This is a genomic window from Brevibacterium sp. HMSC07C04 (genome assembly GCF_001815905.1).
Taxonomy (GTDB): domain Bacteria; phylum Actinomycetota; class Actinomycetes; order Actinomycetales; family Brevibacteriaceae; genus Brevibacterium.
Genome location: NZ_KV823235.1, coordinates 59268 through 115700, shown reverse-complemented (window position 1 = coordinate 115700; position 56433 = coordinate 59268). Strand labels below are relative to the sequence as shown.

56 protein-coding genes (1 of these 56 cut by a window edge) are annotated in these 56433 nt (G+C 62.6%); 39 read left to right on the top strand and 17 right to left on the bottom strand.

Features of this window, described 5'->3' with window-relative positions; all coding sequences use genetic code 11:
* Window positions 1-153 precede the first annotated feature (153 nt).
* From HMPREF3162_RS00860 to HMPREF3162_RS00810, 11 genes are all read left to right on the top strand, one after another.
* On the top strand, window positions 154-969 hold the full coding sequence (locus HMPREF3162_RS00860) for a glycerophosphodiester phosphodiesterase (protein WP_070573290.1): 816 nt from the start codon (window positions 154-156) through the stop codon (window positions 967-969).
* Between the two features lie 33 nt (window positions 970-1002).
* Complete coding sequence (locus tag HMPREF3162_RS00855; protein ID WP_070776580.1) at window positions 1003-2040, top strand: extracellular solute-binding protein; 1038 nt, start codon at window positions 1003-1005, stop codon at window positions 2038-2040.
* Window positions 2041-2042: 2 nt separating this feature from the next.
* Window positions 2043-2879 (top strand): ABC transporter permease, encoded by an 837-nt coding sequence (locus tag HMPREF3162_RS00850; protein WP_070776579.1) that lies wholly within the window; start codon window positions 2043-2045, stop codon window positions 2877-2879.
* On the top strand, window positions 2876-3742 hold the full coding sequence (locus HMPREF3162_RS00845; protein ID WP_176747319.1) for an ABC transporter permease: 867 nt from the start codon (window positions 2876-2878) through the stop codon (window positions 3740-3742). The genes HMPREF3162_RS00850 and HMPREF3162_RS00845 overlap by 4 nt, the downstream gene beginning before the upstream one ends.
* The gene (locus HMPREF3162_RS00840; protein ID WP_070776578.1) at window positions 3739-4905 is read left to right on the top strand and encodes an ABC transporter ATP-binding protein; all 1167 of its coding nucleotides are present in this window, start codon (window positions 3739-3741) and stop codon (window positions 4903-4905) included. Before HMPREF3162_RS00845 ends, HMPREF3162_RS00840 begins: the two co-directional genes overlap by 4 nt.
* Window positions 4902-5684: an MBL fold metallo-hydrolase gene (locus HMPREF3162_RS00835; protein ID WP_070776577.1), complete on the top strand. Its 783-nt coding sequence runs from the start codon at window positions 4902-4904 to the stop codon at window positions 5682-5684. Before HMPREF3162_RS00840 ends, HMPREF3162_RS00835 begins: the two co-directional genes overlap by 4 nt.
* Before the next feature lie 77 nt (window positions 5685-5761).
* On the top strand, window positions 5762-7309 hold the full coding sequence (gene lysS, locus HMPREF3162_RS00830) for a lysine--tRNA ligase (RefSeq protein ID WP_070776576.1): 1548 nt from the start codon (window positions 5762-5764) through the stop codon (window positions 7307-7309).
* A 58-nt stretch (window positions 7310-7367) separates the two neighbouring features.
* Complete coding sequence (locus HMPREF3162_RS00825) at window positions 7368-7616, top strand: hypothetical protein (RefSeq protein ID WP_070573300.1); 249 nt, start codon at window positions 7368-7370, stop codon at window positions 7614-7616.
* Complete coding sequence (locus HMPREF3162_RS00820; protein ID WP_070573302.1) at window positions 7585-7914, top strand: histone-like nucleoid-structuring protein Lsr2; 330 nt, start codon at window positions 7585-7587, stop codon at window positions 7912-7914. Before HMPREF3162_RS00825 ends, HMPREF3162_RS00820 begins: the two co-directional genes overlap by 32 nt.
* Before the next feature lie 132 nt (window positions 7915-8046).
* Complete coding sequence (locus tag HMPREF3162_RS00815; RefSeq protein ID WP_070776575.1) at window positions 8047-10671, top strand: ATP-dependent Clp protease ATP-binding subunit; 2625 nt, start codon at window positions 8047-8049, stop codon at window positions 10669-10671.
* A gap of 61 nt (window positions 10672-10732) precedes the next feature.
* On the top strand, window positions 10733-11341 hold the full coding sequence (locus HMPREF3162_RS00810; protein WP_070776574.1) for an amino-acid N-acetyltransferase: 609 nt from the start codon (window positions 10733-10735) through the stop codon (window positions 11339-11341).
* Here HMPREF3162_RS00810 and HMPREF3162_RS00805 read toward each other — a convergent pair.
* Complete coding sequence (locus HMPREF3162_RS00805; RefSeq protein ID WP_070776573.1) at window positions 11304-12350, bottom strand: HhH-GPD family protein; 1047 nt, start codon at window positions 12348-12350, stop codon at window positions 11304-11306. The two genes, HMPREF3162_RS00810 and HMPREF3162_RS00805, sit on opposite strands and share 38 nt — an antisense overlap.
* A gap of 4 nt (window positions 12351-12354) precedes the next feature.
* Between HMPREF3162_RS00805 and HMPREF3162_RS00800 the strand changes: the two genes are divergently transcribed.
* On the top strand, window positions 12355-13119 hold the full coding sequence (locus HMPREF3162_RS00800; protein WP_176747317.1) for a hypothetical protein: 765 nt from the start codon (window positions 12355-12357) through the stop codon (window positions 13117-13119).
* A 47-nt stretch (window positions 13120-13166) separates the two neighbouring features.
* Window positions 13167-13685, top strand: coding sequence for a gamma carbonic anhydrase family protein (locus HMPREF3162_RS00795; RefSeq protein WP_070776571.1), 519 nt, complete (start codon window positions 13167-13169; stop codon window positions 13683-13685).
* A 70-nt stretch (window positions 13686-13755) separates the two neighbouring features.
* Here the strand turns inward: HMPREF3162_RS00795 and radA are convergent, their stop codons facing one another.
* Entirely contained in the window at window positions 13756-15105 is a 1350-nt protein-coding gene (gene radA / locus HMPREF3162_RS00790; protein ID WP_070776570.1) for a DNA repair protein RadA, read from the bottom strand.
* A 190-nt stretch (window positions 15106-15295) separates the two neighbouring features.
* Between radA and HMPREF3162_RS00785 the strand changes: the two genes are divergently transcribed.
* Together HMPREF3162_RS00785 and HMPREF3162_RS00780 are read left to right on the top strand one after the other, a co-directional pair.
* Window positions 15296-17218 (top strand): BCCT family transporter, encoded by a 1923-nt coding sequence (locus HMPREF3162_RS00785; protein ID WP_256278257.1) that lies wholly within the window; start codon window positions 15296-15298, stop codon window positions 17216-17218.
* Window positions 17219-17339: 121 nt separating this feature from the next.
* Window positions 17340-18053, top strand: coding sequence for a GOLPH3/VPS74 family protein (locus HMPREF3162_RS00780; RefSeq protein ID WP_070776569.1), 714 nt, complete (start codon window positions 17340-17342; stop codon window positions 18051-18053).
* A gap of 9 nt (window positions 18054-18062) precedes the next feature.
* On the opposite strand, the gene HMPREF3162_RS00775 is transcribed toward HMPREF3162_RS00780, so the two are convergent.
* Window positions 18063-19658 carry a cation:proton antiporter family protein gene (locus HMPREF3162_RS00775; RefSeq protein WP_070776568.1) on the bottom strand — a complete coding sequence of 532 codons (1596 nt, stop codon included), beginning with the start codon at window positions 19656-19658 and terminating at the stop codon, window positions 18063-18065.
* 218 nt (window positions 19659-19876) lie between these two features.
* Here HMPREF3162_RS00775 and HMPREF3162_RS00770 point away from each other — a divergent pair, with 218 nt between their 5' ends.
* Window positions 19877-20365 carry an NINE protein gene (locus HMPREF3162_RS00770; protein ID WP_070776567.1) on the top strand — a complete coding sequence of 163 codons (489 nt, stop codon included), beginning with the start codon at window positions 19877-19879 and terminating at the stop codon, window positions 20363-20365.
* A gap of 112 nt (window positions 20366-20477) precedes the next feature.
* Here the strand turns inward: HMPREF3162_RS00770 and HMPREF3162_RS00765 are convergent, their stop codons facing one another.
* From HMPREF3162_RS00765 to nadC, 4 genes are all read right to left on the bottom strand, one after another.
* Window positions 20478-21215 carry a VIT1/CCC1 transporter family protein gene (locus HMPREF3162_RS00765; protein ID WP_070776628.1) on the bottom strand — a complete coding sequence of 246 codons (738 nt, stop codon included), beginning with the start codon at window positions 21213-21215 and terminating at the stop codon, window positions 20478-20480.
* A 145-nt stretch (window positions 21216-21360) separates the two neighbouring features.
* Window positions 21361-22002 carry a hypothetical protein gene (locus HMPREF3162_RS00760; protein WP_070776566.1) on the bottom strand — a complete coding sequence of 214 codons (642 nt, stop codon included), beginning with the start codon at window positions 22000-22002 and terminating at the stop codon, window positions 21361-21363.
* Between the two features lie 45 nt (window positions 22003-22047).
* Window positions 22048-22584, bottom strand: a complete 537-nt coding sequence (locus tag HMPREF3162_RS00755) for a DUF4916 domain-containing protein (RefSeq protein WP_070776565.1) — start codon at window positions 22582-22584, stop codon at window positions 22048-22050.
* A 61-nt stretch (window positions 22585-22645) separates the two neighbouring features.
* On the bottom strand, window positions 22646-23548 hold the full coding sequence (gene nadC, locus HMPREF3162_RS00750; RefSeq protein ID WP_070776564.1) for a carboxylating nicotinate-nucleotide diphosphorylase: 903 nt from the start codon (window positions 23546-23548) through the stop codon (window positions 22646-22648).
* A gap of 262 nt (window positions 23549-23810) precedes the next feature.
* Here nadC and HMPREF3162_RS00745 point away from each other — a divergent pair, with 262 nt between their 5' ends.
* The 5 genes from HMPREF3162_RS00745 (at window position 23811) to HMPREF3162_RS00725 (ending at window position 29364) form a co-directional block, all read left to right on the top strand.
* Window positions 23811-25307, top strand: a complete 1497-nt coding sequence (locus tag HMPREF3162_RS00745) for an MmgE/PrpD family protein (protein ID WP_070776563.1) — start codon at window positions 23811-23813, stop codon at window positions 25305-25307.
* Window positions 25308-25397: 90 nt separating this feature from the next.
* Entirely contained in the window at window positions 25398-26303 is a 906-nt protein-coding gene (gene prpB / locus HMPREF3162_RS00740) for a methylisocitrate lyase (RefSeq protein WP_070573329.1), read from the top strand.
* Entirely contained in the window at window positions 26300-27421 is a 1122-nt protein-coding gene (locus tag HMPREF3162_RS00735) for a bifunctional 2-methylcitrate synthase/citrate synthase (protein WP_070776562.1), read from the top strand. Before prpB ends, HMPREF3162_RS00735 begins: the two co-directional genes overlap by 4 nt.
* Before the next feature lie 103 nt (window positions 27422-27524).
* Window positions 27525-28316: an enoyl-CoA hydratase/isomerase family protein gene (locus HMPREF3162_RS00730; RefSeq protein WP_070573333.1), complete on the top strand. Its 792-nt coding sequence runs from the start codon at window positions 27525-27527 to the stop codon at window positions 28314-28316.
* 142 nt (window positions 28317-28458) lie between these two features.
* The gene (locus HMPREF3162_RS00725; protein WP_070573335.1) at window positions 28459-29364 is read left to right on the top strand and encodes a polysaccharide deacetylase family protein; all 906 of its coding nucleotides are present in this window, start codon (window positions 28459-28461) and stop codon (window positions 29362-29364) included.
* A gap of 13 nt (window positions 29365-29377) precedes the next feature.
* Here the strand turns inward: HMPREF3162_RS00725 and HMPREF3162_RS11510 are convergent, their stop codons facing one another.
* A complete protein-coding gene (locus HMPREF3162_RS11510; protein WP_141759510.1) occupies window positions 29378-29581 on the bottom strand; it encodes a hypothetical protein in 204 nt (67 codons plus the stop codon).
* Between the two features lie 37 nt (window positions 29582-29618).
* On the opposite strand from HMPREF3162_RS11510, the gene HMPREF3162_RS00720 reads away from it, so the two are divergent.
* Genes HMPREF3162_RS00720 through proC form a run of 3 tightly spaced genes read left to right on the top strand, consistent with a single transcriptional unit; the run spans window position 29619 to window position 32441 of the window.
* Entirely contained in the window at window positions 29619-30629 is a 1011-nt protein-coding gene (locus tag HMPREF3162_RS00720) for a Ppx/GppA phosphatase family protein (protein ID WP_070776626.1), read from the top strand.
* Window positions 30630-30674: 45 nt separating this feature from the next.
* Window positions 30675-31586 (top strand): sugar phosphate isomerase/epimerase family protein, encoded by a 912-nt coding sequence (locus tag HMPREF3162_RS00715; protein WP_083318848.1) that lies wholly within the window; start codon window positions 30675-30677, stop codon window positions 31584-31586.
* A 27-nt stretch (window positions 31587-31613) separates the two neighbouring features.
* Window positions 31614-32441: a pyrroline-5-carboxylate reductase gene (gene proC, locus HMPREF3162_RS00710; RefSeq protein WP_070573339.1), complete on the top strand. Its 828-nt coding sequence runs from the start codon at window positions 31614-31616 to the stop codon at window positions 32439-32441.
* 55 nt (window positions 32442-32496) lie between these two features.
* Here proC and HMPREF3162_RS00705 read toward each other — a convergent pair whose 3' ends face one another.
* Window positions 32497-33174, bottom strand: a complete 678-nt coding sequence (locus HMPREF3162_RS00705; RefSeq protein WP_070573341.1) for a potassium channel family protein — start codon at window positions 33172-33174, stop codon at window positions 32497-32499.
* Window positions 33167-34573 (bottom strand): TrkH family potassium uptake protein, encoded by a 1407-nt coding sequence (locus HMPREF3162_RS00700; protein ID WP_083318847.1) that lies wholly within the window; start codon window positions 34571-34573, stop codon window positions 33167-33169. The genes HMPREF3162_RS00705 and HMPREF3162_RS00700 overlap by 8 nt, the downstream gene beginning before the upstream one ends.
* Window positions 34574-34693: 120 nt before the next feature.
* On the opposite strand from HMPREF3162_RS00700, the gene HMPREF3162_RS00695 reads away from it, so the two are divergent.
* The 13 genes from HMPREF3162_RS00695 to ccsB all read left to right on the top strand — a co-directional run bounded on the left by HMPREF3162_RS00695 (window position 34694) and on the right by ccsB (window position 48428).
* Window positions 34694-35890, top strand: a complete 1197-nt coding sequence (locus tag HMPREF3162_RS00695) for an acetoin utilization protein AcuC (protein ID WP_070573344.1) — start codon at window positions 34694-34696, stop codon at window positions 35888-35890.
* Window positions 35891-36050: 160 nt separating this feature from the next.
* Window positions 36051-36149, top strand: coding sequence for a 30S ribosomal protein bS22 (locus tag HMPREF3162_RS11255; protein WP_019174583.1), 99 nt, complete (start codon window positions 36051-36053; stop codon window positions 36147-36149).
* A gap of 130 nt (window positions 36150-36279) precedes the next feature.
* A complete protein-coding gene (locus HMPREF3162_RS00690; protein ID WP_070573346.1) occupies window positions 36280-36546 on the top strand; it encodes a glutaredoxin family protein in 267 nt (88 codons plus the stop codon).
* Between the two features lie 167 nt (window positions 36547-36713).
* Window positions 36714-39200: a glutamyl-tRNA reductase gene (gene hemA, locus HMPREF3162_RS00685; RefSeq protein WP_083318846.1), complete on the top strand. Its 2487-nt coding sequence runs from the start codon at window positions 36714-36716 to the stop codon at window positions 39198-39200.
* Window positions 39181-40794, top strand: a complete 1614-nt coding sequence (locus HMPREF3162_RS00680; protein ID WP_083318845.1) for a bifunctional uroporphyrinogen-III C-methyltransferase/uroporphyrinogen-III synthase — start codon at window positions 39181-39183, stop codon at window positions 40792-40794. The genes hemA and HMPREF3162_RS00680 overlap by 20 nt, the downstream gene beginning before the upstream one ends.
* A complete protein-coding gene (gene hemB, locus HMPREF3162_RS00675; RefSeq protein WP_070573348.1) occupies window positions 40794-41789 on the top strand; it encodes a porphobilinogen synthase in 996 nt (331 codons plus the stop codon). The genes HMPREF3162_RS00680 and hemB overlap by 1 nt, the downstream gene beginning before the upstream one ends.
* Window positions 41786-42247, top strand: coding sequence for a MarR family winged helix-turn-helix transcriptional regulator (locus HMPREF3162_RS00670; RefSeq protein WP_070776560.1), 462 nt, complete (start codon window positions 41786-41788; stop codon window positions 42245-42247). The genes hemB and HMPREF3162_RS00670 overlap by 4 nt, the downstream gene beginning before the upstream one ends.
* Complete coding sequence (hemL, locus tag HMPREF3162_RS00665) at window positions 42247-43584, top strand: glutamate-1-semialdehyde 2,1-aminomutase (protein ID WP_070776559.1); 1338 nt, start codon at window positions 42247-42249, stop codon at window positions 43582-43584. Before HMPREF3162_RS00670 ends, hemL begins: the two co-directional genes overlap by 1 nt.
* Window positions 43581-44243, top strand: coding sequence for a histidine phosphatase family protein (locus HMPREF3162_RS00660; RefSeq protein ID WP_070776558.1), 663 nt, complete (start codon window positions 43581-43583; stop codon window positions 44241-44243). Before hemL ends, HMPREF3162_RS00660 begins: the two co-directional genes overlap by 4 nt.
* The gene (locus HMPREF3162_RS00655; RefSeq protein WP_070776557.1) at window positions 44240-44875 is read left to right on the top strand and encodes a TlpA family protein disulfide reductase; all 636 of its coding nucleotides are present in this window, start codon (window positions 44240-44242) and stop codon (window positions 44873-44875) included. Before HMPREF3162_RS00660 ends, HMPREF3162_RS00655 begins: the two co-directional genes overlap by 4 nt.
* A gap of 2 nt (window positions 44876-44877) precedes the next feature.
* Window positions 44878-45684, top strand: coding sequence for a cytochrome c biogenesis CcdA family protein (locus HMPREF3162_RS00650; protein WP_070776556.1), 807 nt, complete (start codon window positions 44878-44880; stop codon window positions 45682-45684).
* Window positions 45684-47291, top strand: coding sequence for a cytochrome c biogenesis protein ResB (locus HMPREF3162_RS00645; protein ID WP_070776555.1), 1608 nt, complete (start codon window positions 45684-45686; stop codon window positions 47289-47291). Before HMPREF3162_RS00650 ends, HMPREF3162_RS00645 begins: the two co-directional genes overlap by 1 nt.
* A complete protein-coding gene (gene ccsB, locus HMPREF3162_RS00640) occupies window positions 47292-48428 on the top strand; it encodes a c-type cytochrome biogenesis protein CcsB (RefSeq protein ID WP_070776554.1) in 1137 nt (378 codons plus the stop codon).
* A gap of 371 nt (window positions 48429-48799) precedes the next feature.
* Here ccsB and HMPREF3162_RS00635 read toward each other — a convergent pair whose 3' ends face one another.
* Window positions 48800-49234, bottom strand: coding sequence for a PLD nuclease N-terminal domain-containing protein (locus HMPREF3162_RS00635; RefSeq protein ID WP_070573360.1), 435 nt, complete (start codon window positions 49232-49234; stop codon window positions 48800-48802).
* Between the two features lie 45 nt (window positions 49235-49279).
* On the opposite strand from HMPREF3162_RS00635, the gene HMPREF3162_RS00630 reads away from it, so the two are divergent.
* Complete coding sequence (locus tag HMPREF3162_RS00630; RefSeq protein WP_070573362.1) at window positions 49280-49546, top strand: DUF4229 domain-containing protein; 267 nt, start codon at window positions 49280-49282, stop codon at window positions 49544-49546.
* A 106-nt stretch (window positions 49547-49652) separates the two neighbouring features.
* Here the strand turns inward: HMPREF3162_RS00630 and HMPREF3162_RS00625 are convergent, their stop codons facing one another.
* From HMPREF3162_RS00625 to HMPREF3162_RS00615, 3 genes are read right to left on the bottom strand one after another with little or no spacing between them, the layout of a single operon-like run.
* Window positions 49653-50591 (bottom strand): 1,4-dihydroxy-2-naphthoate polyprenyltransferase, encoded by a 939-nt coding sequence (locus HMPREF3162_RS00625; RefSeq protein ID WP_070573364.1) that lies wholly within the window; start codon window positions 50589-50591, stop codon window positions 49653-49655.
* Window positions 50581-51945, bottom strand: a complete 1365-nt coding sequence (locus tag HMPREF3162_RS00620; protein WP_083318844.1) for an AMP-binding protein — start codon at window positions 51943-51945, stop codon at window positions 50581-50583. The genes HMPREF3162_RS00625 and HMPREF3162_RS00620 overlap by 11 nt, the downstream gene beginning before the upstream one ends.
* A gap of 21 nt (window positions 51946-51966) precedes the next feature.
* Window positions 51967-52884 carry a 1,4-dihydroxy-2-naphthoyl-CoA synthase gene (locus HMPREF3162_RS00615; protein ID WP_070776552.1) on the bottom strand — a complete coding sequence of 306 codons (918 nt, stop codon included), beginning with the start codon at window positions 52882-52884 and terminating at the stop codon, window positions 51967-51969.
* 88 nt (window positions 52885-52972) lie between these two features.
* On the opposite strand from HMPREF3162_RS00615, the gene HMPREF3162_RS00610 reads away from it, so the two are divergent.
* Entirely contained in the window at window positions 52973-54115 is a 1143-nt protein-coding gene (locus HMPREF3162_RS00610; RefSeq protein ID WP_083318843.1) for an o-succinylbenzoate synthase, read from the top strand.
* Between the two features lies 1 nt (window position 54116).
* Here HMPREF3162_RS00610 and HMPREF3162_RS00605 read toward each other — a convergent pair whose 3' ends face one another.
* The 3 genes from HMPREF3162_RS00605 to HMPREF3162_RS00595 all read right to left on the bottom strand — a co-directional run.
* Window positions 54117-54764: a hypothetical protein gene (locus tag HMPREF3162_RS00605; protein ID WP_070573371.1), complete on the bottom strand. Its 648-nt coding sequence runs from the start codon at window positions 54762-54764 to the stop codon at window positions 54117-54119.
* A 17-nt stretch (window positions 54765-54781) separates the two neighbouring features.
* The gene (locus HMPREF3162_RS00600) at window positions 54782-56278 is read right to left on the bottom strand and encodes an alpha/beta hydrolase (RefSeq protein WP_070776551.1); all 1497 of its coding nucleotides are present in this window, start codon (window positions 56276-56278) and stop codon (window positions 54782-54784) included.
* A gap of 115 nt (window positions 56279-56393) precedes the next feature.
* A protein-coding gene (locus tag HMPREF3162_RS00595) for a CPBP family intramembrane glutamic endopeptidase (RefSeq protein ID WP_176747318.1) crosses the window boundary here: on the bottom strand, window positions 56394-56433 show its end. It continues 929 nt past the right edge of the window; only the last 40 of its 969 coding nucleotides appear in the window; the start codon falls outside the window, past its right edge; its stop codon occupies window positions 56394-56396.

The window sequence follows — 56433 nt, the reverse complement described above, 5'->3', positions numbered from 1 at the left end:
GTGGGGACCCTAGCGCCCCCTGAGTTCACTCGATGAAGCTGATTGTTCACGCCGGAGCCACCCGGCAGCCATAGATCATTCCTAGGTTGGGCTTCGTTGTCTTTCGAGTGGGCATGCATTGCCCCGCCCGACCGATGGAGGCCTGGACACGCAATGTTTCACCGTACCCTCATTAAGCTGGCTGCTTCATGTGCGCTTTTTGGTGGTGTTCTAGCCGCTGGCCCGGTTGCTGCGGCTGAAGTGCAGAACAGCGGGTCGGCTCTGCAAAGCGTCGCTCACCGCGGCGACAAGGAACACCACCCCGATAATTCACTCGCTGGGATCGAGTCAGCCGTCGCCAAGGGCGCCGACTGGGTCGAAATCGACGTCCACTACAACATCGCCAGCGACAAGTTCTATCTGTCACACGACAACCTCTGCAAGGGCCCTGGCGGCACCGCTCTCATCGACTCTGGTTCAGCTAAAAGGATCGAAGAGAATTGCCAGCTGCCGACCCTGGATGACGTCTTCGCTGCTTTCGGCAAGCAGACTGCCGTGAACTTCGTGTACGAGTTCAAGCACACGGGGCTGACAACGGTGAAAGGCGCTCGACGCCTGGCACAGGAAATAGAGGAACACGGCCAATCGAGTCGTGCCTGGGTATCAGGCTTCAGCGACTTGGGCCTGAAGACAATCAAAGACCAGAAAACCGGTATCAAACTCATGCGTGTTCGTACCTGGACCGGTGAAGGCCCCGTCAGCCGGGCCTGGGTTTCCTCCACCGCGAAACAGGGCTTTGATGCCATCAACATCAACCTTGACGCTTTGCGCCCGGAAACCGTCGCCTATGCGAAATCCCTGGGACTGACCGTTTCCGCTTGGGGTTGGCCCGACGCTTTTGAGAAAGACAACCAGAAGGCAATCGACATGAACGTCGACATGTTCATGACGGACCGTCTTGATGACCTTCACCAGCGCCTCGGTCGCTGACACCACCACCGAGAACCTCACAAAGGAGAAAACATGCGCCGCTCACTTTCAGCAGCAGTTGTTGCATCACTGTCCGCATTTGCCCTTGCCGCCTGTTCCATTGGGGGCAGCGGAGGCGATTACGCCGACGGTTCGGGCACCGTCGTTTCCTACAACACGCCCCAGGAGTGGGCCAACTGGGACGATGTTCTGAAGCAGTTCACCGAGTCAACCGGCATCGAAGCTCCCAACGACCCGAAGAACTCCGGGCAGACGCTCGCAGCACTCACGGCTGAAAAGGAATCACCGGCAGCAGACGTTGCGTACTACGGAATCGTCTTCGGCATGCAGGCCCAGGACGAAGGGCTTATTGAACCGTACAAACCCGAAGGCTTCGACGACATCGACGAAAACCTCAAAGACCCCGAGGGCAATTGGACCGCTGTTCATCAGGGTGCCGTGGCGATGCTCGTCAACACCAAGGAGCTTGGTGACGTTGAAGTTCCCAAGTGCTGGAACGACCTCACCGACCCTAAGTACAAGGACAAGGTGGGCTACCTGGACCCCGCCCAGGCCGCTGTCGGGTACTCGGTGTTGACGGGAGCAAACCAGGCGCTCGGCGGTTCGCTCGATGACTTCAAGCCGGGACTCGAATGGGCCGAGAAAATGGCTGAAAACGGCGTGAAGAACCCAGCGCAGACCGCCACCTCGTCGGTACAGCAGGGTGAAATCCCGATCCTCATCGACGCCGACTTCAACGGATACCAGCTTGCCGCGGAAGGTTCGCCGATTGAAGTCGTCTACCCGTGTGAAGGAACACTGAGCATTCCCTACACCATGAGCCTCGTGAAGAACGGGCCCAATGGCGACAACGGCAAGAAGCTTCTCGACTACGTACTGTCAGAGGAAGCCCAGAAGCTCTTTGCCGAAAGCTACCTGAAACCCGTTAAAGACATCGAACTCCCCGAGTCCGCCAGCGAAGCCTTCCCCTCCGACGAGGAATACAACAAGCTGGTCAAAGGCACTGACTTTGCAAAGATGAACGATGTCCAAGACGGCGTAATCGAAGAGTTCCAGAAGGTCACCGGCTGACCATGAACAGCCGGTCGAAGGCCGCAGCCGCTGTGTTGACGATTCCGCTGCTTATTGTGCTCGGGGCCGTTCTCATCTGGCCAATGCTCATACTCGGGCTGGCCAGTCTCACAGATGACGGCGGCCACCTCACCTTCAGCAACTACATCGGAGCGCTCACAAGCTCCCGCTACCAGAACGCAATGATCGTCACCGCGGTGCTGGCGCTGCTCTCAACGGTCCTTGCGCTTATCCTCTGTGTGCCTGCCGGGCTGTACATCGGAACCCAGGACACCGCGCTCACCAGGGGGATGGCAGTTGCGCTGAGCATTCCGCTCAGTCTGCCCGGCATCGTGGTCGGCTTCTTCATCATTCTGCTCGTCGGCAACACGGGAGTCGTGCCCTTGGCGTTTGAAAGTGCGCTCGGCCAACGGCACCTGCAGATTGCCTACACCTGGGCGGGCCTGACGCTCGGGTACCTGTACTTTCAGATTCCCCGCATCGTTCTGGTGGTCCGCGGGGCAGCTGCTGCAGTCCGCCCGGAAACCGTACAGGCCGCCCGAAGTTTGGGCGAAAGCACGGTCGGCGTCTACCGCCGCGTCATCATTCCCGCGCTTCGTCCGGCGATCGCCTCTGCCAGCGGGCTGGCGTTCGCCACGGCCTTCGGCGCGTACGGCACAGCAGCGACTCTGGCTCGGGGACAGCGGGTGATGCCCCTTGAGATAGCGGCCGCCTTCACAGAGAACTTTCGTCCCGAACTTGCCGCAACCCTCAGCATCATCTTGGCCGTTGTGACCACAACAGTGCTCATCGGCGTCAACTCATGGGGAAGCAAACGGATTGTGAGCGTGAGAACATGACGGCACCCACAGCAGAGCAGATGGACGCGCCCGATGGTGCGACCACGGCCTTCCGCACCGCCCGCAGCAAGAACAACTCGAAGGGTGCAAAAGACCCAGTGCAGGCCGTGGGCTTCATCTTTGCGATCGCAGCGTGCGCTGTCACCCTGTTGCCCCTGCCCGTCTTGCTGGCTGTTGCCTTCAGCAAGAACTGGGTCGACGGTCTCAGCGGAGGAGTGACGGGTCAATGGCTGTCGCAAGCGTGGCAGCGCATGGATCAGTCGGTCTTCATCAGCCTGCAGGTCGCCCTCATAGTCATGATCGTGGACCTCCTGGTAGCCCTGCCGGCTGCCCGATTCATCACGCGGCACAGCTTTCCAGGCCGAGGACTGCTGCAGTCGGTGTCGACGCTTCCGATTGCCATTCCCGGAATAGCCGTGGGTCTCGCCCTGATCCTGAGCTACCCGGTGCTGCGGCCGAGCGGATGGCTGATGGTAGCCGGCCACGTTCTCTACACCCTGCCGTTTCTGCTCAGCGCACTGATCCCCGCGATAAACTCCGAACGGCTCAAAGAGCAGGAACTGGTTGCCTCCTCACTGGGCATGGGGACTGCAAAAATCTTCTTCTCAGTCACGCTGCCCGCTGTCCGACGCGCTCTGATCGGCGGGCTGGTCATGGTCGTGACGATGTCGCTGGGCGAATTCAACGTCACGTTCTTTCTCTTCACACCCAGCGCACAGCCGATGCCGGTGTTCTTGTTCGACACCTACATCACCGGCCGCATCGAGCTGGCAGCGGCGCAGACCGCAATCTTCTTGGCAATGGTCATCCCGCCGGCAATCGTGCTGGAGAAGTTTCAGGTTCAGAAAGGAGGGGCGGTATGACAGCCGTCACCTTTGAACAGTCTGTCGAAGCAGCCCGTCAGGAAACCGTTGATGCTGGCCTGGTGGTGGGCAATGTCAGCTTTGCCTATCCCGGGGTGGATCGGGCAGCGCTGGAGAACATCAACATGACCCTGGGCACAGGGGACATCGCTGCTCTCGTAGGGCCTTCGGGCTGTGGGAAAACAACCCTGCTCAAGACGATCGGCGGCGTTCTCACACCGACTGCGGGAACAATCAGGTTCGGCTCTGACGACGTTACGCACCTGCCCGTCAGTCGACGGCGGGTCGGCTGGGTACCGCAGCAGTACGCACTGTTTGACCACCTGGACGTCAAAAGCAATATTGCGTTTGGACTCCGAGCACAGAAGGTGCCCAAAGAACAGCGCATCGAGCGAGTGCAGGAGATGCTGGCACTGTGCCGGATCAGCGAACTGGCCGACCGCGCCCCCGACGAACTGTCCGGCGGTCAGCGTCAGCGCGTTGCCATTGCCCGTGCGCTGGCGCCCAACCCGAAGGTGCTTCTTCTCGACGAACCGCTCGGTGCTCTCGACCCGCAGCTTCGCGGACAGCTGCGAGCGGATCTGCGAAAAATGATTCGCAGGGCCGGTGTAACCACAGTGATCGTCACCCACGATCAAGAAGAGGCGCTCGCAATGGCCGATCACCTGGTCATGATGAACAGCGGTCGCATCGAACAGGCCGGCAAACCCGAATCAGTATGGGCCCGTCCGAACTCAGCTTGGGCCGCGGAATTCCTCGGGCACGCAACCATTCTGCCGGTGGTCGAATACACCGGTCCGCAGCGGGCAGCCATCAGCGCCGGTCTGTCCGTGCCGGTCAAGTTTGAGGACGGAAACCGCGAAACAGCAGGCGACAGCATGGGCCTGGCAGTCCGGTCAGTTGACTTCGACGCGGCGCCCGCGGACGGCGAGTCCGAAGAAGCCGGGCGGCCAACTGAGAGCGAGCCGACCAGCACCTCGAACCTCGGCAAGGTCTTCGGCGTAGTGAAAGAAGTAGAGTATCGCGGCGACGGGTTCGTCGTGCGAGCAGAACTCGGAGACGGACTGCGAGTGCCTGCGGAGGCGCGGGTCCGTATGGAAGTCGGACAGCGGACGCTGATCCGAGCAAGTGAACGCAGGCACGTACCCCAGGTGGAGAAATGAAAGCAGAACTGACAGTCATCGGAGCATCGGCAACCGCGCCGACGCATCTCGGTCCGGCATCCGGCTACCTGCTCACCACACCGACCGGCTCCATCCTCATCGACTGCGGTCCCGGTGTGATCGGCGGCTTGGCCAAGGACCGCAGACTCAGCGATGTCAATGCGCTCCTTGTATCGCACTCGCACGCCGATCACAGCGCTGACCTGCCGGTACTGGCGTACCGGCGCTCTTTTCCGCAGGTGCTGCCCTCTGTGCCCCTGTATGCCCCGGAAGACCTGGTCTCCCGGCTTCCGAAACTCGACGACGTCTACGGGATCCCAACGCTGGACACGATGAAGACGCCCCTTGGCAGCCGTTTCGAAATGAATGTCCGCGAGCCCGGGGAAGACTTCGAGGTGTTGGGAAACCGGGTGCAGACAATCCTGGCAGACCACCCCGTGCCCACCATGAGCATCAAGTTTCCGGACCTCGGCTTTGTGTACACAGCTGACACGGGCCTGACAGACGAGCTTGTTGAATTCTCCCGCGGGGCTTCGCTGCTGTTGGCCGAATGCACCTACCGTGCCGCCGACAACGTCGATGTCACAGGCCACGGGCACTTGGATGGGCACATGGTCGGCCAGCTGGCTCGGCAAGCCGGGGTTGAGCACCTCGCGGTGACTCACCTGGCTGATCCCGACCATATTCGGGACATCGAGGCGGAGGTTCGGGAAGTCTTCGACGGGAAGGTCACAATGTGCGCTCCCGGGGACAGGTTTCAGCTTGGGTCTGAAAGCTGAGTTCAGCGGGGAAGGGTCGACTTCCGACGAGTGCCTCGCCGTGGTTCAAGGTCAAGCCCCTTCGCTATCCTTAGACCATGCCTGAAAATCTTGAACCGGACACAACTGTGCCCACCAGCGGTGAAGACGCCGAAACTCCCGAGCACCTCGACCCCGAACAGCTGCGCATCCGCAAAGAAAAGCGCGCCCGTCTGCTCGAAGAGGGCCGCGAAGCCTATCCCGTGCGGGTCGACATCACCCACAGCTTCGGCGAGATCCGCGACAAGTACGCCCACCTCGAAGCCGGCGACGAAACCGACGACATCGTCGGCGTCGCCGGTCGCGTGGTCTTTCAGCGCAACACCGGAAAACTGTGCTTTGTGACCCTCATGGCCGGTGACGGCACTCAGCTGCAGGGCATGCTGTCGCTCAAAGAAGTCGGCGAAGACGCCCTCAGCCAGTGGAAGGCAGATGTCGACCTCGGCGACCACGTGTTCCTCCACGGACGCGTCATTTCATCCCGCCGCGGCGAACTTTCCGTTATGGCGGACAGCTGGCAGATGGCTTCCAAGGCCATCCGACCCCTGCCGCCCATGCACACGCAGCTCGACGAAGAGGGCCGCGTGCGCCAGCGCTACCTCGACCTCATCATGCGCCCGGCAGCCAGGGACATGGTCCGCACCCGCTCCAAGGTCATGTCCTCCCTGCGCCACACATTTGAAGACGAAGGCTTCATCGAAGTCGAAACGCCCATGCTCCAGGTCATCCCGTCCGGTGCTGCGGCGCGTCCCTTCAAAACCCACATCAACGCCTACGACATGGAGCTGTTCCTGCGCATTGCCCCCGAACTGTTCCTCAAAAAAGCCGTTGTCGGCGGACTTGACAAGATCTTTGAAATCAACCGCAACTTCCGCAATGAGGGCGTTGACGCCACACACTCCCCGGAATTCGCAATGCTCGAATTCTATGAAGCGTACGGCGATTTCAAATCCGCGGCAGCACTGACCCAAAAGCTCATTCAGAACGCCGCGCTTGATGCCACCGGCTCAACCGTCGTCACTCTGCACGACGGCACCGAATACGACCTCGGCGGCGAATGGCCGTGGATTTCGATGTACGAATCGCTGGCAGCCGAATCCGGTGAGGACATTACCCCGGAAACGCCAATCGATGAGCTCGTGCGCATCGCCGACAGGCACAACGTCGACATGGAGGGCGTGTTCAAGTCCCACGGCAAATACGTGGAAGAACTGTGGGAGCACTTCCACGAAGGCAAACTCGAAGGCCCGATCTTCGTAACCGATTTTCCGGTCGACACCTCGCCGCTGGTGCGCGAACACCCGGAAAAGAAGGGGGTCGTCGAAAAGTGGGACCTTTACGTTCGCGGCTTCGAATTGGCAACCGGATATTCTGAGCTCGTGGACCCAGTCATTCAGCGTGAGCGTTTCGAAGAGCAGGCAAAGGACGCCGCCGAAGGCGATGCCGAAGCCATGCCGCTTGACGAAGAGTTCCTGCGGGCAATGGAGCACGGCATGCCTCCGTCCGGCGGTGTCGGCATCGGAATTGACCGCCTGCTTATGGCGCTGACAGGCTTGGGCATTCGCGAGACCGTGCTTTTCCCATTCGTTAAGCCTTTGGGCAGCTGAGAATATAGTCACTGTTCATTTCGGCGGCCCTGGCGGGTTTTGATCATTAAGGACTCCTGTGGAATATTTGAAGGTGCTTCTTCCTTCCATCGTGGTTGGACTTCTCTTCTGGTACGTGCTGCGCGCGATCATCAAGTCCGACAGCACCGAACGGAAGGAAATGGACCGCTACTACGCAGAAATGGAAATCCACAAGGCCCAGCGTGATAACGCTCAGCGCGAAAACGCTGCGCAGCCGCGAGAGGTTTCCGAAGAACCACGAAAGGACGAGCACGATGGCTCGCAAAGTGACGACCGTCCTCATTGATGATCTGACAGGTGAAGATGCCGACGAAACCGTCGAGTTCGGAATCGACGGCAAGTTCTACGAAATCGAACTGACCGCAGACAACGCATCCCGGCTGCGTGAACTGCTGGGCAACTACGTCAAAGTCGCCCGGCGTGCAGAAAGCCCGGCTTCGGCCGGGCGCAAGCGCGCCGGCAAGAAAGCCGGCCGTTCGGACCTGACCGAGATCCGCGACTGGGCACGCAGCCACGGCTATGACGTCTCGGACCGCGGCCGCATTCGCGCCGAGATCATCGAGGCATACGACAAAGCCCACTGATCCCAAACGGGCACCAGCAGAATTTCGCCCTCAGCCGAAACGCTTCGGCTGAGGGCGAAATCGCAATAAAACCCGCTTCCGCGTGGTTAAAGTGCTAGAAATTGCGAACCGTACAGCGACCCAGGAGGGCTAATGTTCGAACGGTTTACCGACCGTGCCCGACGAGTAGTGGTCTTGGCTCAGGAAGAAGCCAAGCTGCTCAAACACAACTACATCGGCACGGAACACATCCTGCTCGGCCTCATTCACGAAGGCGAAGGCATTGCCGCCAAGGCACTCGAAAGCCTGGACATCTCGCTCGAGCAGGTGCGCAGCCAGGTCACTGAAATCATCGGCGAAGGCCAGCAGGCCCCCTCCGGCCACATTCCCTTCACCCCGCGGGCTAAGAAAGTCCTCGAACTCTCGCTTCGCGAAGCCCTGCAGCTGGGCCACACCTATATCGGCACAGAGCACATTCTGCTGGGCCTCATTCGCGAAGGCGAGGGCGTTGCCGCGCAGGTGCTGGTCAAGCTCGGCGCCGACCTTCCGCGCGTGCGCCAGGAAGTCATCAAGCTCATCTCCGGCTACCAGGGCAAAGAGCCTGCAACCGCCGGATCCGGGGGCCGCGAAGAGGGCCAGCCGTCCGGTTCGCTCGTCTTGGACCAGTTCGGCCGCAACCTGACACAGGCAGCCCGCGAAGGCAGCCTCGACCCCGTCATCGGTCGTCGTGAACAGCAGAACCGCGTAATGCAGGTTCTTTCCCGCCGAACCAAAAACAACCCGGTGCTCATCGGCGAACCGGGCGTCGGCAAGACCGCGGTGGTGGAAGGCCTCGCACAGGCGATCGTCGCCGGCGATGTTCCCGAACCGCTGCAGGACAAGCAGCTGTACACGCTGGACCTCGGCTCCCTCGTGGCCGGATCCCGCTACCGCGGCGACTTCGAAGAGCGCCTGAAGAAGGTGCTCAAAGAGATCCGCACCCGCGGCGACATCATCCTGTTCATTGACGAAATCCACACGCTCGTAGGAGCCGGTGCGGCAGAAGGCGCAATCGATGCCGCCTCGATCCTCAAGCCGATGCTCGCCCGCGGTGAACTGCAGACGATCGGTGCGACAACACTCGATGAGTACCGCAAGAACATCGAAAAGGACGCCGCGCTCGAACGTCGCTTCCAGCCCATCCAGGTGCCCGAACCCACACTGTCGGACGCCATCAAGATCATGAAGGGCCTGCGCGACAAGTACGAAAACCACCACAAGGTGACCATCACGGACGGAGCGCTGGCCGCGGCAGTCAACCTCTCGGACCGCTACATCAACGACAGGTTCCTGCCGGATAAGGCAATCGACCTGATTGACGAAGCCGGCGCGAAGCTGCGCATCACCCGCATGTCCCAGCCGTCTGAGCTCAAAGAGCTCGACGACAAGATCGCCGACGCCAAGAAGCGCAAAGAAGATGCGATCAGCAAGCAGGACTTCGAAACCGCCGCAAACGCCCGCCAGGAGGAAATGGACCTGACGGAGCAGCGTGACAGCGCCGAAAAGGACTGGAAGAAGAAAAACCAGGGTGCCGGGGCAATCGTCGACGAAGAGCTCATTGCGGAAGTCCTGGCACAGTCCACCGGAATTCCGGTCTTCAAGCTCACAGAAGAAGAGTCTTCGCGTCTGCTGCGCATGGAAGACGAACTGCACAAGCGGATCATCGGCCAGAAGGAAGCCGTCAAGTCGATCTCGCGTGCTATTCGCCGTACCCGCGCAGGCCTGAAAGACCCGCGCCGTCCCTCTGGTTCGTTCATCTTCGCCGGTCCCACCGGTGTCGGCAAGACCGAACTGGCCAAGGCCCTGGCCGAATTCCTGTTCGGCGATGAGTCTGCACTGATCACGCTGGACATGTCGGAATTCTCCGAGAAGCACACGGTGTCCCGCCTGTTCGGTTCGCCTCCCGGCTACGTCGGCTACGACGAGGGTGGGCAGCTGACCGAAAAGGTTCGCCGCAACCCGTTCTCGGTTGTGCTGTTCGACGAAGTCGAAAAGGCGCACGCCGATATCTTCAACTCGCTGCTGCAGATTCTGGAAGACGGTCGTCTGACAGACTCCCAGGGCCGCGAAATCGACTTCAAGAACACGATCATCATCATGACCACCAACCTGGGAACCCGCGAAATCAACCGCGGCACACCCATGGGCTTCCAGGTCGAAGGCGATGCCGACGCATCGTACGACCGCATGAAGCAGCGGGTGTCCGAAGAGCTCAAACAGCACTTCCGCCCTGAGTTCCTCAACCGTGTTGACGACACCATCGTGTTCCCGCAGCTGAACAAGGAAGACATCATCAAGATCGTCGACCTGTTCATCAACCGCCTAAGCGACCGTCTGGCCGACCAGTCCATGACGATCGAAGTGACTCAGGAAGCTCGCCAGGTGCTTGCCGATCGCGGTTTCGACCCGGTGCTCGGCGCGCGCCCACTGCGCCGCACGATTGCACGCGAAGTCGAAGACCCGCTGTCCGAGCGGATTCTGTTCAACGAAATCCGGCCCGGACAGACCATCTACGTCGATGTCGAAGGCGAAGGCGCAGACGCCGAATTCACTTTCAAGGGCGTCAGCGAAAACCGCGTACCCGTCAAAGTCGGCGTTGATGACGAAGACGAAACCGGTGCTATCGCAGAAGCCGGACCGGCCAATGCCGCCGCTTCGCACAGCATTGACGACAGCTCGGATGGGGGCACAGCCTACGAAGCTGGGGCAGAAACCTCCACTGACACGGATCGGCTCTAGTCGACTCTGAGGAAGGACCCGCGAACGAAACGCCGTTCGCGGGTCCTTCTACACTGAGGGCATGTCCGCCAACACCCCCGCAGACCCCATTGCCCGGCAGCTGTCACATGCGTATGCGCCGATCAGACTCGAAAGCGGCCTCTGCCTGCGCAGGGCGCGGGCAGGCGATGCTGCGAAGATCAATGCGCTGACCCAGCCGCTGGTCGATGAGCGCGTCTTGGTGGCAAAGGACATGGTCAGCTTTTTTGAGGCCCTGCAGCAGTTCCGGGTGATCGTCGATATCCACGAAGACGGCACTGAAACCCTGGCCGGCTGTGCCGCCCTGCACGTTTTCTGGGATGAAATCGCCGAGGTCCGCACAGTTGCCACAAGTGCGGACTACCGACGCAGGGGAGTGGGGCGCACCCTCATCACCACGCTGCTGGAAGAGGCCCGCATCATGGGCATCAAAAAAGTCTTCTGCCTGACCTTTGAAACCGAGTTCTTCACCAGTCTGGGCTTTGAGCAGATTTCGGGCATCCCGGTTTCCCCAACCGTGTTCCAAGAGCTCCTTCACTCAACTGACGAAGGAACCGCTGAGTTTCTCGACCTTGCCCGCGTCAAGCCGAACACTCTGGGCAATAAGCGCATGATCATCGATCTGACCGAGTCTGCCCCTGCGGAAGCGTGAGAACGCTGCCGTTGTGCGCTCCCGGCTGTTCTGGCGGCTGTCGGCACAGCAGCCCATCGGCCTCAAGGTCGTCAATGAGGCGCGAAACCCTCGTGCCGTCAGCTAGGCGACGCACTTTCGCAATCCCATCCTGCACCTCGGTCGGCAGCACAAGATTCGCGTCCACATCGAAATCGACGGTGTCTGCGACAAGCAGATCCGCACGCACGGGACATCCGTGGGCAGTGCGCAGCAGACCCATGATCGCTCCGCGCAGCTGACGGTCGGTTCCGTGCCAGGCCTGGGTTTTCGGTTTGCGCTCTGGACTGGACGGCTTGCCCGCCAACACCCAAGCGCAGCTTGAAAGCAGCGGGCAGTCTTCGCACCGCGGGCTGCGAGATGTACACACCAAAGCGCCAAGCTCCATGGTCCCGGCATTCCAGCGGACAGACTGCTGCGGTTCCTGCGGGAGCAGTTCCCGGGCCCAGGCCGCCTCGGCCTTTGTGGCGCTGCCGGGGTGCTCATGGCCGTCAACCGCCCGGGCGAGCACCCGGCGGATGTTGACGTCCAGGATCGCCGTGCGCGCCCCGAAGGCAAACCCCGCGACGGCAGCCGCCGTGTAGGCCCCGATTCCGGGCAGACTCAGCAGGGTGTCCTCATCGTTCGGCACCTGCCCGCCGTGGTCGGCGACAATCACGCGCGCGCACTCCTGCAGTCGCAGTGCGCGCCGAGGATAGCCCAGCGTGTCCCAGGCCAGAAGAACATCCGCAGTCGAGGCGGAGGCCAGGTCCGCGGGGGTGGGCCACTTGCGCATCCACTCGGTCCAGCGGGGTGCCACACGGGACATGGGTGTCTGCTGCGACATCACCTCGGACACCAGAACACCCCACGCGGATGTGCCGGGCCTGCGCCAAGGCAGTGGGCGCTCGTGCCGGGCAAACCAGTCGATCACCGCGGTGTGCAGAGCTTCCAGATCATCCGGTCGGCGGTGTGTCCCACGGACGGAAGCGGTGTGGCGACGTACGCTCAAAGGGATGACTCCTTCCAGTGCTCCGAGGCCGACGGCGCCCGTGCGCCGCCATCCTCCCGAAGTGTATCGACGCCGCCGCATGACGGTGCTGGGCTTGGCCGTGTTGATCCTGGCCCTGTTCATCGTCGGAATCGTCCTGCTTGTGCAGGCACTGTCCGGCTCTGGCGACCAGACCGCCAAACCGGAACAAGAACCCCAGTCGGCTGCTGGAGAAGCGGACTCCGAGCAGAAGGAAGAAGCCCCCGGGCCGCAGGGCGATGAAGCCAGCGGCGTGTGCCCCACTGATCAGGTGACCCTCACCGCGGGGATGGACAAAGACAAGTACAAGGCCGGCGACAAGGCCACCATGACTCTCAACGTCAAGAATGAGCACAGCGCTGAGTGTCAGATTGAGGTCGGCTCTGCTTCGCAGCAGTTCATCATTCAGCAGAATGACAAAACCGTGTGGGACTCAGCATGGTGTTCCAGTGAGGGACAGGACGAACAGCGGGTGTTTGCACCGGGATCTGCGAAGAAGACCTCGCTGACGTGGTCGCTCGTGCCAACGGACCAGAACTGCAACAAAACGGCTGACAGCTTCGAGCCGGGCCAATACCAGCTGGTTGTGAAGCTGGGTGACGCGGCTAGCCCGCCGCACGACTTCACCGTTGTCGGAAAGCCCAATGACGGCAAAGACAACTCTGATGAAGGCGGCAAAGACGGCTCGGACAAAAAGGACGACAAAGCAGACCAGAGCGGTAAGGAAGACAAGAAGGACAGCAAGAACTGAGGACCGGCGGGTGGAACCACACGGCCGCTGCTGGCTAAGATGGTGACATGGCACACATCATTCCTCTGGACAATGGCGTCCCGAAAGCTGACGACGCCGCTTTTCTCGCTCCGACAGCCACTCTTTCCGGCGATGTGATCATGGCCGAAGACTCCAGTGCTTTCTACGGAGCTTCAGTCCGCGGTGACACCGCGACGATCTCGGTGGGAGAGCGCACCAACCTGCAGGACAATGTGGTTCTGCACGCTGACGAAGACTTTCCGTGCACTGTCGGCAACGACGTGACCGTCGGCCACAGCGCTGTTGTTCACGGCAGCACCATTGGCGATCGCACGCTCATCGGCATGTCCGCCACCATCATGAACGGGGCGCGGATCGGCAAGGACTGTCTTGTGGCCGCCGGTGCTCTGGTGCTGGAAGGCACAGAAGTTCCCGATGGTTCGCTTGTCGCCGGTGCTCCCGCGAAAGTTCGCCGTGAACTCACTCAGGAAGAACTCGACTTCCTGCCGCAGTCAGCAGCGCACTACGTTGAAACCGCCCGTCGCCACGCAAAGGCCATTGGCTGAGCTGTGTTCTTGCTCAGGGGCGGCGGGCCAGCGCATACCCGCCGGGACCTGGCCTAACTGCGCAGAGTGATCAGCTGTAGGCGATGTCGACGGCATCGCGCAGTGATGTGCACTCTGCCACGCGCATGCCCACCGGCACCGTGATGTCGGTGAGCGACCCTTGAGCAACAATGGCACGGCTGAATCCCAGCCGAGATGCTTCGATCAGGCGCTGCTGAATTCCCGGAACACGGCGGATTTCACCCGAGAGGCTGATTTCGCCGACTGCAACCAGCCTGTCTTTGGGCGGTCTGCCGGCATATGCCCCGGCTAAGGCCAGGCACACGCCCAGATCGACTGCAGGTTCGGACAGTTTGATGCCGCCGACGGTCGACACGTAGACGTCATTCCGGCCGCTGATGCTCTGTTCCAAACTGCGGCCGACAACGGCGATGTTCATAGCGACACGGGAAGAGTCGAGCCCGTTGACCACCCGCCGCGGTGACCCGCCGCCCTCCTGTGGATCAACCAGCGCCTGGATTTCGACAATCATGGCGCGTTTGCCTTCGAGCGCAACCGTCAAACAGGTTCCCGGGGAGTTCGACGAGCCGACGAACATCTGCGCCGGGTCAACCACACTGCTGATGCCGGTTTCGTCCATGTCGAACAGGCCCACTTCGTCAGTTGTGCCATAGCGGTTCTTCAGCGCTCGCAGAATCCGCATGCGCGAATGTCTGTCGCCTTCGAAGCTGCACACGACATCCACCAGGTGTTCCAACAGCCGCGGACCTGCGACATTGCCGTCCTTGGTTATGTGGCCTACGAGAATAGTGGGAAGGCCGCGCACCTTTGCTTCGCGAATAAGCGACGCGGCGACTTCCCGAACCTGGGTGACACCTCCGGGAACCCCGGAGACCTCCGAAGACCCTATGGTCTGCACGGAATCAACGATCAGAAGGTCCGGAGAAACCGCCTCGATCTGGCCCAGCACTGTGGCGAGGTCAGTTTCTGCCGCCAGCAGAAGGTTTGACTGCACCGCACCGATTCGCTCCGCGCGACCGCGCACCTGCCCCTGGGATTCTTCGCCCGTCACGTAGAGAACCCGCTGCCCGACCGCAGCGGCCTTGCCCGCAACATCCAGCAGCAGAGTCGACTTCCCCACACCGGGTTCACCCGCGAGCAGAACAACCCCACCGGGAACAAACCCGCCGCCGAGCACACGATCGAGTTCATCGACCTGCGTGGAGCGTGCACGAGCTGAGGCGGGATCGATTTCCGTCATGGGTTTGGCAGCAGTGAGCGCTGTCGGCTTAGTCGCTTTCGTCTTGGCAGAAGCACCCAGCTGGACGGCCTCTTCCAAAGTTCCCCATTCCCCGCACTTGGGGCAGCGGCCAAGCCACTTGGGGCTTCGGTAGCCGCAGTCGGTGCATTCGTAAGTCATATGCACAGAGTGCCATGAGGCACTGACACAGCGGCAGCAGACCAGACCGGCCTCCGCCTCGTAAGCCTTCGACAACGGCAGAACCCAGCCCCAAACGTCCACGCGGTACAGTCTGCAAACCTCCTGCGAAAACCGTGCCTGTGTAGTGTGGAGATTTGACCAGACATCAGCTGACAGAAAAGGACGAAGGATGACAGCCGACAATTCGGCCAAACGCCCCGACGCCCACACAGACCTAGAAGACAGACTCAGCCAATCTGAGGACGTCGCACTGGTCGACCCGCTCGACCCTGAGGCAGGCGAAGTCCGCCCCATCGACAATGAAGCGGCTGACCTGCGCATTACGGGGCAGCTGCGCGCGCAGGGCGTGAGAATCGGCCGGGGCTTCGTCACCCCGCGAGTCTTCTGGCCCTCGCTCATCATCACGGCGGTCCTCACGGTCGCCGCGATCGCCCTGCCCGATGTCACCGGCACTGTTCTGACCACTGCGCAGGAGTGGATCGTCAGTGCGCTCGGCTGGTGGTACATGCTCGTGGTGGCGATCTTCATCGTGTTCGCCCTGTACTTCGGGCTGAGCAAGTACGGCGGAATCAGATTGGGTCGGGACAACGAAGAACCTGAATTCGGCTTGATCCCCTGGTTCTCCATGCTGTTCGCCGCCGGTATGGGTGTGGGACTGGTGTTCTACGGTGTGGCGGAACCGCTGATCTACGCGACATCAGACCCGAAGCCCGGCTGGGAAGGCGGGCCCGAACAGCTGGCCAAACACGGCATGGCCCAAACCTTCATCCACTGGGGCCTGCACCCGTGGTCGATCTACGCCATCATCGGCCTGGCCCTGGCCTACGGCATTCACCGCCGCGGACGCCCCGTGTCGATCCGCTGGGCACTCGAACCGATCCTGGGCAAACGCGTCCACGGCTGGCTGGGCGATGCCGTTGACGTCGTCGCCGTCATGGGAACCATCTTCGGCGTCGCTACGTCGCTGGGACTGGGCGTCCAGCAGATTGCTGCCGGTGTGCAGTCGATGGGGCTGATCAGCGAGGTGAGCGAAACTCTGCTGGTCGTGCTCATCGTGGTCATCACGCTGCTTGCCACGACATCCGTGGTCAGCGGCCTGGGCAAGGGCATTAAGTGGCTCTCGACGGGAAACCTGACTCTGGCAGGCGTTCTGCTGGTGTCGATCATCATCCTGGGCCCGACTGTTTTCATCTTCCGCAATCTGGTGGAGTCCCTCGGCTTCTACCTGGCCGATTTCTTCAACATGACGATGGACACCGCCACCTACACTGGCGATGACGGCCAGACCTGGGCTTCTTCCTGGACCCTGTTCTACTGGGGCTGGTGGATTTCGTGGGCACCCTTTGTCGGCGTGTTCATCGCCCGCATTTCTCGCGGCCGCACAATTCGTGAATTCATCATGGGCGTCATTTTCGTGCCCACAGCGGTCGGCTTCCTGTGGTTCTCGGTGATGGGTTCGACCGGCATTCTGCGCCAGCTGACGGTGGGAGACCTGTGGGATAAGGCATCCGGCGAAGGCGTTGTGGCCGAAAGCGCGCTCTTCCAGGTGCTGAACACGCTTCCGCTGGGAAGTGTGCTGTCAGTCATCGCGATCATTCTGGTGACGATCTTCTTCATCACCTCCTCAGACTCCGGTTCGCTGGTGGTGTGCATGCTGTGCTCGGGCGGCCACCCCAATCCGAAGCTGTGGACACGTGTTCTGTGGGCGTTCCTCGAAGGTGCGATCGCCATCGCCCTGCTGGTGTCGGGCGGTTTGGAGTCTATTCAGGCGGGCGCACTTGCCACCGCTTTGCCGTTCAGCATCATTCTGCTGCTCATGTGCTTTGCGACTCTGCGTTCGCTCAAGCTCGACCAGAAGCTGATCGAGCGTCAGCGTCTGTTGGGCCGCGCACAGGCACTGACCGAGCACGTGCGCGAAGCTGTGGTTGACGATCTTTCCGAAGGCGGATTGGTGCCAGACGAAGACTGGTCTGACCGCATGCGCCGCGAATGGGAAGAGAGCCTGGACAACCGGATTGACTACCGCATCGAGCGCACGGCACCTGCTCTGCTGCCCAAGCGCAAAAAGAATCCGCCGCAGTCCGAGGACTGACGACAGGAGCGGAAGTCATGAGAAAAGGCACGAGGTGGAGTTCCACCTCGTGCCTTTTCGTCACCTCGAATATTTTCTGATAACACTGCTTTTCTGGGCCCGGGGCACTACAGTTGGAGCTATGAGCCTAATTGCTGATGACCTCATTGTTCTGCTGAGCAAGCCCGAAGGCCCAGTGGCCACCGGCAAAGACATCGATGCGATGCTCGCCGGGGCGGTCTTCTGTGATCTTGTGCTGGTCGGTGCTGTCGCTGTGCCGGACCTGCAGCAGAGGAGGCCTCGGGTGGGGATCACGGAAGGCACGACGCCTGCTGATCCGTTTCTGGCGACAGCGCTGGCACGTCTGAGGGATGAACAGGAGAAAAGCAAAAAACCTCTGACAACGCAGAAAGCCATAGAGGCGTTGACAGAGAATCTGCACCGCTCGCTTATGGAGCGGCTGAAAGAGCTGGGCGTTGTGCGCTCCAAGCAGAAAAAGTTTCTGTTCATTCCCGCCGGCACCGCGTGGCGGCTGGCTGAGGGAGTCACCGGTGATGAGCTGCGAAAGTCGATTGCGCGCCAGCTGGACACCGGGCCCATCAGCACAGCGCCGAAAGTGGACGAACGCACCGGCGCGCTCCTGGGGTTTCTGGCCGCGGGGAAGAAGGTGGAGCACGCGATCGACGGCTCCGCGCCGAATCGCAAGGAGCTCATCGAGCAGGCGCAGGAAGCCGCAGAAGCTTCGGCCGCTGACAGTGCGGTGCGCAAGGCCATCAAGAAAGCCGCAGACGAAGCCGCCATTATGGCAGCCAGCGCCGCCATTGCAGCCTCGACCACCGTGGTCACCAGCTCCTGACTCCCGCTGTCACTGCTCCTTGGTGCGGGCGTGCTTGATGAGGGTGCGCTCGGCTAGGCTTTCACCCGCGCCGTCCTGCAAGTGCACCACCACGTCGAGACCCAATTCGCTGAGCTCTTCGACGTCTTCGATGTACATGGCCACGGATGCGATCGTGGTGTTCTCAGTGTCAACGTGAGAAGCGTGGATTTCCTTCACGGTGTCGACATTGGCGTGCTGTGCGGGCATGGCGAGCATGATCATGTCGATCTGGTGGGCGGCTTTGACGCGCGCCCAGAAGTCGATGTCGGTAGCGTCACCTTCCACCACGTTGAAGCCCTTCTCCTGAAGTTCGCGAACGCGCACGGGGTCGTGTTCGACGCCCAGAACCTGGTCATCGCCGAGAATCCCCGTCAGCTCCGCGTAGCAGGCCTGACCCACGCGGCCCATGCCGAGGATGAGGGCGCGTGCACTGCCGAGTTCGATTGGGCGGTCTTCTGGATGAATCAGATGGGGAGGACGGGTCGGAAGACGCTGGGCCAGGTGTGTGGCCGGGGAAACCGACTGGGGGTTGAGCACTGCGGACACTATGAAGCTCAGCGACACCGCCAGTACGAGCGACAGCATCCAGCGGGTATCCAGCCAGCCGTCGTGTACGCCCATCGCCGCAATGATGAGTGAGAATTCCGAATAGTTCGCCAGCAGAAGTGCAGCCAGCACGGCCGTGCGGTTGCGCAGCCCCAAGTACCAAAGAATCGCCCAGAACAGGACTGCCTGCACGGGGATGAGCAGCAGAAGCAGGAATGCATCGCCCAGGTTCTGCATGGTGGGCAGGCCCATGAAGCCCACATTGACGAAGAAAGCCACCAGCATGAGCTCTTTGAAAGTGAACAGGGCGTGAGAAAGCTGTTCCGCGCCGGGGGAGCGGGCCAATACGAGCCCCATGATGAGAGCTCCCAGGCTGCCGGACAGGCCGAAGAACTCAAACAACGCGTAACCGGGAATGAGGGCCATAGCGATGCCGAAGAGAGCGCCGAGTTCACCGTGGCCGAGCTTGTACCAGCGGCGAGTGGCGACCATGAGAAGCGGAATGATCAGCACCAGGCTGAGAGACCACGCGCTGGGTGCTTCGCCGCGCAGAATGCTGATGAACACGACGGCGGCAATGTCCTGCATGATGAGGATGCCCACACAGATATTGCCGTAGAGGGACTGCTCGTCTCCTCGGTCCTGCAGGATTTTGATGACCACTATGGTCGACGAAAACGCCAGCACCACGCCGATGCGCAGTGCAACCTGAAAATCGGTCGGCCCGAATGCGCCGAGAATATTGAGTGCGGTGATGAAAGCTGCGCTTATAGCGGTCATGATCACTATGTGAACGCCGGCTGTGAGCCACACGGCCTTGTCCGTGAGCGCTTTCAGGTCCAAGCGCAGGCCGATGGCGAAAAGCATGAGCGTGACGCCGATGTCGGCCAGGACTTCCATCGCCTGGAGCTGTTCCACGCCCCGTGCGTGGAGGATGAACCCGGCGGCTAGGAAGCCGATGAGCGGAGGCAGGCGTACAGCCCACGCGGCAAGGCCGCACAGAAACACAATCGCCACATAGATGATGAATAGTTCCATGCATCACAGTTAACTACGTTTTGTTCCGCCGTGGGCGAAACGCCTCCGGCTGTCTGCGCTTCTGGGGCACAACAGCTCGGAGTGAGCGTCCGCTGGGCGGCTTTGCTGATGCAAACAGCAGTCGGCAGCCGTCATGTTCTGACAACCTGAGCGCGAAGCCGGGTACAGTGTTGACCGGTATTGCTGTATAGGCACACATCACATTCACGGAGGACAATATGGCTCAGCCGCCCAACGACCCCCACAGCAGCGTCCCGAACAGCGCAGACGGCACCACCTCGCAGGGGTCGGATGCGGGTCCCGCACCGGAAGCTGCCCCGTCGAACCAGTCGGCAGACTACAGTTCGTACAGCCAGCCCGGCGCAGGCTACCCCGGACAGGGGCAGCAGGGCTCACCCGGTCAGCCCGGCACATACCAGGCGGCCCCCGGACAGCCCGGTTCGCCCGGCGCGCCCTACGGCTACGACCCGGTCACGGGTCTGCCCTACAGCGAAAAGTCCAAGCTGGTTGCGGGCCTGCTCGGCATCCTCCTGGGCGGTCTCGGTGTTGGCCGGTTCTACACAGGCCACGTCGGCATCGGTGTTGCCCAGCTGATCGTCACGTTCGTGACCCTGGGCTTTGGGTCGCTGTGGGGCTTCATCGACGGCATCATCATGCTGGCGGGCAACGCCAAGGACTCCAACGGCCTGCCGCTGCGCCCCAACTGATGCGCAGCTGATCGTCACGCCCGGCCTTGCGCTGGATAAGAAAACGGTTTGAGCCGCGAACACAGTGTTCGCGGCTCAAACCGTTTCTGGGTGGATTCTGCTCGTTCGGAACCTACACACCCACTGAGGTTCCCAGAAAAGCGCCCACAAGATAGGTCACCAGCAGCGCCAAGGCCCCGCCGATCACCACGCGAATGGCAGCCTTGGTTGGGGAGCCTCCGCCGAGTTTGGCCCCGAGGGCTCCCGTGAGGCCGAGTGCGACGAGAGTAGCCACGGCAGTGACGCCGATGCGCAGTTCGGGCGGCGGCAGGAGAATGGCGAGCATCGGCAGAATCGCACCGACGAGAAAGGCGAAGAACGATGCCCATGCGGCGTGCCACGGGCTGACAATATCGTCTTCGTCGAGGTTGAGCTCCATTGTCAGGTGTGCCCGCAGGGCATCCTTCGCCGTGAGTTCCTGTGCAACGGCTTCCGCTGTTTCGCGTGACAGCCCGCGCTCCTGGTAGAGGGCCGTGAGCTCTTCGAGTTCACCGTCTGGATCTTCGGCCAGTTCGCGCTTTTCGCGCGCAATCATGTCGTGCTCTGCGTCGTTTTGCGTGTACACCGACACGTATTCACCCAGCGCCATCGACACTGCCCCGCCGAGCACTGCGGCAGCACCCGCTGTGGCGATAGCGCCGAGGTTGGCGGTTGCACCGGCAACGCCGACGACAACCGCGGCAACTGACACAATGCCGTCGTTGGCGCCGAGCACACCGGCGCGCAGCCAGTTGAGTTTCTGTGCGGTGCCTGAAGCGCCGTGTGGTTCGTCTCGCTGGACGTGGTCTGCGAATGCAGCTTTCTCTGTCATGCCATAAGCGTCGTACTTTTCGATGCGGTCCGCCACGAAGGACAGGCGCTCCAAAGAAAGGCTAGGTGCGCCTTACAGCAGGGGCGTAATACCGGGAGGTGTACTGACCGGGGATGTTGATCCAGTCAAGAAGTCATCCGAACATTCAGCGGAGCTTTAAGGAGTCGAGCCCAGGGCACGAAGAGATGCGGTCTATCGTCTCCGCGTCAGCGGCTACGACGGTGAACGGCGCATCCCAATGCGAATCGAGCATCCAGGTTCTGTCATCTGCCCACATCAAGTCAGGCCACTCGATCCACCCCTGAGCTGTACGCAGCGACTCCATCAGCTCAAGACCCGTACCAGTGAACTGGTGGATGAGGAACCGTTCACTGCCGGCAGCCACGAGTTGCTGATCAGATGCGACGATCCGGCCTTCTGCGTTGCGATGCATATCGGTATGCGGTGAGGACGGGGTAACCAGAACATCCGCGCTGAAGCCAAGCAGCACAGATGTCCGAAAGGGGCACAGAATCTGCAGCAGGGTCTTCGCTTGAGTCTGATCCAGTTCTCCGGTGGCAGGTGAGAACCGATCCCGTCCCGCTGAGAGTTCGATTGCGTCCGCACCCAGGGTCTTGTCAGCCTCCTGCCATTCGAGCGGTCGGCCGTTCTCGTCCTCGAAAGGGTGGAGAATCGCCGCAGCTGACATGTTGCCGAAATCTGGTATTCGTGTGCTCAGGGTCAGTCCGAGCACATCGACCTGCAAAGGCTCTCGGCTCGTCAACCAGGCCGTACCGTTATAGGTCATCTGGAGCTCTCCGATCGGCAGCGGCCCGCTGCGCAGAACCGCGGCTTACGGGAGCGCTCCGCAGTGGGCCAGGGCAAGTTTCACAATGTTGTGCTGTCCGTGCGCCATGTCTGCGGCCACGGTGTCTGCGACTGCCTGGGCCGGGGTGTACCAGTCAACGGACAGCGCGTCCTGGCTGGGCTGGCACTCTCCGGTGACGGGAACCGTGTAGCACAGCGCAATTGCGTGCTGCCGCGGATCGTAATAGCGAGATTCGCCCTCTGTTGGAAAGTACTCGGCAACGTGGAACGGGGTGAGCGATTCCGGCATGCGCGGCAGCGCGAGCGGGCCCAGATCACTTTCGAGGTGCCGCTGCAGGGCGGCTCGCAAAGGCTCGTGATACTTGACGCGTCCGCCCACGAGTTCGCGCCCCAGTCGGCCTTCCGATTGGCGCATGAGCAGTCCGATGCGCTCGACTTCGCCTGCCGTGCCCAGCAGAAGCGGAACGGCGTGCACATAGGTGATCGGCAGTCGGCGGCGCAGGTAAGCCAGTTCGTCTGCTGAGAACCAGTTGTTGTCGTAGTCCAGAGCTGTGCGCGTCATGGGGCAATCGTAGCGGCAGAAACCGCTGAGATCAGCCCCTCTCGATCAGAGTGGGCCCACGTCAGTCCAGAGCGTCGAGGCCCAGGTCGAGGTTGACGACCGAGTGAGTCAGAGCGCCAACGGAGATGACGTCGACGCCGGTGGCGGCAATGTCCGCAATCGTGCTCAGATTGACCCCTCCGCTTGCCTCCACGACAGCACGGCCTGCCACCTGCTCGACGCCTTCGCGCAGCTGTTCGGGGGTGAAGTTATCAAGCATGATGGTGTCTACGCCCGCTGCGACAACCGGCTCGATCTGCTCCCTTCGATCCACTTCGACCTCAACGTGCACAGTGTGGCCAAGCTCGGCGATGCCTTCGCGCAGTGCTTGTGTGAGCGCGTCCCCTTCGCCCAGCAGCGACAGGTGATTGTCTTTGAGCATCACGGCATCAGACAGTCCGCGGCGGTGATTGTGCCCACCGCCGCAGCGCACTGCGTACCGTTCCAGGAACCGCAGCCCCGGTGTTGTCTTGCGGGTGTCGGCCACCCGCACCGAGCCCTGCCCCCGTGAGCTGCGCGCAAAGCCGCGCTGCGCCTCGTCAGTGAACTTTTTGGTGGCAGCGGCAATCGCGCACATGCGCTGCAGCAGGTTCAGCCCCAGGCGCTCGCCCAGAAGCACCGCGCGGGCCGGCCCGGACATGCGGATCAGGTGGTCACCGGCAGCGAACTCCTGCCCATCGGCAATAAGCACCTCAACTTCAACGGGCGCAGTCCGGCTTTCCTCCGCAGCCGCCTTCATGACTTCGGCGAAAACGCCCCCGTCTGCCATCACGCCCGGTTCGCGAGCGGACACAGCACCGGTGAAAGGAGCAGACTCCGGGATGAACGTCTGTGCCGTGATGTCCCCGGCGGGTGCGTCTTCGACAAAGGAACGGTCGATCAGCCTGCGCAGTTCGAGGCGGCTGATGGCGGTGGTCGGTGTCATTCGGGCTTCCTTTCGACGCTGGCTGGCCGCTGGGCGGCGGGCGGGAATGTGCAGTCGGGGTGTTTCGGGCAACCACAGGCAGACTACGGGATCTGCTCGGAACATAAGCTCGAGCATGTCCGCAGAGTGAGACCTAGGACAAACAGTGTGGCCGGTTGCACAGTGAGCAGTCGGTCACGCTAGACTTATCTTGATATCAAGATACTTTCGGGGTGCGCGCCCGCGCACCTTCGCGACCATGGTCAACCACAGAGGAGAACCCATGATCAACCACGAAGTACGCACGTACAAGAGCACCGAAAAGCTGGCTCACGAAGACCAACTCGCCTACAAGATGGCCGAAGTCGCAGTCGACCCGGTTCCGGTCGACGCCGACGTCCAGGACATGGTCATCAACCGCGTCATCGACAACGCCGCAGTTGCCGCCGCATCGGTCCACCGCAAGGCCCCGACCTCGGCCCGCGAACAGGCAATGCCGCACAGACTGGCCCCCGGCGCCAACATCTTCGGCCTGGCGACCGACTACCGCGTGTCTCCCGAATGGGCGGCATGGGCCAACGGCGTAGCCGTGCGCGAACTTGACTTCCACGACACCTTCCTCGCGAAGGACTACTCGCACCCCGGCGACAACATCCCGGCTGTCCTCGCAGTCGCCCAGCACAAGGGAATCGGCGGCAAGGACCTCATCAACGGCATCGCGACCGCATACGAAATGCAGGTCGACCTGGTCAAGGGCATCTGCCTGCACGAACACAAAATCGACCACGTTGCACACCTCGGCGTCGCATCGGCAGCCGGCATCGGCGCCATGCTCCACCTGGACAAAGAAGTCATCTTCCAGGCCATCGGTCAGGCACTGCACGTGACCACTGCCACCCGCCAGTCGCGCAAGGGCGAAATCTCGTCCTGGAAGGCACACGCACCCGCGTTCGCCGCAAAGATGGCCATCGAATCGGTCGACCGCGCAATGCGCGGCGAAGGTGCCCCGAACCCCATCTACGAAGGTGAAGACGGCTTCATCGCCTGGATCCTCTCCGGTCCAGAAGCCCGCTACACCGTCCCGCTGCCGGGCAAGGGCGAAGCCAAGCGCGCCATTATGGACACCTACACCAAGGAGCACTCCGCCGAATACCAGGCGCAGGCGCTCATCGACCTCGCCCGCAAGATGGGCAAGCAGATCGACGACTTCTCGAAGATCAAGAAGATCACGATCCACACCTCGCACCACACGCACAACGTGATCGGCACTGGAGCAAACGACCCGCAGAAGATGGACCCGAAGGCTTCGCGCGAAACCCTCGACCACTCGATCATGTACATCTTCGCCGTGGCAATGGAAGACCAGGGCTGGCACCACAACGACTCCTACGCACCGGAACGTGCCGCACGCCCCGAAACGGTCGAACTGTGGCACAAGATCGAAACCCGCGAAGACCCCGAGTGGACCCGCCGCTACCACTCGACCGACCCAGACGAAATGGCATTCGGCGGTCGCGTGGAAATCGAGTTCGAAGACGGTTCGACCCTGGTCGACGAACTCGCTGTCGCAGACGCCCACCCCAACGGCGCACGTCCGTTCGAGCGCGCTGACTACATTAAGAAGTTCCACACGCTCGCCGAGGGCATCGTGTCGGACTCCGAACAGAAGCGCTTCATCGACCTGGCAGAAAACCTCGCCGAGCTTGACGGCAAGGCAATCGGCGAACTGTCGTTCGTCGTCGACGGCCTGGAGAAGACCACCACATCGGGCATCTTCTGATCTCTGATCGCAGATGACGCGAGCCTGCCGCGTCCACACGGGCGCGGCAGGCTCGCACCCGCTAGCTGGAATCCATCAGAAGGGAAACACATGCTTGGAGCAACCACCCCGGCGCACAAACGCCGCGAAGAGTTCCGTCGGCTGCTGGCCGGGGACAAAATCGTTCAGTTCCCCGGAGCCATCAACCCGATCAACGCTCAGATCATCGAGCAGGAGGGCTTCGAAGGCGTCTACATCTCCGGCGGTGCTTTCTCCGCTGACCAAGGCCTGCCCGACATCGGTCTGACAACGCTGACGGAAGTCGCAGAACACGGCCGCGCAATCTCGCGCGTGACGAACCTGCCCACATTCATCGACGCCGACACCGGCTGGGGCGAGGCGATGAACGTCGCCCGCACGGTGCAGGAAATGGAAGACGCCGGAATCGCCGGCATGCACCTGGAAGACCAAGTCAACCCCAAGCGCTGCGGCCACCTGGACGGCAAAGAGATCGTCAGCACAGAAGAAATGGTCAAGCGCATCTCGGCTGCCGTGCGCGGTCGCCGCGACGAAAACTTCGTCCTGTGCGCCCGCACCGACGCCCGCGCCGGTGAGGGCCTGGACGCCGCAATCGACCGCGCCAAGGCGTACATCGACGCCGGTGCAGACCTCATCTTCCCCGAGGCAATGCGCGACCTCGGTGAATTCGAACAGTTCGCCAAGGCCGTCGACGCCCCGATCCTTGCCAATATGACCGAGTTCGGCAAGAGCGAACTGTTCACCACGCAGCAGCTCGAATCGGCAGGCGTCAAGCTCGTCATCTACCCCGTCACAACACTGCGCCTGGCAATGGGCGCCATCAAGCGCGGCCTGCAGGTCATCCGCACCGAAGGCACGCAGGAAAGCCTCGTCAGCACAATGCAGACCCGTGCTGACCTCTATGAAACGATCGACTACTCGGCGTACAACGAGTTCGACGCCCACGTCTTCAACTTCTCACAGGAGGGTCACCAGTGACCGAACAGGAAATCAAGAAGGGCCTGGCCGGTGTTGTCGTCGACACCACCGAAATCTCGAAGGTCGTTCAGGAAACCAACTCGCTGACCTACCGCGGCTACCCGGTGCAGGAACTGGCCGCCAACTGCAGCTTTGAGGAAGTCGCCTACCTCATCTGGAACGGCGAACTGCCGACTGCCGAACAGCTCGCTGAGTTCACCGAGCGCGAACGCAGCCAGCGCGACATCGACCCCAAGCTGGTCGACCTCATCCTGGGTCTGCCGAAGGACACCCACCCCATGCACGTGGTGCAGACCGCGGTGGCCTACCTCGGTGCTGTCGACCCCCAGGCGGAAGACAACAGCCCAGAAGCCGACCGCGCGAAGGCCGAACGCCTCTACGCCCAGCTGCCGACCGTCGTGGCCATTGACCACCGCCGCCGCCACGGGCTCGACCCGATCGCCCCGAAGGAAGACCTGACCTACGCGGAGAACTTCTTCCACATGGTCTTCGGCGAAGTTCCGGCGAAGGAAGTCGTTCGCTGCTTCGACATTTCGCTCATCCTCTACGCCGAGCACTCCTTCAACGCTTCGACCTTCACCGCCCGCGTCATCACCTCGACGACCTCGGACATGCACTCCTCGGTCGCCGGTGCCATCGGAGCACTGAAGGGCGCTCTGCACGGCGGTGCAAACGAAGCTGTCATGGCGACCCTGGCCGAAGTCGGCACGGCCGACAAAGCCTCCGAATACATTGACAACGCGCTTGCCAACAAGCAGAAGATCATGGGCTTCGGCCACCGCGTGTACAAGAACGGCGATTCGCGCGTTCCCACCATGCGCGCAGCGTTTGAAGACATGGTCAAAGTCAAGGGCGCTGACGAACTGCTCGACCTCTACAACACCTTCGAAGAAGAGTTCGTGTCCCGCAAGGGCATCTACCCGAACCTCGACTACCCGTCGGGCCCGGCCTACCACCTGATGGGCTTCGACACCGAACAGTTCACGCCCATCTTCGTCATGGCCCGCATCACCGGCTGGACGGCACACATCATGGAGCAGACCGCCAACAACGCTCTGATCCGCCCGCTGTCGGCCTACTCCGGCTACGACCAGCGCGAGGTTCCCACCGACCGCTGACATAAGCAGCACAACCGAGGCGGAGTCCGGCTTTTCTGGGCTCCGCCTCGTGTGCGTATTGGCATCTTTCGCACACACAGAACCGGCCAAACAGAGGAGAGAAATGACAGATCAGCAGCCCACCCCCGCAGATATCCCCCTGGTTGAGGGCTTTGAATACGGCGTTGAAGACGGCATTGCCACACTGACCATCTCCCGGCCGGAAAAGCGCAACGCCCTGTCGCGTGAAATGTGGTTGGCGCTGCCGGGAATCGTCTCGGCCATCGACGCCGACCCAAAGGTGTCAGTGCTCATCATCACCGGCGCCGGCGGCCATTTCTCGGCCGGTTCTGACATCAACGACCTCAACGTGCCGCTGCAGGAGTTCTGGAACACCAACGCGAATGCGGAAGCCGCTGTTGAGAACGTCGACATTCCGACGATTGCAGCGATTGAGGGCAACTGCGTGGGCGGCGGCACAGAAATCGCAGCCGCGTGCGATGTGCGGATCGCCAAACCCGGCTCGATCTACGGTGTGACGGCCGGCCGCCTGGGACTCGTCTACCCGCCTGGACCCACGCGCAGGCTCGCAGCTGTTCTGGGGGAGTCCTTTGCCCGCTACATTCTGCTGACGGCAGACATCGTCGACTTCGACCGGATGAACAACCTGGGCTTCTTCCACGAAGTCTCCGAAGACCCACTGGCCACGGCAGTTGAGAAGGCGAAGACGATTGCGGGCCGTTCGGCTCTGTCGCAGACCGCGGCCAAGCGGATTCTGCGCGGTGATCACCTCACGGCTGCCGAGGGTGGCTGGCTGGCTGAAAGTTATGCGAAGGAAATCAGCAGGGGACAGGAAGCGTTCTTCGAGCGTCGCCGCCCCGATTTCAGCATAAGCCGAACAGACTTCCCCGACTGAGCCGACAGACTCTCCCGCCCAGGGCTGCGCCGGTGTCATACTTGAAGTGAACCGGCTCTCAGGAGTCGGACGCTGGCGGGCAGCCGCCCGTCAGACAGAACTAGCTCACCAGCGGTTCTGCCGGTGGGCGAAGGGAGGCCCCATGGCGAAGAAAGATATTCTGGTCAGCTTCGGCATCGACATCGACGCTGTATCCGGTTGGCTTGGATCCTACGGTGGGCAGGATTCGCCGAACGACATTCAGCGTGGCATCTACGCCGGTGAAATCGGGGTTCCCCGCCTGCTAAAGATGCTCACTCGGCGAGAACTGCCCGCAACCTGGTTTGTGCCCGGCCATTCCGCCGAGACCTTCCCCGAACAGGTCAAAATGATCGTCGACGCCGGACACGAAATCGGTGCGCACGGCTACAGTCACGAAAACCCCGTGGACATGACCGCTCAGCAGGAACGCGACGTCATGGAGCGCTCCCTGGAGGTTCTGGCCAAGCTCGCCGGACAACAGCCGAAGGGCTATGTTGCTCCCTGGTGGGAAATGTCAGAGCGCACAGCTGAGCTGCTGCTGGAGTTCGGCCTCGACTACGACCACTCACAGAGCCACGGCGACTTCGTTCCCTATTACGCGCGGACGGGTGAGAAGTGGACGAAGATCGACTACTCCAAGCAGGCATCCGAATGGATGGTGCCCTTGGAATACGGCAAGTCGGTAGACCTCGTAGAGATTCCGGCCAACTGGTACGTTGACGACCTCCCGCCCATGATGTTCATCAAGGGCAGCCCCAATTCCCACGGCTTCGTCAACCCCAGGTCGATCGAAGAGCTGTGGAAAGACCAGTTCGACTGGATCTACCGCGAACTGGACTACGCCATCTTCCCGATCACGCTCCACCCGGACGTCGCCGGTCGCCCGCAGGTGCTGCTCATGCTCGAACGGCTGATCGACTACATCGGCGGTCACGAGGGCGTGCGCTTTGTCGACATGCAGACAATAGCCGCAGACTTCCGTGACCGCTTCCCGTACGACGGCGAGCAGCGTCCGCCCATGTGGTGATCTGAAGCTTGCGTCAGCGCCGCCGCTGGCTGCGTCTGCGGGCCCAGGCCTCGCGCAGCGAGCGGCCGGCCATGACGAGCCCGGCCAAGAAGAACGCCAGCGCGGCAATCAGAGAATACAGCCGCAGATCATGCAGCTGAGGCAGGCGGGAGAACACAACCGCAGCAACGGTCATAATGAAAGTCGCCGCAATCCACGGGGCTCGGGTGTTCTGCATACCTCCGATAATAGGACCGCGCGGTAAGATGCAGACCATGCGCTTAGCCGTTCTCGACATCGGATCCAACAGCATTCACCTGCTGGTGGTCGACGCCCACGAAGGTGCCCCGCCGCTTCCGGCCTCATCCCACAAGGAAGTTCTGCGGCTGGCCGAACATCTCAAAGACGACGGTTCGCTGTCGAAATACGGGGCCAACAGGCTGCTGCACTTCTGCCGCGAAGCCATTGTCGAAGCAGAAGAACAGGGCGCGGAGCGGATTCTGGCCTTTGCCACATCGGCCCTGCGCGAAGCCCCCAACGGGCAGAAGCTCATCGACAAGATTCACGAACAGACCGGCCTGATCCTCAACGTCATGTCCGGGCAGGACGAAGCGCGCATCACCTTCCTGGCGGTCCGCCGCTGGTTCGGATGGTCAGCTGGCAAGATCCTGATGATGGACATCGGCGGAGGATCGTTCGAACTGGCCGCCGGAACTGACGAATACCCCGATGCGGCAGTCTCGGTGCCGCTGGGTGCAGGCCGTATGCTCAACCACTACCTGAACCACGAACTTCCCAACCCCGACGAAATCGCGCAGCTGCGCAGGCACGCCCGCCACACAATCGGCAAGGTCGCCGGCCAGATCAACCGAGTGGGCAAACCCGACCAGATAGTCGGCTCATCCAAGACCTTCCGCTCCCTGGCCCGCATTGCCGGAGCGGCACCGTCGAGCCACGGCATCTACGTTCCGCGCTACCTGCACGCAAAAGACATGCCCCGGATAATCGAGGAACTTGCATCGCGCACACCCGCCCAGCGGGCCGACCTGCCAGGAGTGTCCGAGAACCGCGGCGGCCAGGTGCTTGCCGGCGCGATTGTTGCGGATGCGGCTTTCACCATCTTCGGAGTCGAGAAGATGGCGATTTCGCCTTGGGCGCTGCGCGAAGGCATCATCATGCGCCAACTGGACCTGCTGGACACCGCAGAGCCCGTCTCTGTGCGCCAAACGCTCGACGGCGACGAAACCCCCACGACTACCAACGGCAAGCACGGTGCCGATGTCTAACGGAGTGGTCTGACCGGGTCAGCCGGGTGCGCCTAAACTGAAAGCGTGACAGACAAAACACCTCGTAAGGCGTTCACGAAGAAGAACCGCGCTCGCGCAGATTCCCTGCGCCACCGCGCCTATTTTGAGAACAATCCCGTGTACGAGTACGGCGCAGTGCACACCTCTGACGGACGGATCCGCGTGGGACTTTCGTCATCCTCGGTGTACCCCATGACAGTGGAGAACACCTTCGAAACGGCGGCTGCACTGGGCTACGACGGTGTCGAGATCATGATCACCGACAATCCGGGTACGCAGAGTGCCTCGCACATCCTCGAATACGCTCAGCGCACGGGCCTGCCGGTGCTGTCGCTGCACGCTCCGACGCTTCTGCTGCTGCCGCGGGTGATGCACAAAGACAACTGGGAAAAGCTGCGCCTGACCGCGAAGCTCGCGCTCGACGTTGGGGCCGAAACCGTTGTTCTGCACCCGCCGTTTCGCTGGCAGGGAGACTATGCGCGCGGCTTCGTCGACGGAGTGCGCCGACTGTCACATGAAACCGGTGTGCGCCTGGCGGTGGAGAACATGTACCCGTGGCGAGCCGGTGTGCGCGAACTGCAGATCTACTATCCGGACTGGAACCCGCTGGACGAAGACTACGACAATATGACGTTTGACTTCTCACACGCATCGACGGCGGGAATGAACGCCCTGGAGACCCTGCAGCAGATCCACGATCGCGTGCGCGTGCTCCACGTGACCGACGGCGCGGGCTCCCTCATGGACGAACACCTGGTGCCCGGGCGCGGAAAAATGCCGGTCAAAGAGTGCCTGCAGTACTTGGCTAAGGTCAACTGGTCTGGCGAAGCGGTCATTGAAGTCAACACGCGCTTTGCGCGCAAAAAGTCCACGCGCATGGACATGCTGGCGGAATCTTTGGCCTTCACCCGGCAGCACCTGGGGCTTGGCTGCTAGGACGGCGACAGAAGAAAAGGAGCAGAAATGGCTGTGACAGTCTCCATCATCGGAGCGGGAAGCATGGGATCTTCCCTGCTGAAGGGAATGTTGAGCACAGATGCGCTCAATGCTGAGAGCGTCCGCGCAACCACACATTCGCGCGCATCGGCCGATCGGCTCACACAAGACCTCGGAATTGAGGCGAACGCGACCGAAGACAGCGAGAGCTCCAACGCCGATGCAGCCGCCGGGGCGGACTTCGTCTTCCTGGGAGTCAAGCCGTGGGCAATCCGCGAAACGGCTGCGAGCTTTGCCGAAGCTCTCGCCAAGGAGGCCGTCATTGTGTCCATGGCCGCGGGGGTTTCGCTGGACACACTGGCCGAAGCCTTCCCGAACAACCCCATTGCGCGGATTATGCCGAACACCCCTTCTGCGATCGGCAAGGGCGTCATCGCGGTGTCACCGGACAACACGATGTCGCAAGAGCAGACTGCGGCTCTTACGAGGCTCCTGTCGGGTGCCGGTGAGGTGTTCACGGTGCCCGAATCGGCAATCGGCGGCATGATCGGCATTTCAGGTTCCGGGGTGGCCTATTTCTTCCTGCTGGCAGAAAAGCTCATTGCCGCAGGTCAAGAACTCGGCCTGGATGAAGACACAGCGCGCCGCATGGCCGTCGCCACTGCAGAAGGGGCGGGTCTGCTGCTGGCAGCCGACCCTGATCCTGCGAAGCTGCGCCGGGCCGTTGCCCACCCCGGCGGCACAACTGCCGCCGCGGTTGACTCCTTTGAAGCCGACGGCTTCGAACAGAGCGTCGTCCGCGCAGCACGGGCCGCAGCTGACAAGGCCGCCGCAATGGAGCGCGAAAACAGCTGACTGGGAAGCTGCACAGGCCCACCGGCCGGTTCGCTGCCGACGGTCGCAGAGCCGTCTAAGGCCGCCCGGCGAAACGGCCCAGCAGCTCGACGTGGCCTGCGACGATGAGCACATCGTGTTCGCCGATGCGCGAACTGGGTTCGGCGTAGGTGAAGTCGCGGCCGGGCGATTTGACGCCCACGACCGTGACGCCGTAGTCATCGCGGATCTTTGATTCGCCCAGCGTGAAGCCCTGCACTTCTTTCGGCGGGCGCATTTTGACGACCGCGAAGTGCCCGTCGTCGAACTCGATGTAGTCGAGCATGCGCGATGACACCAGGTGGGCTACGCGGGCTCCCGCCTCAGATTCCGGGTAGAGCACGTGTTCGGCGCCGATCCGGTGCAGAATCTTGCCGTGAGAATTCGAGATGGCCTTCGCCCACACCTGCCCGATTCCAATGTCGACGAGGTTAGCGGTGGTCAGCACCGACGCTTCGATCGAGGTTCCGATGCCGACCACGGCGGTTGAAAAGTCTTCGGCTCCCAGCTGGCGCAGGGCCTCGAGGTTGGTGGCATCGGCTTCGACAACGTGGGTGAGCTTGCCTGCGAATTCCGCTACCTTGCCCGGGTCTCTTTCGACAGCCAGCACCTGCCTGCCGAGCTTCATCAGGTTTTCGGCAGTCGACGCGCCGAAGCGGCCAAGACCGACCACCAGCACCGACGAGTTGTCGGTCTTCTGTTTGCGCTTAGCCAATGATCGGCCTTTCTTCCGGGTGGCGGAAATGAGTCAGCGAGTCGCGCTGTGACAGTGCGGCCGCCAGGGAGATAGTACCCAGTCGGCCCAGGAACATGAGCAGGCTCAGAATGTACAGCGCCGGTTCTGGTGCCCTCTCAGTGAACCCGGAGGACAGCCCGCACGTGCCGAAGGCAGAGATTACGTCCATGAGGGCGTCATCGAGGTCTTCGTGGGTCATGGCCAGCATCGCCATGGTTCCGCCGATCACGATGATGAACCCTGCAATCGTCACGGAGATCGCCAGGCGAACAGCCGACGGGTCGATGCGCCGCTTGAAGGCAACAGCGTCCCGGGCGCCGCGCGCTTCCGCCCAGGCGGCCAGCACGAGCACCGCAAGGGTGGTGACTTTGATGCCCCCGGCGGTAGACGAAGAGCCGCCGCCGATGAACATGAGAACGTCGAGCGCCAAGTGGCTGGCATCTGACATGGATGCGACGTCGACGGTGTTCATACCCAAAGACCGCGCGGTCAGCGACATGAAAACAGACTGGAACGCGTAGTTGACGACGCCGGTGCCCGCCAGCGTCTTTTCGTTGCCCCACTCGAAGATTGCTATGAGAACGCTGCCGACGGCCAGCAGAATGAGCGAGGTCGTGAGTGTGAGCTTGGTGTGCAGATCCCACTGGCGGGGGCGGTTCCACAGGACTCCCATGATGAGCACCACCGGGAAGCCCAGTGAGCCCACAAAAGCGGAGAACATCACTGTGGAGACGATCCAGTAGTCGTCGGAGAAGGCGATCATGCCCGAATCGTGAATGGCAAAGCCCGCATTGTTGTAGGTCGAAATGGCATAGAAAGCTGCGGAGGCCGCCGCTTGGCCCAGCTGTTCACCGCGGCGAAGAAAGCCGATGAGCAGTCCGAAGAACACGATCGTCTCGACAATGAGCACCGTGCTGATGACGGTGCGCAGTAGCGTGCCCATCTGACCGAGTTTGAACGTGTTCGTCGCCTGAGCTGCGATGAGCCGCTGGCGCACCCCGAGCTTCTTGGAGATGAGCATGCCCAGCATAGAAGCGATAGTCAGAATGCCCATACCGCCGACCTGCACGCCGGCGGCGATGATGACCAGGCCGAAGTTCGAAAAGTATTCGTGCAGGGTCACCGGGGTCAGACCCGTAACGCACACGGCCGAGGTGGCAACAAACAGGCTGTTGGCGAACGAAAAGTCCGAGGGGTCCCGGTGGGCTGCCGGCAAGCACAGAAGCGCGGTGAAGAATATGATGACGACGACGAACGCGCCCATTGCCAGCCTGGCGGGGGACTGTTCGGCAACCCTGTCGACAAAGTCGCGCGCAGCTCGCGCCGGCAGCGCTGCCGTTGCCAGCAGTTCGCGCTTGTTCTTGCCGTTCTTCCTCACAGTCAGCCAGCATACTCACCCGCGTGCGCGCACGCGGGAAAACAGCGCAAGCAGCTTGGGAGCGAATATTGGGGTGAGCCTCTGTGAGTGAACCGGATCACGTTTGGCTACAGTACGGGTATGAGCAGAGAAGAAGTTTTGGTGATGTGGGATGAATCCCTCACCGAATACAATTTCGGTCCGCACCACCCCATGCACCCGCTGCGGCTTGACTTGACGGCGAAGCTGTCGCAGGACTTCGGCCTGTTCGACGCCTCCAATATCCACATCCAGTCCGTGCCGCAGGTCGACGAGGAAGCGCTCGCCCGCCTGCACACTCAGGAATTCATCGACGCCGTCAAAGCGGCCGGGGCTTCCGCCTCGATCTCGGAAGAAGACCAGCAGACCTACGGGGTCGGCACGGAAGACGTCCCCCGCTTCGACCAGATTCACGAAGCCTCCGGCAGGCTCTTTCAGGCCAGTGTCGAAGCGGCCAGGGCAATTGCCTCCGGCCGGTACAACCGCGCGGTCAACTTCTGTGGTGGAATGCACCACGCAATGCCCGGCAAAGCTGCCGGGTTCTGCGTCTACAACGACTGCGCGGCGGCAATTCAAGAGCTTCTGGACGCCGGGTACGAGCGCGTGGTCTACCTCGACCTCGACGCCCACCACGGTGACGGCACCGAGCACTTCTTCTGGGACGACCCTCGTGTGCTCACCATCAGCCTGCACGAAAACGGCCGCTTCCTGTTCCCCGGCACCGGCTACGCATCCGAGATCGGCGGGATGAAAGCCGCAGCCAGCGCGGTCAACATCGCCCTGCCGCCGCGCACTGTGGACGCCGACTGGCTGCGTGCGCTCGACGGTGTTGTTCCCCAGGTGATCCGCGAATTCAAACCGCAGGCGATCGTCTCTCAACACGGCTGCGACGGGCACAATCTGGACCCGCTGACGCACCTGCGGCTCTCGGTTGACGCTATGCGTCGAGCCTCCGAATGGGTGCGTGACCTCGCCGAAGAGCACGCGGACGGCAAATGGCTGGCCGTCGGCGGCGGAGGCTACGCCATCATCGACGTGGTCCCGCGCGCATGGACCAATCTCGTGGCGATCGCAGGCGGCATCGAACTGAAGCCGGCAACGGAAATGCCGGACCGCTGGCGCGACTACGTCTACAGCCTCACCGGCCGCGATGCGCCCAAGCGGATGACCGACGGCACAGATGCTGAATTCCCCGCCTGGGAGCGCGGCTACGATCCCGAATCCGACCTCGACCGCACTGTCATGAGCACGCGCAAGAACATCTTCCCGTTCTACGGTTTGGACGCCTACTACGATTGAGCGCGCGGTCCACGGCGCGGGCCCTTATACCAGACCGCTGGCACCGAGTTCATATGGCCGGTTGTTGAAGTTTGGGTTTCTGCAGGGTTGCCCGTTAGGATTGAGCGGTTAAGTCAGCCCGCTGTAAGCGGGGGAATCGTCGGAATCGCGAGGGTAGAACGTGGGTTCGGTAGTCAAGAAGCGTCGTAAGCGTATGTCCAAGAAGAAGCACCGCAAGCTGCTTCGCAAGACCCGCCACCAGCGCCGCAACAAGAAGTAATCAACTCCGCACGCCCCCGTCGAAGCGATCCGGCGGGGTTTCGTGCTGAATGAACCGGTGCGGAATTCTTTCTGCACCGATGACGCGCTGTGCTCCGGGCTGGCGCCCGGGGCAGTGCGGGAAGGCTCATATGGGCGTCCAAGTTCAGTTCCTCACCCGTAGCGACTGCGGTCTGTGCGACACTGCGCGGGCAGTCGTCGACAGTGTGCTCGCTGACCTGCCAGAACAGATCGATGTGCAGCTGAGCGTGGTGGACATCGATTCCGATGCGCAGCTGCAGGCCAAATACGACTGGGATGTTCCAGTCGTTCTCATCAACGGCCGCCAGCACAGCTTCCACCGCGTGGACCCACACCGGTTCGCGCAGGCTCTGCGTGCGGCACACGAACGCGGCTGAGTGGCCGCGGCACTGTCGGTTCGGGCCGATGATCAGGGCGGTGCGGCTGACAGCCGTGGCGCCAAACGGGAATGAAACAGCGCTGGGGCGCCGTTGTGCTCACGGGAGTCCGGTGAGCTTGAAAGCAGCGATCGACGGGAGTCGTTCGCAATGAGGGAGCAAGACCATTGACACTGCTGGTTCTGGGAATATCCCATCACTCAGCACCTCTTGACGTGCTTGACGCGCTCGCTCTGGACGCTGAGCGGGCAGACCTGCTGCGCCGATCAGCGGCAGAGCGTGATTTCGTCAACAGCGCTGTTGTGCTGTCCACGTGCAACAGGCTCGAAATCATCGCCGATGTCACATCTTTCCACGGCGGACTGGCCGACCTCGGCACCGCCTTGGTCGATGTCAGCGGGATCCCGTGGTCAGAGCTCTTCTCACATATCTACGTTCACTTCGATGACAAAGTCCAGGAACACCTCTTCCTGCTGGCTTCCGGCCTTGACTCCATGGCCCTGGGGGAGACCCAGATCCTCGGCCAGCTGCGTAAGTCCCTGCACGATGGCGAACGCGGCGGTTCGGTCGGCGGCGGTCTGAGCGAAGCCCTCCAATCCGCACTGGAAGTGGGCAAGCGGGTGCATTCCGAAACCAAGCTGTCATCGGTTTCGCTTTCGCTGCTGGACACCGCCCTGGCCGAAGCCGAAGGCCACGTGGGTGACCTCACCGGAGCCAACGCGCTTGTCGTCGGCGCTGGCGCAATGTCAGGCCTCACCGTCAAAGCCCTCAAAGCCCACGGGGCTGCGCGCATACGCGTCATCAACCGCACCCTCGACAAGGCTCTGCGCCTTGCCCAGTCCGCAGGCGGGGAGGCTGTTGAACTCACGCACACCAACCTGGTGAGGGAAATCGCGCAGGCGGACCTCATTGTGTCGGTGACCGGCGCCAGGGGCATTGTGCTGGATGAGGACACCGTCATCGCCTCACTGCAGCAGGACCTCGACCAGAACCTCAACAAGTTCTTCATCGACCTGGCGCTGCCCTATGACATTGCAGTAGAAGTGGGCGAACTTCCCCACATTCGGGTGCTCAACCTCGACGGCATCAGCCGGCTCATTGCCGCCAATGAACACGCGCAGTCCGAATCCGTGCTCACCGTCATCGCCGAAGCCCGCGCTCTTATCGAGAAGGCCATGGTCGACGATGCCGCACGGCGTGCCGCTCGCAGGGTATCGCCGACAGTCACCGCCCTGCGCGAACAGGCCATTATGATCGTCGATGCCGAATTCGACCGCCTGAAGAACAAACTCGGGGCGTCTGTCAGCGACGCCGCAATAGCCGAGATCAGCAAGACACTGCACCGCACGGCAGACAAGATCATCCACACCCCGACGGTCAAGGTGAAAGAACTCGCCACAGCAGACTCCGGCGTTGACTACGCTGCCGCGCTGAACATGCTGTTCGACCTCAGCGCCCGCACGCGGGAACCCGAAACCGACCGCCGGGCCAGCAAAGTCGGCTCTGTCGCGCAGACAGCTGACGGCAGCAGCGGCCACATCGAAGCCGACGGCACAACACCGGTCGCCGACCACACCCTCGACGTGGTCGAGCCCGAACACTTCACGGGCCAGACCGTCCGCCTGGGCACCCGCCGCAGCCAGCTGGCACGCAGCCAGTCCACCGCGATCGCCCAGCAGCTTGCCGCGCGCACCGGCTGGCGGGTTGAGATCGTCGAAGTGGTCACGGAAGGCGACGTCAATATGACGCCGCTGGCCCGCCTGGGCGGGTCCGGCGTTTTCGTATCGTCCGTGCGCACCGCACTGCTGACAGGCAAAGTGGATATTGCGGTGCACTCGCTCAAAGACCTGCCCACAGCCCCCGCCGCGGGAATCGAGATGGCGGCGGTTCCGCCTCGCGTGGATCCCTCTGACGTGCTGATCGCCCGCAACGGACTCAGCCTGGTCGAACTGCCGGCAGGTTCCGTCGTCGGCACCGGTTCGCCCCGCCGCGCATCCCAGCTGCGGGCAGCCCGCCCCGACATCACGGTCACGGGTGTGCGCGGGAATGTGGGAACCCGCATCGACCACGTGACAGAGGGCCGTCTTGACGGCGTCGTTCTGGCAGCCGCGGGCGTGCGCCGTCTGGGGCGTCTGGGCGAAGTCACCGACGTGCTCGATCCTTCCGTCATGCTCCCGGCCCCGGGGCAGGGAGCGCTGGCAGTGGAGTGCCGCGCACCCGATGCCGCGCACGGCGATTTCGACCAGGAGATCCGCGAAGCCCTCGAAGCTCTGCACGACCCGGCCACGAGCCTCGCCGTCTACGCCGAACGCGCAATTCTCGAACGTTCGCAGGCCGGCTGTTCAGCCCCCATCGGCGCTTTGGCCTCGATTGACGGCGCGGCGCTGACACTGGCTGCCGTCATGGCAGACGACGAAGGCAAGCTCAGCCGCCTGTCCACGATTGCCACACTGCCGGACGAAGTCACCGACAACATGGTCGAACTGTCCCGCGGAATCCAGTCGGAGTCGCGCCGGATCGCCAGAGAGCTCGGCTATCGAACAGCAGACGAACTGCTCAAAACACTCGGCGCTGTGCCCGGAACCGCCAGCGGTGCCAACGCCCCAGAAACGAATCTTGTAATGACCCCCGGAGGTGACCGTGACCAGCGGTGATTCTGTACAGAACCGCCCGCAGCGGGCCGTGCCCAAAGTGTTCTTCCTGGGTGCCGGTCCCGGCGATCCCTCCCTGCTGACCATCCGAGGTGCGGAGCTTCTGGCCTCGGCAGCCGTCGTCGTCCACGAAGATGACCTCCACCGGGATCTCCTCGACGCCTACGTGCCGGAAGACACCCTGCTGCGTCCGGTATCGGAAATGGGCGTGCAGCCGCACACCCGCGGCCGCAGGCTGGGCGAACTCGCCCAGGAGCACGGCATGGTCGTGCGCCTGGCCGCCGATGACGGGCTGCTGTTCACCTCGACCACTGCCGAGGCGCAGGTGCTGGCCGGCGGTGACGTCGGCTTTGAGATCGTCCCGGGTGTCGGGGCGGCGTCGTCTGCCGCGGCGTTTACGGGAACACCGCTGACGAACGCCAACGTCCGCTCGGTGCGCTACGTTTCTGCCACCGATATGACCCGCAGCGATGTTTCGCGCTTTGCCAACACCGGCCACGTCATCAGCGGCTCCGTGACCGACACCATCACGGCTGTCGAGGGGATGCTCGGCGACGAATGGGAGCCCGAGACCCCCGTGCTCGTCGTATCCGGTGTGTCGACCGTTCACCAGCACTCAATCGAAACCACGCTGGGTCAGCTGGTTGACCGGCTGCGCGACGACTTCGAGTCGGACACGGTGGTGCAGACGATTTTCGGAGCTGTTGTCGAGCAGCGCCGCGAGCTTTCGTGGTTCGAATCCAAGCCGCTGTTCGGCTGGCAGGTGCTCGTGCCGCGCACACGCGAACAGGGTGCCGAAACTGTCGAGGCGCTCGCTGAGTACGGTGCCGAGGGCACCGTGGTGCCCACTATTGCCATCCAGCCGCCGCGTTCGCCCCGCCAGATGGAGCGGGCTATTCACGCTCTTGTCGACGGCGACTATCAGTGGCTGGGCCTGACATCGGTCAACGCGGTCAGAGCGGTCAAGATGTGGCTTGCCGATCTCGGTCTGGACGTGCGCAGCCTCGCGGGCGTCAAAGTCGCCGCCGTCGGGGACAAAACCGCTGAGGCTCTGCGCGAATGGGGCATTGAGCCAGAGCTTCTGCCCAGCGGCGAACAGTCCGCCCGAGGCATGCTCGAAGACTGGCCGGCGTTTGACGACGAAGAGGGCTTCAACCGTGTGCTCCTGCCGCGGGCAGACATCGCCACCGACGTGCTGGTGGAGGGTCTGACCGAGCGCGGCTGGAAGGTCGACGACGTCACCGCCTATCGCACTGTGCGCGCCGCTCCGCCGCCGAAGCCCATTCGCGAGTCCATCAAGGGAGGCGACTTCGACGCCGTGCTGTTCACGTCGTCGTCGACGGTTCGCAACCTGGTGGGCATTGCCGGAAAACCCCACACCTCCACCGTTATTGCAGCCATCGGGCCGGCAACGGCTCAGACGGCACAGGATCACGGCCTGCACGTCGACGTCCTGGCGGACGAAGCCAGCCTTCCGGCCCTCATCGCCGGACTGTCCGATTTCGCCCGCAAACGCCGCGACGACGCGCTGGCCGAAGGAATAGTTCCGGTCCGCCCCTCGCAGGACCGGAGGACTTCGCGAAGGAGCAGAGGCTGATGACCGACACGTCCCTCCCGTTCGGCGCGGTTCGCCCGCGTCGCCTGCGCCAGTCGGCGGCAATGCGCCGCCTGACCTCGGAGACGAAGCTGCAGCCGGAAGACCTCATCGAGGTGCTGTTCGTCAAGGAGGGGCTGGACGCTCCCGTCGAACTGACCTCGATGCCGGGCGTGCGCCAGCACACCCTGGACTCGCTGGTTGAGGCCGCACAGAAAGCGGTCGAGGCGTCGGTAGGGGGAATCATGCTCTTCGGCATCCCGCTGGAGTATGACGAGCGCGGCTCCCAGGCCGATGACCCCGACGGCATTCTCAACGTGGCCGTGCGTCGGGTGAAAGACGCTGTTGGCGATCGCACCGTCGTCATGACCGATTTGTGCCTGGACGAATTCACCAGCCACGGCCACTGCGGTGTGCTCGACGAACACGGGGATGTCGACAATGACGCAACGCTTGAGCGCTACGCCTCAATGGCCGTTGCGCAGGCGCGTGCGGGATCGGACGTTCTGGGTCTGTCGGGGATGATGGACGGCCAGGTGGGTGTTGTGCGCGAAGCCCTCGACGAAGCTGGGTTCACGAATACCGTCATCATGGCCTACACCGCCAAGTACGCCTCGGCGTTCTACGGCCCGTTCCGCGAAGCCGTGGATTCGCAGCTTTCCGGTGACCGTCGCGCCTACCAGCAGGACCCTGCCAATGCGCGCGAAGCACTGCACGAACTCCAGCTGGATCTGGCAGAAGGTGCAGACATCGTCATGGTCAAACCCGGCCTGCCCTACCTGGATGTCCTGAAAGATGTCGCAGAAGCCTCTCCGGTGCCGGTGTGGAGCTACCAGATCTCCGGTGAGTACGCCATGCTGGAATTCGCCGCGGCTGCCGGCGCGATCGACCGCAGACCCGCGGTTTTGGAATCACTTCTGGCATTCAAACGCGCAGGAGCTGACGCCGTTATGACCTACTACGCGACTCAGGCCGCTGAATGGCTCGCTGAACAATGAACGCCGCGCCCTGGCTGGATGAAACACAGCAGCGGTTCTGGAGGGCCATGCTGCAGGGCCAAACGCTTCTGCAGACAGTGCTTGACCGCGAACTGCGCGAAGTTGCAGGCATTGCGCTGGCGGACTACGAAGTTCTCGTCATCGTGTCAGAATCGCCCGGCCGCTGCAGGCGCATGGCTGAAATCGCCGAAGACATCGGCGTTTCCCGATCCCGCCTGTCGCACACCGTGGCGCGTTTGGAAAAGCGCGGCATCCTCAAGCGCAGCTCCACGGAAGGTGACGGCCGAGGTGTCAACTGCAGCATGACCGACGAAGGGTGGGGGCTGATGCAGAAGATCGCCCCCGTGCACGTCGAAGGTGTGCGCAGGCACCTGATCGACCTCATGTCTCCCGAAGAGACCCAGGTATTGGCAGACGTCTTCACCCGAGCAGCAGAACATCTGAGAAAGGCAGTGTGATGACCCAGCCCACGCAGAAGTCCCAGGAACTCTTTGAGCGCGCTCTGAAGGCCATTCCCGGCGGTGTGAACTCACCGGTGCGTGCTTTCGGCGCCGTTGGCGGAACGCCCCGCTTCATGCACTCCGCTGAGGGTGCGCTGCTGACCGATGTCGATGGCAACGAGTACGTTGACCTCATCGGATCCTGGGGTCCCATGATCGTCGGCCACGCACACCCGGAAGTTCTCGGCGTGGTCCAGGAGACCGCCGCCCGCGGCTTTTCGTTTGGAACGCCGTCGGTTCCGGAAGTCGAACTGGCTCAGGAGATTGCCAGCAGGGTCGCGCCGGTTGACGAGGTGAGGCTGGTCAACTCGGGCACGGAAGCCACAATGTCGGCCATTCGCCTGGCACGCGGGTACACCGGTCGGGACAAGATTGTGAAGTTCGCAGGCTGCTATCACGGTCACGTTGACTCGCTGCTCGTGGCCGCAGGGTCCGGTCTTGCCACCTTCGGTCTGCCGGACACTCCCGGCGTGACGAAGGGAACCGCAGAAGACACTCTCATACTCGATTACAACGACCAGGACGGTCTGCGCCGCGCCTTTGCCGAACACGGCAGCGAAATCGCCGCGGTCATCACGGAAGCCTCCCCGGGCAATATGGGCGTCGTCCCGCCCCGTGACGGCTTCACCAACCTCATCCGCTCGCTGACCAAAGAACACGGTGCGCTCATGATCTCCGATGAGGTCATGACGGGCTTCCGCGTTTCCGAAGCAGGCTGGTACGGCTACGAAAGCCAAGCCCTGGGCTACCCGGACGGACCGGCGGACCTGTTCACATTCGGCAAAGTCATGGGCGGCGGCTTCCCGATCGCGGCCTTCGGCGGACGTCAGGAAGTCATGGACGCTCTGGCACCCAAGGGCGGGGTCTACCAGGCAGGCACCCTCTCCGGCAACCCGGTGGCCTCGGCCGCGGGTCTGCGCACCCTGCAGCTGACCCGCGAACTCGACGTCTACCCGACGATCGAAGCCGCCGCAGACGTCCTGCGCCCGGCAATCACGGAGGCTCTCAGCGCCGAAGGCGTGCCGCACACCATCCAGTCGGCGAACTCCATGTTCTCGGTGTTCTTCACCGACCGCGAAGTCCGCACTTTCGCCGATGCGCAGGCACAGAACACCGCCGCCTACTCGGCATTCTTCACCGCAATGCTCGAACAGGGCGTGCACCTGCCGCCCAGTGCCTTTGAAGTGTGGTTCCTCTCGGCAGCTCACACCGCGCAGATCCTCGACCGTGTGGTGTCCGCACTGCCTGCCGCAGCCAAGGCGGCAGCCCGGGCGACAGACGGGGAGTCGGCATGACCACCTCGCGCATCCACCTGGTCCGCCACGGTGAAGTCGACAACCCCGACGGCATTCTCTACGGGCGCCTGCCCGGATTCGGGCTGACGGCCCGGGGCCGCCAGATGGGTGAAAGGATCAGCGACTACTTCGCCGATGACCGCTTTCACGTGCGCGGCCTGGTGCGCTCGCCGCTTCTGCGCACAGCCCAGACAATTGCGCCTCTGGCACAGTCGACCGGGCTCGAACCGGTGGTTGACGAGCGTGTCATCGAAGCCGGCAACCGCTTTGAAGGACAGAAGGTCAACCGTGCGTCGGTCTTCGCACCGGCGAACCTGCCGCTGGTATGGAATCCTCTGCGCCCATCGTGGGGAGAGCCGTACATCAGCCAGGTGCGCCGCATGCAGGCTGCGATGTTCACTCTGCGCAACAGGGTTGAGGCTGTGGCGAAGGCCGAAGGGCTCGATGCGGTTGACGGCGTCATCGTCAGCCACCAGCTGCCCATCTGGATGTCCCGCATGGCAGCCGAGGGCAAGCCGCTTGCACACGATCCGCGCAACCGCGAATGCAGCCTGGGATCCGTGACCACGCTGAGCTTCGAAGGAGCCAAACTCGTCGGGGTTGACTACACCGATGTCAACGCCGACCTCCAGCCGACAAAGGCGGTGGCAGGAGCATGAGGAATGCAGCGCTTGCCGTGGCGGACAAGCGAGGCCGCGGGCGCACCCGCCGAACAGTCGGAGCTGTTCTCGCCTGCGCCCTTGCATTCGGGCTGGCCGCCTGCGGTGGAACAGAAACCGGGGGAGTGGCCGAACAGGCCGGATCCCAGCAGGGCTATGTCTCCGGTACCGGGGTGGTCACTCAGATCCCGAAGAATGAGCGCACTGAGCCGATCGACCTCGACATCACCCTTCTGGATGGGAAGAAGACCTCACTGGCGGACATCCGCAAAGACGGGACCATCACGGTCATCAACTTGTGGTATGCAGCGTGCCCGCCATGCCGCAAGGAAGCTCCCGAACTCGAAGAAGTCGCAGAGAAATACGAGGGCAAAGCTCAGCTGATCGGCGCAAACGTGCGTGATCAGGAGGCCGCGGCTCAGGCTTTTGTCGACAACTTCAATGTGTCCTATCCCGTCATGCTCGACACGGACGGCGAAATGGTCGGACTGCTGTCTGATGTTCTGCCGCCCAGGGCAACCCCGTCGACCGTCGTCCTCGACTCTGAGGGCCGGCCGGCCGCACGCGTCGTCGGTGCCGTCGAAGCTTCCACGCTCAGCGGTCTGATCGACGACGCCATGAAAGAAGACTGACGATGTTCCCCGCCGGGACCGTGCAGGCCGCTGGGACGGTGCAGGCCGCTGACCTCGGTTCGGCATTCGCGCAGACGGTCCTCAACGGTCCGCTGCTGCTGGCCATGGCGGTCGCGGCGATCGCCGGGCTCGTGTCGTTCCTGTCACCCTGTGTGCTGCCCCTGGTTCCCGGCTACATCGGCTATGTCACGGGAATGACCGGCACAACGGTCGAACAGAAGCGCACCTCTGCGGTACTCGGCGGGGTTGGCCTTTTCGTGTTGGGCTTTGCAGCCGTCTACGTCGCCCTGGGCGCGGCCTTCGGGGCACTCGGCAGCCTGCTCAGTGACTGGATTGGCATTGTCACCCGCGTCATGGGCATTGCAGTCATCCTTGCCGGGGTCGTGTTCCTAGGCGGTATTCGGGCTTTTCAGACCAACAAGCCCATTGCAAAGAAGCCCAAAGCCGGGCTGTGGGGTGCCCCGCTGCTCGGTGCCGCTTTCGCACTGAGCTGGGCACCCTGCATCGGCCCCACCCTGGCGGCGGTTCTGGCCCTGTCAACAGGCTTTGGTGCTGACGGCGGCACCGGCCGCGGCATGCTGCTGACCTTCACCTACTGCGTGGGGCTCGGCCTGCCCTTCCTGCTTGTGGCCTATCTGCTGCACAAGGGCATGGGACGCCTGGCCTTCCTCCGCAGGCACCAGCGCGGCATTGTGATCTTCGGCGGTGTCATGCTCATCCTGCTGGGCCTGCTCATGGTCACCGGCGTATGGACGATCATCATGAACAACATGCAGAACCTCATCGGCGGATTCGAAACGGTGGTGTGATGACAGACAAACCGACGACACCAGACGCGGCCGCGGCAAGCACCGCGGATCGCAAGTCGTCCCAGAAAGCGCCGGACATCGGGTTCATCGGCATGCTCCGGTGGGCCTGGCGTCAGCTGACCACCATGAAGTTCGCACTCATCCTGCTGCTGGTGTTGGCACTGGCGGCTATCCCCGGATCGCTCCTGCCGCAGCGCATTCAGGACCCGGCGAAGGTTCAGAACTTCATCATCGACAACGGTCGGACCGGTGAAATCCTCGACAAGTTCCAGATGTTCGACGTCTATTCGTCATTCTGGTTCTCCGCCGTGTACATCCTGCTGATGATTTCGCTGGTCGGCTGTGTTCTGCCGCGCACCAAACAGCACTGGAAGGCAATGCGCTCGCAGCCGCCGAAAGCCCCGCGCAGGCTCACCCGAATGCCCGGCTACCAGAGCTTCACCCACACCGCCCCGGCCGAGCAGATCCTCGAAACCGCACAGGAATACCTGAAGAAGAACGGCTACCGTACGGTGGGCCGCGGCGACCACATCGCCGCCGAACGCGGCTACCTGAGAGAAACGGGGAACCTGCTCTTCCACCTCGCCATGTTGGGCGCGACAATCGTCATGGCCATCGGCGCGATCTTCGGCTACGGTGGCCAGCGCGTGCTCGTCGAAGGGGACACGTTCACAAACTCCCTCGTGTCCTATGACTCATTTGAGCCAGGCCGCTACTTCGACGCCGACAACCTGGCAAACTTCCGCCTGCGCTTGGAGAGCTTCGACGCGAAATTCGACTCGACCAGCGAAGGCGCCCAGTTCGGCCAGCCGCGGGCATTCGACGCCGTCATCACGGAAACCACGGACGGCGTTTCGACTGAACACAACCTCAAAGTCAACGAGCCCATCCGCGTGGACGGGGCGCGCGTGTATCTGACAGGCAACGGCTACGCACCGGTCGTGACAGTACGCGACGCACAGGGCAAGGTGACCTACTCCGGGCCCGTGGTGTTCGTGCCCGAAGACGGTGTTTACACCTCGCGCGGTGTCATCAAAGTTCCCGACACCGGCGCGGGCAATGACCAGCTGGGCTTTTCCGGCATCCTGCTTCCCACAGCGGGCGTCAATCAGCAAGGTGAGCTGTACTCGCAGTTTGCAGAACTGCGCAACCCCGTGCTCGTCATGAACCTCTACAAGGGTGACCTGGGGCTTGATGCCGGTATTCCACAGAACGTCTACGAACTCGACACTGCGGGTATGGAAGCCGTCAACGGCGACGACGGAAAGCAGTGGATCACCCAGATGCAGCCGGGACAGACAGTGCAGCTGCCCGATGGGCTCGGCACAATCGAGTTTGAGCGGATAGCGAAGTTCGTCAGCCTCGACGTCCGCCACGACCCGGTGCAGGGACTCATGCTGGTGGTCACCACGCTGATGTTCATCGGACTGGCACTGGCCATGTTCATTCCGCGCCGCCGCATGTGGGTGCGGGTGCGTGACGGCGAAGTGGAAATCGGTGCGCTGGCCCGCAGCGAAGACCCACGCGTCAAGCAGGCGGCAGAGCGCTGTGGCGTAGAATTGAAAGACAGACTTTCGTCTGCTGATCACCAATCCGCGGAGGGATAAGTGGAAGTCAACGTCACGCTCGCCAGCTGGTCAATGCTTCTGATCTATTCGGCTGGTGCGGTCTATGCGCTCGCGTTCATCGTCTACGCTTTTGACCTTTTCGGAGGCAAGAAGAAGCGCGCCGGGAAGGCAGCTGACTCGGCTGATTCCGGTGCCTCTTCCGGTGCAGTCGCAGACGCGGCGAAAGGTGCGAAGCGCACATCGCGCACACGTACCTCGGCTGATGCTGGAGCGGCTGATGACGGCGGTGCTGTCGGCACGCTCGTGCAGGAGAACCTCGACGGTCCTGCTGACCGGGTGTACTCCAATCGCACGGCCGACGAAGCGAACGAGAAGGGCGGTCGCGGTGATGCTTCCGCTGTCGATGGCGGCAAACGTCGCGTGTTTGCCAATGTCGGCACGTCCCTGACGGTTCTGGCGCTGCTTCTGCACATCGCCTCGATCGTCACGCGCGGCATGTCGGTCATGCGCGCTCCCTGGGGCAACATGATGGAGTACGCGCTGCTTGCCAGCGCCGTTGCCGGTGCTGTCTATGTTGTGACGCTGCGCTACAAAGACGTCCGCTACCTTGGCACATTCGTCACCGGGTTCCTGTTGGTGTCAATCGGCCTTGCGACGACTGTTTTCTACACTCCTGCAGCACCGCTCGTTCCGGCACTGCAGTCGTACTGGATTCTCATTCACGTTCCGATTGCGATTCTTTCCACCGGCCTGCTGACTGTTTCAGCCGCGCTGGCCACGGTGCAGCTGCTGCAGGGTGCTCGTGAAAAGCGCGTTGCAGCCGGACGCGATGCCGGCCGGCTGTCGTTTCTGGAGCGCATGCCGCGGGCGGCATCGATTGAAGCTGTGTCCTACCGTCTGGCTGCGGTCGGCTTCATCACGTGGACTTTCACCCTGATCGCCGGAGCCATCTGGGCCGAAGTCGCCTGGGGCCGCTACTGGGGTTGGGATGCCAAAGAGATCTGGACGTTCGTCATCTGGGTTGTCTACGCTGCATACCTGCACTCGCGTGCAACCCGCGGTCTGCGCCTGACGACAATTGCCTGGCTCAACCTCATCGGCTTCATCACGATCATCTTCAACTTTACGATCGTCAACGTGTACTTCAACGGCCTGCACTCATACTCCGGGCTGTGATCAGCAGGCTGGCTCAGTCCTTGCAGCCCTGAACTCTTCGACGGGTGCATTCGCTCATGCGGATGCACCCGTTTTTTTGTGTGCGTGAGCGCGGGGAACCTATTGCATTCCGGCCTCCACCCGCTAGCCGGATCCCCACTTCAGCCAAGGGCAAGTCCAGGATCCCCGCTTCAGCCATAGAAACACCCGTCAGCCGCAAGGGCACTCCCTTCAGCAACAGACCTGCGCCTTAGCAGCTGTTGCTAAGGCGCAGAATCCGGCTATTGGGTGGGCGGGTGAAAGAGATGAGAAGCCGAGGTGCCGGTCTGGTGTGAGGGAAGTGGCGCCTTGTGATCTGGGCGGGTGAAAGACATGAGGGGCCGAGGTGCCGCTCAGCTGTCGTGGCGGGGTGAATCGTCACCCGGCTCGTCATCTGCCGAAGCAGCACTGTCTTCACCCTGCGAGTTCTTGCGCGGCTCTGATCCTGTGCCGCGCAGCTTTTCAGCCCTGCGCTGTTCTTCCTGCTGGCGCTGGAGTTCGCGCAGGCGGCGAAGTTCGATGTCGTCTGAAATCTTCTTCAGGTATTCGGGATCGTTGTCGGGTGCATTGGGCACGGACTCGCTGCCATTGGCTCCTTGCAGGGCACCTCCGCGGCCGAACAGGTACCACAGCACAATTCCCACTACCGGCAAGAAGAGAATGATCGCAGCCCAGGCCGCCTTCGGCATCATTTTGATTCGCGATGAATCGAAGGAAATGCAGTCGAAAAGGCTGTACAGGGCAAGAGCCGTGTAGATGACGATGATTGCGATGAGCATGCGGGCCATGCACTCCATCGTAGTGGTTGCCGCGGGACTACAATGAGGGGCACCATGCGTGATTTCCTTCTGTACAACGCCGCCCGGATCGGCCTGCTCGCAGCCTCAGTCGCTGTCATCTGGTACTTCAGCGGACCCAGCCTGCTGTCGACGATCGTTGCCGTGATCGTGGCGACTCTGCTCAGCTATCTGCTGCTCAACGGTATGAAGCAGAAAGCCGTCTCCTCAATGACGGAATGGACCGCCCAGCGCAGAAACCGTGCGCCCAAGGCCGGCAGCGACGAAGCGATCGAAGACGAAATCGACGAACAGCACCGCTGAACTCGACGAGCCCGTTGCGAATGCAGCGGCACCGAAGTCAGGTATGCAGCGGCACTGAAGTCCGGTGCCGCCGATGCGACCCCAGCGGCCCATCGTCAGCTTTGAGCTAGAGGGCCAGACCCAGACTCAGGAGCACCGCGTAGACGAGCGCGGCGATGCTGGTGTGCTTGATGGCGGGCACGAGCGCATGGCCTGTCTTCTGGTGGACAACAGCGCGCACGGGCTTCATTACGAGGATGATCGAACCGACTGCCAGAAGCGCACCCGAATAGCCGCTGATGATCGGCACAACCAGCAGCGGATACGGCAAAAACACCAGCGCCAGGTACACAATGCGCGAACGGCGGTCGCCCAGCAGCACAGCGAGTGTGCGTTTGCCGGCTTCGATGTCGGTCGGAATATCGCGCAGGTTGTTGACTTTGAGAACAGCGCACGCGTAGAGGCCCACGGCAACCGCTCCGGCCCATGCGGCGGGACTGAGTCGGCCTGCCATTGCGTAGGTGGTGCCGAGAGTCGCAACGAGCCCGAAGAACACGAACACGAAGACTTCGCCGAGGGCCATGTAGCCGTACGGGCGTTTGCCGCCGGTGTAGAACCAGGCGGCAAGAACTGCGGCAGCGCCCACCAAGAGCATCCACCAGGCCGCGGACATGATTGTCAGCAGGAGTCCCGCGAACCCGGCAATGCCGAAGCAGATAAAAGCCGCCCGTTTGACCTGTTCGGGTGGGATGAGGCCGCTGGCGGTCAGCCGCAGGGGGCCCACCCGGTCGTCGTCGGTGCCGCGAATTCCGTCGGAGTAGTCATTGGCGTAGTTTGAGCCGATCTGCAGCGCCAATGCCACAACGAGAGCCAGCAGGCCCTTCGCCAGCAGCGCCCAACCGTTGATGTTGTCGTCGACGGACGGGTCAACTGAGCCGATCACCAGAGCGGACATGCCGCCCAGCTGGCCAAGCGCTGCGCCGGCACCGAGGACAACGGGTGCGAAAGCCAAAGGCAGCGTCCGAAGCCGCGCTCCGGAAATCCACAGCTGCGTTCTACTCGCCACGTTTGTCCGTCCTCATGTCTGTTGAATCTTCTGCTGGCAAGCCGGTCGGTTCTGTCCGGGCTGCCGGTGCGGACCCGGCTTCTGCCGAGTCCGACTGGGCCCCTTCTCGCAGCATCTGCGCTGCCAGTCGGCGTGCTGCTGCACGGTCGGGTTTGCCTATCCCCTTGGCTGGAATCGCCTCGACGGGAAGCACCCATCGGGGGATTTCGGCAGGGTCCAAAAGCCGCTTGAATCTGCTTTTGAGCTTTGGGGCCGAGTTCCGATAGTACTCGGCCCCGGGACCGCGCACTAGGAGTGCTCCCAACTGCCCCCATTCGCGGTCGTCAACGGGCACCAGGAGAACTTCATCGATCCCGTCATCGGCCAGTTCGTCAAGCAACACGGACTCGACGGCCAGGGGCGAAACATTTGTGCCGCCTGACTGGAAGACATCGTCGACTCGCCCGGTGACGGTCAGCACTCCCGCACTGTCGAAGCGCCCCGTATCAGAGGTGAGGAATGTGCGCCGCCCGCTGCTGTCGACAGAGAAACCGGGGTCTGGTTTGGGCACGATCGAGTTCGGGCCGACCTCGACATAGCCGTCTGCAATGACGGGGCCGGACAGGGACACCCGCCCGTCGTCGGCAATGCGGATATCCACCTGTGGGAATGCGCGTCCGTCGTAGACGCAGCCGCCGCCGGTCTCAGACATACCGTAGGTGCGGACCACGCGCAGGCCCGCCTGCCGCGCAGCTGCGGCTGTGTGCGGGTGCAGTGATGCCCCGCCGACGAGCAGAGCATCGAACCTTGCTGCCTGCGAGGCTGCCCGAGGGTCGCGCAGGATGCGGGTCAGCTGGGTCGGAACCAACGAGGCGTAGGCCGGTTCCCCCCGCTCGGAACGGAAGAACTCCTCGGCTTGGGCGGCAAAGCGCTCGGCCGTGAAGTTCCCGCGGGCGTCGAAGGGCACTGTCCCAGAGCGCAGCGAACGCAGAATCACCTGGGCACCGGCAATATGATCCGGTGCTAAGCACAGGAACCAGCGGCCCGGCCCGGACAGTGCATCTTCGGTCGCGGCGGCTGAGGCGCGCAGGGCTTCAGCTGACAGTGCCACGCCTTTCGGTCTGCCGGTCGAACCGGAGGTGAAGACGACCAGCGCCGGAGGTGTGCTTGCAGAAGCCGTCCCGGTCTCAGCTGCCCCACGGTCAGGCGAGTCAGTGCTGTAAGCGGCAGCTCCGCCTCGCCAGCTGGAGAGCGGATAGGCGGTCAGATGCCGGGCGCCTCCGCCTGGCAGCACGGCGATATGCCGGCCGGCCAGCGCGTCAGCGAACACTCGGCTGGCCTCAGCCGGGGTCGGTGAGGGAAATTCGGTGGGCACGTATGTCGGATCAGCAGCAGATCAGTAGTACCAGGGGAACGGCGTCCAGTCGGGATCGCGCTTTTCCAGGAAGCTGTCGCGGCCCTCAACGGCTTCGTCCGTCATGTAGCCCAGCCGGGTGGCTTCGCCGGCAAACACCTGCTGGCCCATGAGACCGTCGTCAACCAGGTTGAAGGCGAACTTCAGCATCCGCTGAGCATTGGGGGACTTGCCCAGGATTTCGCGGGCCATCTGCAGCGCGGCTTCTTCGAGTTCAGCGTGGTCGACGACTTCGTTGACGGCACCCATGTCGGCCATGTCCTGTGCCGAATAGGTGCGGCCCAGGAAGAAGATTTCGCGGGCTTTCTTCTGCCCGACCATCTTCGCCAGATACGCCGAACCGTAGCCTGCGTCATAGGAGCCGACATCGGCATCGGTCTGTTTGAACTTGGCGTGTTCGCGGCTTGCGATCGTCATATCGCACACCACGTGCAGGGAATGTCCTCCGCCGGCGGCCCAGCCGGGCACAACCGCAATGACGATCTTCGGCATGGTGCGGATAAGCCGCTGAACTTCGAGAATGTGGAGCCTTCCGGCACGTGCCGGGTCGACTGATTCGGCGGTGTCACCGGATGCGTACTGGTAGCCGGAACGACCGCGTATACGCTGGTCACCGCCGGAGCAGAACGCCCAGCCGCCGTCTTTGGGGCTGGGGCCGTTGCCGGTCAGCAGAACCGCGCCGACATCCGAGGTCTGGCGGGCGTGATCGAGTGCGCGGTAGAGCTCATCGACCGTGTGGGGGCGGAAGGCGTTGCGCACTTCGGGCCTGTCGAAGGCGATGCGCACCGCGCCGACGTCCGCGCCGTCTTCGTCCACGGCCCGGTGGTAGGTGATGTCGGTGAAGTCAAAGCCCTGGACTTCGCGCCAGCGGCTGGGGTTGAAGATTTCCGAAACGCTCATACCCCCACTCTATTAGCTGGTGCACGCCCCGCGACTCCCGCTGCTGCACACAACAGCGTCCAGCATCCGCGCTCGCTAGGCTGAGATTATGCCGTTTTCGCTTCCTGTTTCGGATCTGCCCGCCGATCCGCGCGAGTTCTTCACGGATATTCGTGTGGTCGAACTGCCGATGACCACCCGGTTTCGCGGCATCACATCGCGGCAGGTGTGCCTGCTGCGCGGTCCGGCCGGCTGGGCGGAGTTCAGTCCGTTTCCCGAATACGGGCCCGCACAAGCGCACCGCTGGCTGGCGGCGGCAGTTGAGTTCTCACTCAACCCGAGCGGTCCGGCAAATCTGCTGGAGTCTGGGACTTCCGCCTCGTCGGCTTTGCCCACATCTGCTCACGAAGCGTCGCGGACATCCGCTGTCTCAGGCGGCTTGGCGGGGACTCGGGTGCCGGTCAATGGGACCGTCCCGGCGGTGGGCGCTGCCGAAGTTCCAGATGTTCTCGCCCGCTTTGACGGTGTGGGGGTCTTCAAAATCAAAATCGCCGAACACGGTGCGGCCAGCAAAGACGCTGATCTGGCGCGCACAGCGGCTGTCCTGCGCGCTGCCCCAACAGCCGGGATTCGCTTGGACGCCAATGGCAAACTCAGCGTTGAAGAAGCCGTGGAGTATGCGCGGGCACTGTGCACCCTGCCTGGTTTTGCGCAGCGGCTTGAATACATCGAACAGCCGGTTGCCGGCGTTGAGGACATGGCGAGGCTGCGGCAGCGGCTGCAGGCAGACAGTGAACTGAGTGCCGTGCGGATTGCTGCGGATGAGAACATTCGCCGGTCTGACGACCCTCTGCGGGTGGCGCAGTTGGGCGCGGCCGATCACATTGTCGTAAAAGCACAGCCGCTGGGCGGGGTCGCAGCGGCAGAGCGGATTGTGGATGCCTGCGGTCTGCCTGCGACGGTGTCGAGTGCTTTGGAATCGTCCATCGGCTTGGCCGCCGGTGCGCAGCTGGCACTGGTCTTGGCACAGCGCGGCGGGCAGGCCGAACCGTGGGCAGCGGGCTTGGGCACGGCGTCGCTGTTGGCTGCCGATGTCGTAGACAGGCCGCGAAAGCCCCGCGGCGGCACAATCAGCGCAGCCCCGATGGACGTCAGCGTGCAACTGGCAGAAGCGCACCGGGCACCGGCGGATGTTGAACAGTGGTGGTTGGCTCGTCTGGCCGCCTGTTGGAAGCTTCTGCGCTCTGCGTAAGTCAGCCCAGTCGGCTGAGAATGCCGCTGATGGTCTTTGCGGCGGTCTTCGGCTTTCCGCCGTGGCTGAGAACAGCCGAGACGATCGTGTTGTCTTTCGCGGCGGCGATATTGGTGATGGTCAGCTTCTGCCCGTGGAAGTCGACTTCGGCGGATGCCGACACGGCGTCGTCTGCCCCGTCGATCGTGATGTCGTCGACGGTGACAGAGGTTTCGACGGTCTGATCGGCGAATTTTACCCGAATGGTTGAGCAGTCCTGGGCCGCTTTGCGTGCGTTTTCTACTATGGGAGCCAGGTCAGTGCCCTCGGCATTGGCGGCAGCGAAGTAGGACGCCGAATCGGTTTTTGCGCTCAGCCCGGTGTCAGTGCCGAGGTCTGCGCCCTGCGTGGCGTCAAGCAGCACCCGGCAGTTTTCCGGTTCGACGGACGCGCTTTCGAGCAGCTGTGCCGGGTCCGCGTTTTCGGGGCTGACTTCGGCAGGCTCCATACCAGCCGATTCCATGGACCTGCGCAGGTCTTCTGTTGAGTGCATGCCCTCTGCTGCGCCCTGTTCGGCGCTGCTGTCCGGATCTGTCTGCTGGCCATCGGCTTGGCTGCACCCTGTCAGCGCGAGTGCGGATAGTGCCAGACCTGCTATGAGCCGCTTCATCCGGTTCCCTTCTGTTCTCAGCCGCCTCTTATTGGCAGCGCCTTGGGCTTGCGTGAACTTTCTATGGTCGCAGATCTGTCTGAGTCTTTTCTCTGCCCCCTGATGATGACTTCGGTGACCGCCGCCTGGCCCCACGTGCGAAAGTGCTTTGTCCGACTGCCGGGCACGATGGGATCGTGCAGCGCCGCACCCATCTGACCTGTGATTGAGATGGCTCCCGAGGCGTCGGCCCGGGTTGTGTACGGGTTGACTCCCAGCGGGCTTCTGACGGTGATGGATGCTTCCGCGCCGGGCATGAACATGGCAGGTGAGGTCACTCGGAAGGTTCCGGCGCCGTTGAGGGTGAAGCCGCTGGGGCTGACGTCGCCGAAGGTGACGATCTGGGGTCGGCGCCTGGAGATCTCGACTTTCCATCCGTAGATTTCGAAGACCGGCAGGCCGCTGATGAACGTAAACGGCGACCCGTCGGCAACGCTCGTCCAGAACCGCGGGCGGGGATCGCGGGTGGGTGATGCGCTGGGACTGCGGTCGAGCCCGGCCTGCACGGCGTGGGCCAGCCACGCTTTGAGTTCGCGCTGCCAGGCAAACCAGTTGTGCATTCCGGTGTCCCGCGGTGCCCACGCGTGTTTTATGCCCAGTTCGCTCAGCCGCTGGGCAAAGCGGCCGCCGTGGTTGTGCAGGTGGGCTTCCATGATGTCAGCGCTCTCATCGGAATTCTCCGCATCGTCAGGGGTTCCAGAGCCCGCTGACAGCCAGATGTCGAGCCCGCGGAGGTTTTCTGCGAGGTCGTAGGGCGAATTCGCTTCCCATCGGGCGTCACCGTCTTTGAAAGATCCGAAGAGCGAATCCGCCGGTGCTCCCGCGCGCATTGCGAGGATCTGAAACAGCGGGGGAGCGGCCTGCGGGATGAGCGGAGACGAAAACGCGGCGGCGGCAGCGTAGAGATCGGGCCGCCAGGCGGCGTATTTCATAGCCCCGTAGCCGCCCATGGACAGCCCGGCGGCCACCCGCAGTTCGGGGCAGGTCGAATAGAGGTCGCCTATCAGCATCGGCAGTTCGCGGATGTGGAACTCCGGCCAGTCTTCGACGTCGCCGGGTGCTTTTTCGTGGCGGGAGTAGACGGCCGCCCCCGCATCGGGCATGACAACGAGGAAACGACTGCCGCGCGTGTGCAGTTCAGCCCGCCCCAGGTCCGTCCAGGATCGGAAATCGTCGCCGCCGCCGTGGAAAAGGAACAGGGGAACGGCGTGCTCCTGTGGGATGCCGGGCAAGAGGACGCGCACGCCGACGGTTCTGCCGAGAGCCGGTGAGTAGACGAAGAACTCCCGCAGGCGGCGAGAGAGTTTGCGCTTTTCGCGCACGTGGATGTGGGCGGCTTCGAAACCGGCTGGCTCCGGGCCGAGGAACGAGGTCGATTCGCTGTAGGCCGGGTAGAGGCCTGCCGCACTGCGGCGGGCTGTGAGTGCTCGCACCGCGCGTGCTCCGACGGACATCCGCAGACTGCGCTTGACCATGGACCACCTCCGCAACACTCAGGCTACGGCGTATGCGTGAACGGGAAGTTACGCTCGGCTTGGACTGTCCTTGGAACTGCGCTGTGAGAAAGCCGTCTGCCATCGGGTGCGCATTTCAGGCCTTGGCAGCCCTTTGCTTGCGGATGACGGCTTCG

Coding starts and splice junctions, on each gene's coding strand:
- HMPREF3162_RS00860 (WP_070573290.1), top strand. CDS start 154: ATGTTTCACCGTACCCTCATTAAGCTGGCTGCTTCATGTGCGCTTTTT.
- HMPREF3162_RS00855 (WP_070776580.1), top strand. CDS start 1,003: ATGCGCCGCTCACTTTCAGCAGCAGTTGTTGCATCACTGTCCGCATTT.
- HMPREF3162_RS00850 (WP_070776579.1), top strand. CDS start 2,043: ATGAACAGCCGGTCGAAGGCCGCAGCCGCTGTGTTGACGATTCCGCTG.
- HMPREF3162_RS00845 (WP_176747319.1), top strand. CDS start 2,876: ATGACGGCACCCACAGCAGAGCAGATGGACGCGCCCGATGGTGCGACC.
- HMPREF3162_RS00840 (WP_070776578.1), top strand. CDS start 3,739: ATGACAGCCGTCACCTTTGAACAGTCTGTCGAAGCAGCCCGTCAGGAA.
- HMPREF3162_RS00835 (WP_070776577.1), top strand. CDS start 4,902: ATGAAAGCAGAACTGACAGTCATCGGAGCATCGGCAACCGCGCCGACG.
- lysS (WP_070776576.1), top strand. CDS start 5,762: ATGCCTGAAAATCTTGAACCGGACACAACTGTGCCCACCAGCGGTGAA.
- HMPREF3162_RS00820 (WP_070573302.1), top strand. CDS start 7,585: ATGGCTCGCAAAGTGACGACCGTCCTCATTGATGATCTGACAGGTGAA.
- HMPREF3162_RS00815 (WP_070776575.1), top strand. CDS start 8,047: ATGTTCGAACGGTTTACCGACCGTGCCCGACGAGTAGTGGTCTTGGCT.
- HMPREF3162_RS00810 (WP_070776574.1), top strand. CDS start 10,733: ATGTCCGCCAACACCCCCGCAGACCCCATTGCCCGGCAGCTGTCACAT.
- HMPREF3162_RS00800 (WP_176747317.1), top strand. CDS start 12,355: ATGACTCCTTCCAGTGCTCCGAGGCCGACGGCGCCCGTGCGCCGCCAT.
- HMPREF3162_RS00795 (WP_070776571.1), top strand. CDS start 13,167: ATGGCACACATCATTCCTCTGGACAATGGCGTCCCGAAAGCTGACGAC.
- radA (WP_070776570.1), bottom strand. CDS start 15,105: ATGACTTACGAATGCACCGACTGCGGCTACCGAAGCCCCAAGTGGCTT.
- HMPREF3162_RS00785 (WP_256278257.1), top strand. CDS start 15,296: ATGACAGCCGACAATTCGGCCAAACGCCCCGACGCCCACACAGACCTA.
- HMPREF3162_RS00780 (WP_070776569.1), top strand. CDS start 17,340: ATGAGCCTAATTGCTGATGACCTCATTGTTCTGCTGAGCAAGCCCGAA.
- HMPREF3162_RS00775 (WP_070776568.1), bottom strand. CDS start 19,658: ATGGAACTATTCATCATCTATGTGGCGATTGTGTTTCTGTGCGGCCTT.
- HMPREF3162_RS00770 (WP_070776567.1), top strand. CDS start 19,877: ATGGCTCAGCCGCCCAACGACCCCCACAGCAGCGTCCCGAACAGCGCA.
- HMPREF3162_RS00765 (WP_070776628.1), bottom strand. CDS start 21,215: ATGACAGAGAAAGCTGCATTCGCAGACCACGTCCAGCGAGACGAACCA.
- HMPREF3162_RS00760 (WP_070776566.1), bottom strand. CDS start 22,002: ATGACCTATAACGGTACGGCCTGGTTGACGAGCCGAGAGCCTTTGCAG.
- HMPREF3162_RS00755 (WP_070776565.1), bottom strand. CDS start 22,584: ATGACGCGCACAGCTCTGGACTACGACAACAACTGGTTCTCAGCAGAC.
- nadC (WP_070776564.1), bottom strand. CDS start 23,548: ATGACACCGACCACCGCCATCAGCCGCCTCGAACTGCGCAGGCTGATC.
- HMPREF3162_RS00745 (WP_070776563.1), top strand. CDS start 23,811: ATGATCAACCACGAAGTACGCACGTACAAGAGCACCGAAAAGCTGGCT.
- prpB (WP_070573329.1), top strand. CDS start 25,398: ATGCTTGGAGCAACCACCCCGGCGCACAAACGCCGCGAAGAGTTCCGT.
- HMPREF3162_RS00730 (WP_070573333.1), top strand. CDS start 27,525: ATGACAGATCAGCAGCCCACCCCCGCAGATATCCCCCTGGTTGAGGGC.
- HMPREF3162_RS00725 (WP_070573335.1), top strand. CDS start 28,459: ATGGCGAAGAAAGATATTCTGGTCAGCTTCGGCATCGACATCGACGCT.
- HMPREF3162_RS11510 (WP_141759510.1), bottom strand. CDS start 29,581: ATGCAGAACACCCGAGCCCCGTGGATTGCGGCGACTTTCATTATGACC.
- HMPREF3162_RS00720 (WP_070776626.1), top strand. CDS start 29,619: ATGCGCTTAGCCGTTCTCGACATCGGATCCAACAGCATTCACCTGCTG.
- proC (WP_070573339.1), top strand. CDS start 31,614: ATGGCTGTGACAGTCTCCATCATCGGAGCGGGAAGCATGGGATCTTCC.
- HMPREF3162_RS00695 (WP_070573344.1), top strand. CDS start 34,694: ATGAGCAGAGAAGAAGTTTTGGTGATGTGGGATGAATCCCTCACCGAA.
- HMPREF3162_RS00690 (WP_070573346.1), top strand. CDS start 36,280: ATGGGCGTCCAAGTTCAGTTCCTCACCCGTAGCGACTGCGGTCTGTGC.
- hemB (WP_070573348.1), top strand. CDS start 40,794: ATGACCGACACGTCCCTCCCGTTCGGCGCGGTTCGCCCGCGTCGCCTG.
- HMPREF3162_RS00670 (WP_070776560.1), top strand. CDS start 41,786: ATGAACGCCGCGCCCTGGCTGGATGAAACACAGCAGCGGTTCTGGAGG.
- hemL (WP_070776559.1), top strand. CDS start 42,247: ATGACCCAGCCCACGCAGAAGTCCCAGGAACTCTTTGAGCGCGCTCTG.
- HMPREF3162_RS00660 (WP_070776558.1), top strand. CDS start 43,581: ATGACCACCTCGCGCATCCACCTGGTCCGCCACGGTGAAGTCGACAAC.
- HMPREF3162_RS00655 (WP_070776557.1), top strand. CDS start 44,240: ATGAGGAATGCAGCGCTTGCCGTGGCGGACAAGCGAGGCCGCGGGCGC.
- HMPREF3162_RS00650 (WP_070776556.1), top strand. CDS start 44,878: ATGTTCCCCGCCGGGACCGTGCAGGCCGCTGGGACGGTGCAGGCCGCT.
- HMPREF3162_RS00645 (WP_070776555.1), top strand. CDS start 45,684: ATGACAGACAAACCGACGACACCAGACGCGGCCGCGGCAAGCACCGCG.
- HMPREF3162_RS00635 (WP_070573360.1), bottom strand. CDS start 49,234: ATGGCCCGCATGCTCATCGCAATCATCGTCATCTACACGGCTCTTGCC.
- HMPREF3162_RS00630 (WP_070573362.1), top strand. CDS start 49,280: ATGCGTGATTTCCTTCTGTACAACGCCGCCCGGATCGGCCTGCTCGCA.
- HMPREF3162_RS00615 (WP_070776552.1), bottom strand. CDS start 52,884: ATGAGCGTTTCGGAAATCTTCAACCCCAGCCGCTGGCGCGAAGTCCAG.
- HMPREF3162_RS00610 (WP_083318843.1), top strand. CDS start 52,973: ATGCCGTTTTCGCTTCCTGTTTCGGATCTGCCCGCCGATCCGCGCGAG.
- HMPREF3162_RS00605 (WP_070573371.1), bottom strand. CDS start 54,764: ATGAAGCGGCTCATAGCAGGTCTGGCACTATCCGCACTCGCGCTGACA.
- HMPREF3162_RS00600 (WP_070776551.1), bottom strand. CDS start 56,278: ATGGTCAAGCGCAGTCTGCGGATGTCCGTCGGAGCACGCGCGGTGCGA.